At 65.7% G+C, this 56563-nt stretch carries 53 protein-coding genes, 3 tRNA genes, 3 rRNA genes and 2 pseudogenes; 37 read left to right on the forward strand and 24 right to left on the reverse strand.

Annotated features, from left to right (window positions below; translation table 11 throughout):
• Positions 1-26: 26 nt before the first annotated feature.
• From FGF80_RS09455 to FGF80_RS09490, 8 genes are all read left to right on the forward strand, one after another.
• Complete coding sequence (locus FGF80_RS09455; protein WP_006183707.1) at positions 27-494, forward strand: bifunctional nuclease family protein; 468 nt, start codon at positions 27-29, stop codon at positions 492-494.
• On the forward strand, positions 495-779 hold the full coding sequence (hisE, locus tag FGF80_RS09460; protein WP_006183706.1) for a phosphoribosyl-ATP diphosphatase: 285 nt from the start codon (positions 495-497) through the stop codon (positions 777-779). It abuts the gene before it with no gap.
• A 175-nt stretch (positions 780-954) separates the two neighbouring features.
• Positions 955-3279 carry a DUF4129 domain-containing protein gene (locus FGF80_RS09465; RefSeq protein WP_138653587.1) on the forward strand — a complete coding sequence of 775 codons (2325 nt, stop codon included), beginning with the start codon at positions 955-957 and terminating at the stop codon, positions 3277-3279.
• Positions 3276-4139 carry a DUF7269 family protein gene (locus tag FGF80_RS09470; protein ID WP_138653589.1) on the forward strand — a complete coding sequence of 288 codons (864 nt, stop codon included), beginning with the start codon at positions 3276-3278 and terminating at the stop codon, positions 4137-4139. Before FGF80_RS09465 ends, FGF80_RS09470 begins: the two co-directional genes overlap by 4 nt.
• On the forward strand, positions 4136-5584 hold the full coding sequence (locus FGF80_RS09475) for a DUF58 domain-containing protein (RefSeq protein ID WP_138653591.1): 1449 nt from the start codon (positions 4136-4138) through the stop codon (positions 5582-5584). The genes FGF80_RS09470 and FGF80_RS09475 overlap by 4 nt, the downstream gene beginning before the upstream one ends.
• Positions 5585-7033, forward strand: coding sequence for a hypothetical protein (locus FGF80_RS09480; protein WP_138653593.1), 1449 nt, complete (start codon positions 5585-5587; stop codon positions 7031-7033). It abuts the gene before it with no gap.
• Between the two features lie 82 nt (positions 7034-7115).
• Positions 7116-8231, forward strand: a complete 1116-nt coding sequence (locus tag FGF80_RS09485) for an AAA family ATPase (protein WP_138653595.1) — start codon at positions 7116-7118, stop codon at positions 8229-8231.
• A 99-nt stretch (positions 8232-8330) separates the two neighbouring features.
• Positions 8331-8678 carry a four-helix bundle copper-binding protein gene (locus tag FGF80_RS09490; RefSeq protein ID WP_006183700.1) on the forward strand — a complete coding sequence of 116 codons (348 nt, stop codon included), beginning with the start codon at positions 8331-8333 and terminating at the stop codon, positions 8676-8678.
• A 94-nt stretch (positions 8679-8772) separates the two neighbouring features.
• On the opposite strand, the pseudogene FGF80_RS09495 reads toward FGF80_RS09490, so the two are convergent.
• Positions 8773-9024 (reverse strand): annotated as a pseudogene (locus FGF80_RS09495) (citrate/2-methylcitrate synthase); the annotation flags it as partial.
• Positions 9025-9153: 129 nt separating this feature from the next.
• On the opposite strand from FGF80_RS09495, the gene FGF80_RS09500 reads away from it, so the two are divergent.
• The gene (locus tag FGF80_RS09500) at positions 9154-10143 is read left to right on the forward strand and encodes an NOG1 family protein (RefSeq protein WP_138653597.1); all 990 of its coding nucleotides are present in this window, start codon (positions 9154-9156) and stop codon (positions 10141-10143) included.
• A gap of 173 nt (positions 10144-10316) precedes the next feature.
• Here the strand turns inward: FGF80_RS09500 and FGF80_RS09505 are convergent, their stop codons facing one another.
• Positions 10317-11618 (reverse strand): TIGR00341 family protein, encoded by a 1302-nt coding sequence (locus FGF80_RS09505; RefSeq protein ID WP_006183697.1) that lies wholly within the window; start codon positions 11616-11618, stop codon positions 10317-10319.
• A 920-nt stretch (positions 11619-12538) separates the two neighbouring features.
• Positions 12539-13027 carry a hypothetical protein gene (locus FGF80_RS09510; protein WP_138653599.1) on the reverse strand — a complete coding sequence of 163 codons (489 nt, stop codon included), beginning with the start codon at positions 13025-13027 and terminating at the stop codon, positions 12539-12541.
• A gap of 102 nt (positions 13028-13129) precedes the next feature.
• Here FGF80_RS09510 and engB point away from each other — a divergent pair, with 102 nt between their 5' ends.
• Positions 13130-13753: a GTP-binding protein EngB gene (gene engB / locus FGF80_RS09515; RefSeq protein ID WP_138653601.1), complete on the forward strand. Its 624-nt coding sequence runs from the start codon at positions 13130-13132 to the stop codon at positions 13751-13753.
• A gap of 396 nt (positions 13754-14149) precedes the next feature.
• On the opposite strand, the gene ddh is transcribed toward engB, so the two are convergent.
• Entirely contained in the window at positions 14150-15076 is a 927-nt protein-coding gene (gene ddh / locus FGF80_RS09520; RefSeq protein WP_138653603.1) for a D-2-hydroxyacid dehydrogenase, read from the reverse strand.
• Between the two features lie 33 nt (positions 15077-15109).
• Between ddh and FGF80_RS09525 the strand changes: the two genes are divergently transcribed.
• Entirely contained in the window at positions 15110-15298 is a 189-nt protein-coding gene (locus FGF80_RS09525; protein WP_138653605.1) for a hypothetical protein, read from the forward strand.
• Positions 15299-15502: 204 nt separating this feature from the next.
• Positions 15503-16252 carry a S26 family signal peptidase gene (locus tag FGF80_RS09530; RefSeq protein ID WP_138653607.1) on the forward strand — a complete coding sequence of 250 codons (750 nt, stop codon included), beginning with the start codon at positions 15503-15505 and terminating at the stop codon, positions 16250-16252.
• 30 nt (positions 16253-16282) lie between these two features.
• Here FGF80_RS09530 and FGF80_RS09535 read toward each other — a convergent pair whose 3' ends face one another.
• A complete protein-coding gene (locus FGF80_RS09535; RefSeq protein ID WP_138653609.1) occupies positions 16283-17680 on the reverse strand; it encodes an NUDIX domain-containing protein in 1398 nt (465 codons plus the stop codon).
• Here FGF80_RS09535 and FGF80_RS09540 point away from each other — a divergent pair.
• The 8 genes from FGF80_RS09540 to FGF80_RS09575 all read left to right on the forward strand — a co-directional run bounded on the left by FGF80_RS09540 (position 17679) and on the right by FGF80_RS09575 (position 26530).
• A complete protein-coding gene (locus FGF80_RS09540; protein ID WP_138653611.1) occupies positions 17679-18179 on the forward strand; it encodes a metallophosphoesterase family protein in 501 nt (166 codons plus the stop codon). The genes FGF80_RS09535 and FGF80_RS09540 overlap by 2 nt on opposite strands.
• A gap of 75 nt (positions 18180-18254) precedes the next feature.
• Positions 18255-18800 (forward strand): ribbon-helix-helix protein, CopG family, encoded by a 546-nt coding sequence (locus tag FGF80_RS09545; protein WP_138653613.1) that lies wholly within the window; start codon positions 18255-18257, stop codon positions 18798-18800.
• Between the two features lie 205 nt (positions 18801-19005).
• Positions 19006-20211: an Nramp family divalent metal transporter gene (locus FGF80_RS09550; protein WP_138653615.1), complete on the forward strand. Its 1206-nt coding sequence runs from the start codon at positions 19006-19008 to the stop codon at positions 20209-20211.
• 45 nt (positions 20212-20256) lie between these two features.
• Positions 20257-22290: a hydantoinase/oxoprolinase family protein gene (locus tag FGF80_RS09555; protein WP_006183688.1), complete on the forward strand. Its 2034-nt coding sequence runs from the start codon at positions 20257-20259 to the stop codon at positions 22288-22290.
• Entirely contained in the window at positions 22287-23912 is a 1626-nt protein-coding gene (locus FGF80_RS09560) for a hydantoinase B/oxoprolinase family protein (RefSeq protein ID WP_138653617.1), read from the forward strand. Before FGF80_RS09555 ends, FGF80_RS09560 begins: the two co-directional genes overlap by 4 nt.
• On the forward strand, positions 23905-24645 hold the full coding sequence (locus tag FGF80_RS09565; protein ID WP_138653619.1) for a maleate cis-trans isomerase family protein: 741 nt from the start codon (positions 23905-23907) through the stop codon (positions 24643-24645). The genes FGF80_RS09560 and FGF80_RS09565 overlap by 8 nt, the downstream gene beginning before the upstream one ends.
• 101 nt (positions 24646-24746) lie before the next feature.
• Entirely contained in the window at positions 24747-25517 is a 771-nt protein-coding gene (locus FGF80_RS09570) for a coenzyme F420-0:L-glutamate ligase (RefSeq protein ID WP_138653621.1), read from the forward strand.
• A complete protein-coding gene (locus tag FGF80_RS09575; RefSeq protein WP_138653623.1) occupies positions 25514-26530 on the forward strand; it encodes a 5,10-methylenetetrahydromethanopterin reductase in 1017 nt (338 codons plus the stop codon). Before FGF80_RS09570 ends, FGF80_RS09575 begins: the two co-directional genes overlap by 4 nt.
• 21 nt (positions 26531-26551) lie before the next feature.
• On the opposite strand, the gene FGF80_RS09580 is transcribed toward FGF80_RS09575, so the two are convergent.
• Positions 26552-26746 (reverse strand): hypothetical protein, encoded by a 195-nt coding sequence (locus tag FGF80_RS09580; RefSeq protein WP_138653625.1) that lies wholly within the window; start codon positions 26744-26746, stop codon positions 26552-26554.
• A gap of 84 nt (positions 26747-26830) precedes the next feature.
• Here FGF80_RS09580 and FGF80_RS09585 point away from each other — a divergent pair, with 84 nt between their 5' ends.
• The 6 genes from FGF80_RS09585 (at position 26831) to yciH (ending at position 32493) form a co-directional block, all read left to right on the forward strand.
• The gene (locus tag FGF80_RS09585; RefSeq protein WP_138653627.1) at positions 26831-27127 is read left to right on the forward strand and encodes a DUF7573 domain-containing protein; all 297 of its coding nucleotides are present in this window, start codon (positions 26831-26833) and stop codon (positions 27125-27127) included.
• A 100-nt stretch (positions 27128-27227) separates the two neighbouring features.
• Positions 27228-27422 carry a cold-shock protein gene (locus FGF80_RS09590; RefSeq protein WP_006183681.1) on the forward strand — a complete coding sequence of 65 codons (195 nt, stop codon included), beginning with the start codon at positions 27228-27230 and terminating at the stop codon, positions 27420-27422.
• 257 nt (positions 27423-27679) lie between these two features.
• The gene (locus FGF80_RS09595) at positions 27680-28657 is read left to right on the forward strand and encodes an AAA family ATPase (protein WP_138653629.1); all 978 of its coding nucleotides are present in this window, start codon (positions 27680-27682) and stop codon (positions 28655-28657) included.
• Positions 28654-29730 carry a DUF58 domain-containing protein gene (locus tag FGF80_RS09600; RefSeq protein ID WP_138653631.1) on the forward strand — a complete coding sequence of 359 codons (1077 nt, stop codon included), beginning with the start codon at positions 28654-28656 and terminating at the stop codon, positions 29728-29730. The genes FGF80_RS09595 and FGF80_RS09600 overlap by 4 nt, the downstream gene beginning before the upstream one ends.
• Positions 29727-32036, forward strand: coding sequence for a transglutaminase TgpA family protein (locus tag FGF80_RS09605; protein WP_138653633.1), 2310 nt, complete (start codon positions 29727-29729; stop codon positions 32034-32036). Before FGF80_RS09600 ends, FGF80_RS09605 begins: the two co-directional genes overlap by 4 nt.
• A 163-nt stretch (positions 32037-32199) precedes the next feature.
• A complete protein-coding gene (gene yciH, locus FGF80_RS09610; RefSeq protein ID WP_006183677.1) occupies positions 32200-32493 on the forward strand; it encodes a stress response translation initiation inhibitor YciH in 294 nt (97 codons plus the stop codon).
• Between the two features lie 139 nt (positions 32494-32632).
• Here yciH and FGF80_RS09615 read toward each other — a convergent pair whose 3' ends face one another.
• From FGF80_RS09615 to FGF80_RS09645, 6 genes are all read right to left on the reverse strand, one after another.
• Positions 32633-32998, reverse strand: coding sequence for a rhodanese-like domain-containing protein (locus tag FGF80_RS09615; protein ID WP_138653635.1), 366 nt, complete (start codon positions 32996-32998; stop codon positions 32633-32635).
• 451 nt (positions 32999-33449) lie between these two features.
• Positions 33450-34031 carry an NUDIX hydrolase gene (locus FGF80_RS09625; RefSeq protein ID WP_138653637.1) on the reverse strand — a complete coding sequence of 194 codons (582 nt, stop codon included), beginning with the start codon at positions 34029-34031 and terminating at the stop codon, positions 33450-33452.
• Between the two features lie 90 nt (positions 34032-34121).
• Complete coding sequence (locus FGF80_RS09630; RefSeq protein ID WP_006183673.1) at positions 34122-34541, reverse strand: DUF5809 family protein; 420 nt, start codon at positions 34539-34541, stop codon at positions 34122-34124.
• 25 nt (positions 34542-34566) lie between these two features.
• Positions 34567-35028 (reverse strand): DUF5810 domain-containing protein, encoded by a 462-nt coding sequence (locus FGF80_RS09635; RefSeq protein WP_138653639.1) that lies wholly within the window; start codon positions 35026-35028, stop codon positions 34567-34569.
• A gap of 45 nt (positions 35029-35073) precedes the next feature.
• Positions 35074-35547, reverse strand: coding sequence for a ribosomal protein S18-alanine N-acetyltransferase (rimI, locus tag FGF80_RS09640; protein WP_006183671.1), 474 nt, complete (start codon positions 35545-35547; stop codon positions 35074-35076).
• A gap of 215 nt (positions 35548-35762) precedes the next feature.
• Positions 35763-36056, reverse strand: coding sequence for a DUF6360 family protein (locus FGF80_RS09645; RefSeq protein ID WP_006183670.1), 294 nt, complete (start codon positions 36054-36056; stop codon positions 35763-35765).
• A gap of 563 nt (positions 36057-36619) precedes the next feature.
• On the opposite strand from FGF80_RS09645, the gene FGF80_RS19145 reads away from it, so the two are divergent.
• The 3 genes from FGF80_RS19145 (at position 36620) to FGF80_RS09655 (ending at position 37667) form a co-directional block, all read left to right on the forward strand.
• Positions 36620-36760 carry a hypothetical protein gene (locus tag FGF80_RS19145; protein ID WP_008455629.1) on the forward strand — a complete coding sequence of 47 codons (141 nt, stop codon included), beginning with the start codon at positions 36620-36622 and terminating at the stop codon, positions 36758-36760.
• Between the two features lie 57 nt (positions 36761-36817).
• Entirely contained in the window at positions 36818-37513 is a 696-nt protein-coding gene (locus tag FGF80_RS09650; protein WP_138653641.1) for a DUF7119 family protein, read from the forward strand.
• Positions 37514-37593: 80 nt separating this feature from the next.
• A tRNA-Lys gene (locus FGF80_RS09655) sits at positions 37594-37667 on the forward strand.
• Positions 37668-37907: 240 nt separating this feature from the next.
• On the opposite strand, the pseudogene FGF80_RS19905 reads toward FGF80_RS09655, so the two are convergent.
• From FGF80_RS19905 to FGF80_RS09685, 6 genes and pseudogenes are all read right to left on the reverse strand, one after another.
• A pseudogene (locus FGF80_RS19905) lies at positions 37908-38703 on the reverse strand (amidohydrolase family protein); the annotation flags it as partial.
• Between the two features lie 642 nt (positions 38704-39345).
• Positions 39346-39421: transfer RNA gene (locus FGF80_RS09665), tRNA-Cys, on the reverse strand.
• Between the two features lie 118 nt (positions 39422-39539).
• Positions 39540-39661: ribosomal RNA gene (rrf, locus tag FGF80_RS09670) — 5S ribosomal RNA — on the reverse strand.
• 130 nt (positions 39662-39791) lie between these two features.
• A 23S ribosomal RNA gene (locus FGF80_RS09675) occupies positions 39792-42712 on the reverse strand.
• A gap of 229 nt (positions 42713-42941) precedes the next feature.
• Positions 42942-43013 (reverse strand) — tRNA-Ala (locus tag FGF80_RS09680).
• A 134-nt stretch (positions 43014-43147) separates the two neighbouring features.
• Positions 43148-44621: ribosomal RNA gene (locus FGF80_RS09685) — 16S ribosomal RNA — on the reverse strand.
• The 16S, 23S and 5S rRNA genes sit together here with 2 tRNA genes alongside, the layout of an rRNA operon.
• 819 nt (positions 44622-45440) lie before the next feature.
• On the opposite strand from FGF80_RS09685, the gene FGF80_RS09690 reads away from it, so the two are divergent.
• A complete protein-coding gene (locus FGF80_RS09690) occupies positions 45441-46748 on the forward strand; it encodes a beta-propeller fold lactonase family protein (RefSeq protein ID WP_238705271.1) in 1308 nt (435 codons plus the stop codon).
• A gap of 24 nt (positions 46749-46772) precedes the next feature.
• Here FGF80_RS09690 and FGF80_RS09695 read toward each other — a convergent pair whose 3' ends face one another.
• A complete protein-coding gene (locus FGF80_RS09695; RefSeq protein ID WP_006184159.1) occupies positions 46773-47402 on the reverse strand; it encodes a metal-dependent hydrolase in 630 nt (209 codons plus the stop codon).
• 232 nt (positions 47403-47634) lie between these two features.
• Between FGF80_RS09695 and FGF80_RS09700 the strand changes: the two genes are divergently transcribed.
• The 6 genes from FGF80_RS09700 to FGF80_RS09725 all read left to right on the forward strand — a co-directional run bounded on the left by FGF80_RS09700 (position 47635) and on the right by FGF80_RS09725 (position 51970).
• Positions 47635-48723 carry an ABC transporter ATP-binding protein gene (locus tag FGF80_RS09700; RefSeq protein ID WP_138653643.1) on the forward strand — a complete coding sequence of 363 codons (1089 nt, stop codon included), beginning with the start codon at positions 47635-47637 and terminating at the stop codon, positions 48721-48723.
• Positions 48720-49562, forward strand: a complete 843-nt coding sequence (locus FGF80_RS09705) for an ABC transporter permease (RefSeq protein ID WP_138653645.1) — start codon at positions 48720-48722, stop codon at positions 49560-49562. The genes FGF80_RS09700 and FGF80_RS09705 overlap by 4 nt, the downstream gene beginning before the upstream one ends.
• Before the next feature lie 70 nt (positions 49563-49632).
• Positions 49633-49854, forward strand: coding sequence for a hypothetical protein (locus FGF80_RS09710; RefSeq protein WP_006184156.1), 222 nt, complete (start codon positions 49633-49635; stop codon positions 49852-49854).
• Positions 49855-49897: 43 nt separating this feature from the next.
• Positions 49898-51196 (forward strand): histidinol dehydrogenase, encoded by a 1299-nt coding sequence (hisD, locus tag FGF80_RS09715; RefSeq protein WP_138653647.1) that lies wholly within the window; start codon positions 49898-49900, stop codon positions 51194-51196.
• Positions 51197-51280: 84 nt separating this feature from the next.
• Positions 51281-51490: a hypothetical protein gene (locus tag FGF80_RS09720; protein ID WP_006184154.1), complete on the forward strand. Its 210-nt coding sequence runs from the start codon at positions 51281-51283 to the stop codon at positions 51488-51490.
• Positions 51491-51595: 105 nt separating this feature from the next.
• Positions 51596-51970 (forward strand): HesB/IscA family protein, encoded by a 375-nt coding sequence (locus FGF80_RS09725; protein ID WP_006184153.1) that lies wholly within the window; start codon positions 51596-51598, stop codon positions 51968-51970.
• Between the two features lie 145 nt (positions 51971-52115).
• Here FGF80_RS09725 and FGF80_RS09730 read toward each other — a convergent pair whose 3' ends face one another.
• The 4 genes from FGF80_RS09730 to FGF80_RS09745 form a co-directional block, all read right to left on the reverse strand.
• Positions 52116-52316, reverse strand: coding sequence for a dodecin (locus tag FGF80_RS09730; RefSeq protein ID WP_006180927.1), 201 nt, complete (start codon positions 52314-52316; stop codon positions 52116-52118).
• Between the two features lie 85 nt (positions 52317-52401).
• On the reverse strand, positions 52402-53061 hold the full coding sequence (locus FGF80_RS09735) for a hypothetical protein (protein WP_006184152.1): 660 nt from the start codon (positions 53059-53061) through the stop codon (positions 52402-52404).
• A complete protein-coding gene (locus tag FGF80_RS09740) occupies positions 53054-53671 on the reverse strand; it encodes a hypothetical protein (RefSeq protein WP_138653649.1) in 618 nt (205 codons plus the stop codon). Before FGF80_RS09740 ends, FGF80_RS09735 begins: the two co-directional genes overlap by 8 nt.
• 60 nt (positions 53672-53731) lie before the next feature.
• Positions 53732-54721: a metal-dependent hydrolase gene (locus tag FGF80_RS09745; RefSeq protein ID WP_138653651.1), complete on the reverse strand. Its 990-nt coding sequence runs from the start codon at positions 54719-54721 to the stop codon at positions 53732-53734.
• Between the two features lie 197 nt (positions 54722-54918).
• Between FGF80_RS09745 and FGF80_RS09750 the strand changes: the two genes are divergently transcribed.
• Positions 54919-56151 carry a pyridoxal-phosphate-dependent aminotransferase family protein gene (locus FGF80_RS09750; RefSeq protein ID WP_138653653.1) on the forward strand — a complete coding sequence of 411 codons (1233 nt, stop codon included), beginning with the start codon at positions 54919-54921 and terminating at the stop codon, positions 56149-56151.
• A gap of 16 nt (positions 56152-56167) precedes the next feature.
• Here FGF80_RS09750 and FGF80_RS09755 read toward each other — a convergent pair whose 3' ends face one another.
• Complete coding sequence (locus FGF80_RS09755) at positions 56168-56476, reverse strand: DUF7116 family protein (protein ID WP_006184148.1); 309 nt, start codon at positions 56474-56476, stop codon at positions 56168-56170.
• Between the last annotated feature and the right edge of the window lie 87 nt (positions 56477-56563).

Here is a 56563-nt window from a genome sequence, read left to right on the forward strand (position 1 = left end):
TCCCCCTTCCCCCCGAGGATGTGGCTATGCAGGCATCCATCGACGCCGTTCGCGTCGCGGGGACCCCAGAAGGACCGGTCCCGGTCGTCGTCCTCGCGGTCGAGGGCGAAAGCGACGTCGTACCGATCTTCATCGGGTTCAGCGAGGCGACCAGCATCGCTCGCGGTCTCGAGGCCGAGGACATCGGACGACCCCTGACGCACGACCTCCTGCTCGATGTCATGGAAGAACTGGGCAGCCGGATCGATCGGATCGTCGTCACCGGGATCGAGGAGCGCGACGACGGTCAGGGCGGTACCTACATCGCCGACATCCACCTCCAGACGCCCCGCGGCGAGACGATCATCGACGCCCGGCCGAGCGATTCGCTCGCGCTGGCCGCCCGGACGAACGCGGCGATCGAGATCACGGAGGACGTCTTCGAGGACAGCCGAGACGACAGCGAGAAGTTCGACGAACTCGAAGACATCCGCAACGTGTCGGGTGAGCTCTAGATGGACGACGTACTCGAGGAACTGTTCGCCGTCATCGAAGACCGGAAGGAACGGCTGCCCGAGGACTCCTACACCGCCTCGCTGTTGACCCACGAGAAAGGCGAGAACGAAGTGTTGGAAAAACTCGGCGAGGAGACGACCGAACTCGTGTTGGCCGCGAAAGACGACGATCACGAGGAGATCGCCCACGAGAGCGCCGACATCGTCTACCACTTGCTCGTCCTGTTGGCGATGAAGGACATGGAACTGTCGGCTCTCGAGGCCGAACTCGAGGCACGGCGCTGACGGGAGCCGCGGTTCGGCGGCGAGATCGAGTCCCACTATCGGGCGACTGCTGCGTGCGGGGGCGATCGACTACCGGCCGCGAACGTGTACTTTCTTTGTGGGGTAGGTCCCATACGCACTCATTGCGGTATCGACAGGTCGGTCGCCGCCCCGACCGCGAACGGAGTGAGTCCACGTGTCCGACGACGCCACATCCGACGACGCAGACGAGGCCGCGTCCGGCGGAGCCGATTACCCACAGGTCTCGCTCGTCGCGCTGGCGGCGCTCGCGCTCGTACTGACGGCCACGTTCGCGCCCGGCCTCACCGGCGGCGGGAGCGACTCGAGCCCCGGGGCCGACGTCGACTGGGACGGCATCGTGCCCGACATCGATTTCGACCCCGACGTCGACGGGACCGATGACGGCGGGAACGCCGACGGCGAGCCGGGCGACGGTCCGGGCGGTGGCTTCGATTGGCGACGACTGCTCGAGTGGCTCAACCTCGATCGTGACGACGACGTCGAGCCGCCGGCGGAGACCGACGGGGAGCCACGGTGTGTCATCATGTTGGATCGGGAGCCGGTCCCCGGCAGCCGGCTCACGGCGACGATCCGGTACGAGGGCGACCCGCTCGCCGGGACACCGGTGTGGTTCGACGAGCGGCGAGTCGGGGAAACGGACGACGCCGGGCGGGTGACTGGCGAGGTGCCGTACGTCGAGGAGTTGGTCATCCGGGTCGGGACGGCGACCGACGCGACGTGTCGCGCCGGGACGTCGACATCGCTGCCCTCGTCGTCGACGACCGGGGTCGCAAATTACCGCTCCGACGACGCTCGGCGATTAGGTGGGTTGGAAGCCGAGATCGGAGCAGCCTCGAGTACGCCCGTTCTCGGGTCGTCGGCCGTCACCGCGGCGCGCAGCCAGGACGGACCGTCGGGGAACGCTACCGGGTCCTACGCAGTCGACGGTGAGGTTACAATCGACATCGGCGGCGAGCCGTCCCCTGGCGAGACGATCACGATCGACGCAGCGGTCGCGGACGTGCCGATGCGCGAGGCGACCGTCTCCGTCGACGGCACCGCGGTCGGAAAGACGGACGGGAGCGGGCGGGCCGTAGTGCGGGTCCCCGACGACGGTACCGCAACGTTCGAGATCAAGGTCGCCCGCGGCGACTTCGCGGGGACGACGACGGTCGATGTCCTGTTGCTCGAGGCGGCGTTTGCCCCCGCGGGTATCGCGCCGATCCCCGGCAGCCCCGGGGCCGTCGAAGCGACGATCGACGGCGAGCCCGTCGCGGGTGCGACGGTGACCGTCGACGGCGAGAGGGTGGGAGCGACGGATGCCGACGGTCGGCTGGTGACCGGACTCCCGCTCGATCCGACCGCGACGGTGACGGTCAGCACGGAACGCCAAACCGCCAGCGTCTCGCTCGTCAGTGCTTACGGCGGGTCCGCACTCGTGCTCTCGAGTATCATCGCCGGACTGATGGTGCTCGCCTATCGCTACGCCGGCCGACGCGGGCCGATGGCCGTCCTCGGCGGAACGGCGGGACTTGCTGCGGTACTCGTCGTCGAGGCGTTCTATGGGACGTGGGCCGGGATCGCCGTCCTCGGCGGCGTCTGTCTGCTCGGTCTCGGCGTCGGCCTGTCGCGATCCGGGCGGGGATTGCCCAGTCCCAGCGTCCGCGACCGCCCCTCGACGCGTGACTGGCTGGACCGGCTTCTGTCCCGACTTGTCGCCCTCGGATTGGGACTCGTCGATCGACTCGAGGTCCTCCTCGAGTGGCTGCACGTGCTGGCCGGGGCCGTCCACGAATGGGTCCGATCGCTGCCACGGTCCGGACGGAGGCTGTGGGCGCGGTTCGCGGCCTGGCTCGGAACGGTGCCGGGGCGCGTCCGATCCGGGCTCGAGGCGGCGCTCTCAACCGCCCGAACGCTGCCGCTGCGGGCGGTTGCGGCGGGAGTCGGAGCGCTCCCGCTGCTCGCGGGCGGCTACGCCGTCGACGGTCTCCGTGGGATGATCCTCGTCACCGCGGCGCTCACCGCTGCCGGCGTGATAGCGGTCCGCGCCGACGGGGAAGACCCGCAGACGGACGCGCGAGACAGCGACGCGGAGCCGGCTGCCGAGACGACGACGGCGGACACGAGTCACACGGCGGCCGAGACGCGCTCGTTTCGCGACCTGTGGCGGGCGTTCGCACGCCAGATCGCGCCGGGACGGTGGCGAACGCGCACCCCCGGAGAGATCGAACGCCGCGCGCTCTCGAAGGGGTATCCGCGAACGCCGGTTCGCGAACTGACGACGCTCTTCCGGGAAGTGGAGTACGGCGATCGCCCCCGCTCGGCGAGTCGTCGCGAACGGGCGGCCGAGGCCTACGACGCGGTCGAACGCGCTCGAGCGGCCGAGACGGAGGCAACGACAGCCGAGGCGGCGGCCGAACGAGACGAGTGCGGAACCCGATCGGCGTCCCCGACGGACCCGTCCCGCGAGTCGGACCCCGAGACGGAGGGAGAGCCGTGAGCCGGCGTCGGCAGCGACTCGTGGCCCTGTGTGGCGTGGGGCTCGTCGCGATCGGAACGATCGTCGGCGTCGGCACCCCGAACGGGTCGGGTGACGCCGTCGGTCTCGTTGCCCTGCTCACGCTCGTCGCGCTCGGCCTCGGCCTCTGGACGGTTCGCGGGTCGCTCGATACGACGGCGGACGCGCCGGCGGTGCCCTGGGCGGCCGACGAACCGTTCGCGAACCCGGCTCCCGAGCGCACCGACCGCGACCCCGCGCTCTCGAGCGACGCCTTCGCCGGGGTGATCGAGACGGCCTGCGAGACGGCCCGCGATTCGGGCACCGTCGACGACGGCATCGAGGTCGTTCGGTCCCCGCTCCGGACGGCGTTGCTCGACGCCCTCCAGCAGGGCGGCCGGCCGCGGTCGGCGGCGGAAGAAGCGCTCGCGGACGGCAACTGGACCGACGATCGGGTCGTCGCCAGCGTCCTCGCGCCGGAGATCGAGCCGCCGCCGCGGCCGCTCCGCGAACGCGTTCGTGCATGGCTGTACCCGGAACGCGTCGTACGCCGACGGGCCCGACGGGCGACGAACGCAGTCGCCGAAGCGGCCGACGACGCCCTGCCGACGGTTCCGGGCCAGACCGCCCCACGGGCCGTCCCGGTGCTCGAGCCCAGTCTCGAGGACCTCCAGCGCGGAGCGGACGGCCGTCTCCAGCGGGCCGTCGAGCCGCGCGCGACCGCTCGCGGACCGCAGCCGGTTCGGCCTCGAGTCGGGAACGACCGCGATCGGGTGGCCGGGGAGCGAGCCGACGGAGACGGAACCGATGCCGACCGAACCGACGAGCCACGGGACGGGAACCCGGAGGTGACCGACGCATGATCGACCGACGGGTGCGCTGGCGCGGGGCTATCGCCGCGACGATCGCGCTTACGGTCGCCGGCGTCGCAGACGGGAACCCCGTCCTCCTGCTGGGCGCGGTCATCCCGCTGGTCTTCGTCGCCTACGGCTCGCTGTCCCGCGTTCGCGTCCCGGCCGACCTCGTCGCGACCAGATCGGTGACGCCGACGCCCGCGCCGCCGGGCCAGCCGGTCACCGTCACGCTCGAGGTGACCAACGGCTCCGATCGAACGATCACGGACCTCCGAATCGCCGACGGCGTCCCCGCGTCGATCGCCGTCCTCGAGGGATCGCCGCGGGCCGGCGCGACGCTCGAGCCCGGTGACAGCCATACCGTGGAGTACGTGGTCGTGGCCCGCCACGGCGAGTACGACTTCGAACCGCCCCAGTGTCGCGTCCGCGGACTTGGCGTGAGTGCGACGGCCACGACGACGCTGCCGGTGTCCGGTGACCGGGCGCTCGTCTGTCGGCTCGCGGCCGATGCGCCACCGATCGAGGCGGACGGCTCGACGCGGGTCGGGCAGTTGACGACCGACGAACCCGGCACGGGGATCTCGTTTCACTCGATCCGAGAGTACCATCGCGACGACCCCGCCGACCGCATCGACTGGCGACACTACGCGAAACGCGGGACGCTCGCGACGGTCAACTACGACCGACACGTGTCGGCGACCGTCGTCCTGGTCGTCGACGCGCGACCGGCGAACCGCGTCGTCGCCGGCCGCGGCCGGCCGACGGCCGTCGAATACGGAGCGTACGCCGCGACCCGTGCGCTGTCTGACCTGCTCGACCACGGCCACGACGTCGGCATCGCCGTCATCGGGACGGACGGTCCCGGCCCAGCCGGCTGCCGCTGGCTCGAGCCGGCGAACGGACCGGCACAGCGACGGCGTGCGCTCGACCTCCTCCGGCGGGTCGCGGACGAAGCCGCGGCCGACCGGGACTCGAGTGCGCCACGGGCAGCCGGCGGACGGACGAGGCGACAGGTCCGGAAGGTGCTCGAACTCGCGCCAACGACCGCACAGGTCGCGTTGTTCTCGCCCGTTCTCGACGGCCCGCCAGTGGCCGCGGTCGAAACGTGGCGGGGCGCGGGGCTGCCGGTCGTCCTCCTCTCGCCGGACATCGTTCCGTCGAACACCGTCAGCGGCCAGTTCGAACAGACGCGGCGGCGGACCCGGCTCGCCCGCTGTCAGGCCACCGGTGCACGCACGGTCGACTGGCGGCGCGGCACGCCGCTGCCGGTGGTCATCGAGCAGGCCTTCGCCGTCGATGCGCGCCTCTCGAGTCGTCGATCGACCGGGGGCAGCGCCGGCAACTCGAGCACTGGAGTCGGAGGGAGGAGGGACAGCAGTTGGAACGGCGGCCCTGGCGACGGAGCCGGATCGACCCCGGCCGACGGCTCGCAGCGATGGGGAGGTGGCGAGTAGATGTCCCTCGCCGGACCGCGCCTCGACCGGCCGTCCGCGATCGGCAACGAGGGACGAGCACGGGCAGCGAGCCTCTGGCTCGCCAGCCTGATCGTCGTTGCGATCGTCGGCGTCGTCGGTTTCGAGATCGGCGAGCCGTCGCTGTTGCCGACGCTCGGCCCGGTCGTCGGGCTGACCGTCGCGGGCGTGGGCCTGCTCGAGCGCGACGGGTTCGTCAGCCTGGTCGTGGCCCACGCGCTCATGGTGACGTTCGGGACGGCGTTCGCGCTGATCGTGCTCGCGGCCCCGTTCGTCGCTCGAGCCGGGATCGCTGCGAGCGGCTGTGCGCTCGCGCTCGCCGGGATCGGGGCCGCCTGGGCAGATATCGGCGGCGACGGGCTGGGCACCGCCGCGGCGGGCAGCGTGATCAGCTACGCCTCGATGCTGTGTTCGCTCGTGTTGACGGGGGTCATGACGGCCGTCGTCTACTTCTGCTGGGCGGTTCTGACCAGTATAACCGGGTTTTCGACGCCGGTCGCGTCCGTGACCGGCGTCCTCCTACTCGTCGCGGGGACGGCCGGTGTCGTTCGGCTGTCGATACGGTGGCTCCCGATTCGGCAGGTGACGCCGCGGGACCGCCGTCCGGCAATCGAGCGGCGACTCACCGCCGTCCGACAACGCCTGCTGTACACGGCCGTCGGCTCGATCGGTGCCCTCATCGGGATCGGTGCTCTCGGACTGGCGGGCGTCGATACCGTGGTGACGAGCGTCCCGTTGCTCGCGTGGCTACTCTCGTCGCTGTCCTCGCCGCTGCTCGTCTGGCCGATCGTCGCCGTCGGCGCGGTGAGTCTCCTCGCCGGCGCGGTCGCCGTCCTGCTCCGACGGCTGACCCGCGACGACTCCGCCCAGACGACGCGGCGGACCGCCGCGGCCGTCGTCGGCGTCTGTCTCTCCCTGCCGTTGCTACTCGGGCTGGTACTCATCGTCTCCGGGACCGGGCTCGCCATCGGCCCCGTCCTGGTCGGGCTGGGCCTCGTCGTCGCGCTGGTGCTGGGACCGCTCGCGTTCCTGATCGTCGTCGGGGGCGGTGCCGTCGGCGTCGGACTCGGCCTGCTCCCCGCACGGGCCACCGGGCCGGCGGTCGCTGCGACGGGACTCGTCGTGGCCGCGATCGGCGTGGGTCGTGCCAATCCGCTCGTCGTCTTCGCCTGTATCGCCGGCGCGATCCTCGTCTGGGACAGCGCGACGTTCGGGCTCGGACTGACGGCCGAGCTCGGTCACCTGCCCGACACTCGCCGACTCGAGTTGTTCCACGGGGCCGTCGCCGTCGGCGTCGCGATCGGTGCCGTCGTCATCGTCACCGGTCTCGAGGTGCTCCGGGCCGGCGTCTTCGCGGGCGGGGGCGCGGCCGGCGGTGCGGTCGTCGTCGCGCTCGGTGCGTTACTCCTGTTGCTCCCGGTGCGCGGCTAGGGACGTCGGCGGGACCCGATCGCGGACGGCTCCGACGGTCTCGATGGGGAGGGTTCTTGGGTATCTAGCTGGATTGTCGTGTATGGACGCGACGAACGCGACAGCCGACGACGCTGCACGCACCGTCCGGCGCGTCGTCGACCGCATCGAAGAGGCCGCGGTCGTGGATCGCGAGGTGCTCCACGCCATGTTGTCGGCGACGCTGGCCCGCGGACACGTCCTGCTCGAGGACGTGCCGGGGACGGGCAAGACGGTCACCGCGCGTGTGATCGCCGAGGCGATGGGACTGGAGTTCACGCGACTCCAGTTCACGCCGGATCTGTTGCCCTCGGACGTGACCGGGTCGACGATCTACGACGAACAGGCCGGCGAGTTCGAGTTCGCACCGGGACCGGTGTTCACGAACGTCGTCCTCGCCGACGAGATCAACCGCGCGCCGCCGAAGACCCAGGCCGCGCTGCTCGAGGCCATGGAGGAACGACAGGTCAGCGTCGACGGGACGACCTACGACCTGCCGGAACCGTTTCTGGTCGTCGCGACCCAGAACCCGATCGAACAGGAGGGGACCTTCCGACTGCCGGAGGCCCAGCGCGACCGCTTCAGCGTCAAAACCTCGCTCGGCTACCCCGACTTCGAGGGCGAAATGGGGCTGCTCGAGCGCCGGGCGAACCGTCGCTCGCTCTCGCCGAGCGTGGAGTCGGTCGCCAGTCCGGACGCGGTTCGGCTCCTGCAGACTCTGACCGAGGAAGTCACCGTCGACGAGAAGGTCCGCCGCTATATCGTCGAGATCGCCCGGAAGACGCGGGCGGACCAGCGCGCCGAGATCGGCGTCTCGCCCCGCGGCGTCCAGCGCGTGTTCGAGGCGGCCCGGGCCGCGGCGCTGATCGAGGGGCGATCGTACGTGACGCCGGACGACATCAAGCGGCTCGCAGGACCGACGATGGCCCACCGGATCGTGCTCACGACCGAGGCGACCGTCGAGGGAGTCGACGGGAGCGCCATCGTCCGCCACGCGGTGAACGCGGTCGACGTGCCGGCGGTCGCGCCGGGTCCCGACGACCCCGAGCCGACGACCGATTCCGGGACCGAATCGGCGGCCGCGAACGGCGACAGCGCCGATGTCACGTCCGGTTGCGACGCGACGGGCCCGCACGGTGACGGTGGCGCTACCGAGGCCGACCGACGGGATGAGTCGTGACACGGCGAGTGAGTCGGCCGCCGTGAACCCGGCGGCCGCGTGCTGCTTGCAGCCGCCCGTACTAGGTTGATGTCTCCTACTGGCGTCGGTGCTCGTACCATGGCGCTCCAACAACTCGAGCACGCCGACGACCACATGCAGGAGTGTATCGACAACTGCCTCGAAGCCACACAGGTCTGCGAATGGTGTGCGGACGCCTGTGCAGGCGAGGGCGACGAGATGGCCCGCTGCATCCGGCTCTGCCGAGACGTGGCGGACATCGCCTCGCTGCACGCCCGGTTTATGGCTCGCAACTCGGGCTACCATCGGGAACTGGGCGAACTCTGTGCGGACCTCTGCGAGGAGTGTGCCGCGGAGTGCGAGCAATACGACCACGAGCACTGTCAGGCCTGCGCCGAGGTACTGCCGGAGTGCGCCGAGAGCTGTCGGGAGATGGCCTCGGCCTGAACGCGGTCGATTGGCGGGGTCCGACACGGGGAGTTACGACCCGAAGTCGAACGCGAGCGGCGAGACAGCGGCTCCATCCCAGCCGACCCCTATTCTATCGGTCCGACACTGGCGTCCACGTCCGGTCCCTGTCACCGACGTACCGGGACACCGGCCGAATCAGGCGGTTGTCCGCTCGCTGCTCGAGGCAGTGGGCCATCCAGCCGCCAACCCGCGAGACGCCGAAGGTTGCGGTAAAGAGGGCCTGTGGAAGCCCGACACCGTCGAGCAGTGTGGCGGTATAGAACTCGACGTTCGTCTCGAGGCGGCGATCCGACTTGTGGTCCGCGAGCGCGTCGACGGCGAGCGCGAAGATACCGATCCCGGCGACACCGGAGACCGTACCCGCGACGCGTGCGGATGAGGGCGACGAAATCACAGACTGGCCCCGGCCTATAACGAACGCCCTTTATGATCGGGGGCTCTAGCCTTGGACATGATTTTCGAAGACCTTCCGACGACGCCCACGTCGGAAGAGTTGATCGACAAGGCGTTTTCGCGGGCGGCACGGGCCGGCAAGGCCAAGGGCGGCCTCGAGGCCCAGCAGTCGATGCTCCAGACGGCGGCGAACATCATTTCGGACAACTTGGAAAACGTGGTCACGGCGTGGCCGGACTTCGAGTACGAGGACGATGTCCATCCGTTCTACTACGAACTGGCCGACGCGATCGTCGACGTCGACCGACTCCGGCAGGCGCTGTCGGAAGTGATGTGGGCCAGCCGGAAGGCCCGCGAAATCCACGAGGAGTACCAGCCACGCCTGCGGAAGACCGACGTGGACACGGCGCGCAAGCACCGCAAACAGGCCTTCGCCCGGCTGGCAGACATCGTCGAGCAGATCGACGACCACCTGCTGTACATCAACGAGTCGCGTAACGACCTCCGCGACTTACCGGAGATCAACCCCGACGAGCCGACGATCGTCGTCGCCGGCTACCCCAACGTCGGCAAGTCCTCGTTCGTCAACGACGTCACCAACGCCCGCGGCGAGACCGCCTCCTATCCCTTCACGACGAAGGGGATCGGCGTCGGCCACTTCGAACGCGACCATATTCGCTACCAGATCGTCGACACCCCCGGCCTGCTCGATCGCCCGCCGCAGGAGCGCAACGAGATCGAATCCCAGGCGGTCAGCGCCATCGAGCACCTCGCCGACTGCATGCTCGTCGTGGTCGATCCCACCGGCGAGTGCGGCTATCCGATCGGCTCGCAACTCGAGCTCCGGGATGCGATCTCGGCCCGGTTCGAAGCGATCCCCGTGCTCACGATCGCGAACAAGGAAGACCGCTTCGAGGATGGCGACCTGACCGAGGCCGTCGCGGCGGACTACACCATGAGCGTCGAGACCGGTGCGAACGTCGAGACGGTCCTCGACGCCGCCGTCGATGCGATCGATTACGAGCCGGAGCTGCCGTTCGACGGCTAGCCGTCGATACGACACGGGGACCGTCGACCGAGCCGAAAGGAGGATCGGATTCCGCTGGCTAGCAGGCGACGCGGGGCTGTTGCTGTCGGAGCCACTCATGTTCGAACGCGAACGCAACGCCCCGAAACGAGCGCAAGCGACCGGTGTCTCCGGCGCATCTCGCAATCCCTCAGTTAGCCGGCGTCGCGCTCGACGACTTCGACGTATCTGACCTCGACGGTGACGGAGCCGTCGGCGTGGCGGTTGATCCGGTCGTGGAGGATGTCGGCCAGATCCGGTGCCGACTGTCCCGGCGGGCCGCCGATCGTCACGACCACCCGCTCCGGGTTCCGGAACGGGTAGTTGTCGTCCATCACGAGCTGGAACTCGAGGAGCTGATAGTCCTCATACCGGTCCTGTGAGAGGACCGTTTCGACATCGTCGCGGGCGTCCTGTTCGAAGTTACCCGCCTCGTAGGAGGCGTAGGTGATTCCGCTGAGAAACACGGTAAAGACGAGGACGATGACGACGAGGCCGACGATTCGCTGTCGGAGGCGCTGTTCCGTCTCGCCGAGCGAAAACAGGTTTTCCGGCCGGTAGCCGGCGTACCACAGCGTCAACAGGCCAGCGAGGTTCACCGACAGGAGATTCACGAGGACCAATACCGTCGCGCCGATCGCGGATGTCGGCTGGCCCCACGCGAGCGCGATCCCCGCGACGCCGGCGGGCGGGATCAACGCTGCCGCGATCATCACGCCGACGAGCGCGACGGACGTTCCCGTCGCGATGCTCACGACTCCCGCGACCCCCGCGCCGAGTGCGATCGCGAGCGACAGCAGGTCCGGCGCGAGCCGCTCGGAGATCTCGCCGACGCTCGAGAGGACGAGGTCCGGCGGGACGATGTTCAGCGAGCGAACCAGCATCGCGAAGATCGCCGCCGCCGCAATCGCGACCACGACGCCGATGATCTGGTAGGAGACGCTCTCGACGAACAGGTCCTCGTCGTCGATCACCGTGCCGACGCTGGCCCCCAGCGCCGGCCCGATCAGGGGCGCGATCACCATCGACCCGACGACGACCGCCGGCGAATCCAACAGGAGCCCCGCGGTCGCGACGATGGCGCTGATGACCGTCATCACGACGTAGACGGGGAACGTCGGCGTCAGATCGTCCGCTTCGGCCTGCAGCTCCTGGCGCGAAATCCGGTCGGAGCCGACATCGTTCTCCTCGTACTCCTCGCGCAGCGCCTGAAATCGACGGGAGACGACGGTCTCCGCGTCGACGACGACGGTGTAGGCATCGTCGTCGATCCCCGCGTCTTGCAGTTCGTCGAGGACCGGTTCGACGGCCGCGTCCGGGAGCGGGAAGTAGACGACCGCCGTGTACTCCCGGCTCCGCGTTTCGTCGGTGACGACGTAGTCGATCTCCCGTCCGTCGAGGACATCGAAGATCGCCTCCTGCTCCCCGGTCGGGATCGTCAACTGTACGAGCCGCACATGGGACTGTGAGATTCCCCGGGGTCATAACTTCGGGGCATTCCGTCCAACGCAGGCGGTCAATTTCGACTCGAGTAATCGGTCCTCCCCATCTCACACCCGTAACGTCTCATGGGCCGGTTCGGAACTTGAGATGAAACTGGTCTTGAGATCGCATTGTTTGGTCGGCATAGTACCGGTCCGACGGCTGCGTTTCTCTATCGGTGCCAAGAGAAACACGATCTTTCGGATACAGTATTTCTCGTCGATCGATTCGGCTATCGGACTGCCATCTCTCGAGTAGGGTTGAGCAGTCCGGTCAACTACAAACGTCATCGGAGACCGGTCTCAGACACTCAAATAGGGATCGGCCGCTTCCATAATTCGTGGGTGGGAGATCGATCGAGTGTCTGAAAGTGGCTTGAACAGTTCATGCGTTACTACAATCGTCAGAGACCGCAGCAAACTCTCGACGGAAAGATGTCGGTCGAGCAAGTGTAGAACTAGACTGTGCTTGTTTGGTATTTGAATATTATATTGGACGGTGTCGAACCGATATGTTTCGTCAGGGTCTTACAGCCGCCCATATGGGCCTCGAACAGCCATTGGTAATCGTTATCCAAAAAAAGAAGTACCCAACCAGATGATTTATCGCCATGAGATACATTCCACACATAACAACAATAGTATCTGGAATCGTCATATCGTATATTGGATTTATACTCGGATATCCAGAATATTCACTTCAAGCACAACCATTGCGGCCGGTTGGAGTACTAATTGTCAGTCTACTATTGATTATTGGTATTTCACTTGTTACCTATGGGTTGTTAACTGGAATTGAAGCGGCAGTTACCACTGATCATTAATATGGCATTCTAAAGCCCAATCAATATATAGTTATGATGGTTCACACAATTTAATTCCAAATATAATATATTTTATAAAGCCAATAGATAGTTAATTGTGCAAATTCTACTGATGGATATTGTCCAAAAGGGTCTCACTATAGGGATAGTTAGCCGAGCTACTTGCGACCATAGAACAATTACTCTTGCCGAACAAATTTTTCTCGCATCTGGAATTGTAACGAATGCAGCAGAGTTCCCCAGTTGCTGTTTAACTTCATCATCGGCACCAGAGATATCATAGACCGTTTTAACAGGACCATCATCTGCAAAGTTTGTTTCGTCGTACTGCTTAGCTACTTTTGTTGAACTTGGGGAAATAGATACTTCGCCATAAGGACCGGAACCATCCGCGCCGAAGCTAATGCTGTCAAGTTCGACACCACCAATCAATTCCCCACTGTTGTTTTTATCCGGTGCCCAATCTCTTAGACACAGAGGTAACAAGAAATGCTGTGGTCCAAGCAGATACCTAATCGATTGGATGGTCTCGGACTGTTCGTAGTGACGAACGTCTAACACTGATTCTCTCCGGCCAGATCGGCGGGCCATCTCGAGCGCCCGTCCGCCGACGGCCGACTCCCGTTACAATGCGTATAAACGTCGGTCGGCCGTACACCGTCTATGATCGAGTTCGATACGCGGCCCAACCGAGACGCCGAAGTGGCGCTCGTCGGCCGCTCGAACGTGGGGAAATCCACGCTCATGCGTGAGTTGACCGGCCACAGCTTCGATACCGGCGGCAAACCCGGCGTCACTCGCTCGCCAAACCACTACGATTGGGCACCGGAAGACTTCGTCATCACCGACCTCCCCGGCTTCGGCTTCATGAGCGGCGTCGACGAGGACCTCCGTGAGGAGATCAAAACCGAGATCGTCCACTACCTCGAGGAGTACGCCGACAACGTCCTCGTCGCCGTCCTCGTCGTCGACGGCAAGAGCGTCATCGACATCATCGACCGCCACTCCGGTCCCGACGAGATTCCCTACGACGTCGAGATGTTTCACTTCCTTCGGGACCTCGACGTGCCGACGGTCGTGGCCGTCAACAAGATGGACAAGGTCGACGACGAGGACGAACGGCTGGACGCCCTCTGTGACCGGCTCGGTCTCTACCCTCCGTGGAAGCAGTGGCAGGACACGATCGCACCCATCAGTGCCAAACGGGGGCAACTCGAGCCCCTGCACGAGGCCGTTCGGAGCCACCTCCACGAGCAGGAGCGCGACGATCTGTTTAAATTTTTCTAACTCTATACCCTCATTGAGGGAGTTTTCGAGCATCAACTAACTCATCGTTACGTCCTGCTCACTTCTCAAACGGACTCAACTAGACAGTGCCTGAACACCATTGATTCCAAGGACGGTAACATCAATCGTCCAGTTCGTTCTCGAGGGTCCTGTCACGAATGGTGGTCTCGAGTGCTTCGAAAATGGAAAAACTGATTCCCCGCGAGCGTGGCCGGGATCGATATAAACGACCCCGGTCCTGCCGGTCGAATCGCCACCGTACCCGTTCGACTTGAGTTCGAGCAAGCCGAGACCGATGCGTTCCCCGGACCGACGCCGTGTGCACGTCGGCGATCGCTTCGGCGTCCGCCGGGGTTGCGGCCCGGATGTGGACCCGACCTCGAGTCGACATCACGGTCAGACGACGCGGTTGTGAAACGCCTCCCCGTGCTCGAGTCGGTCGCCGTTCTCCCGAACGATATCGCCGGTGTCCCGGACGTAGTCCCGCGTGTACGCGGCGCAGTGGGGCGAGATGATTACCTCGTCCATCCCCCACAGCGGCGAGTCCTCGGGGAGGGGTTCCGTCTCGAAAACGTCCAGCGCCGCCCCCGCGAGGGTGTCGGTTTCGAGCGCATCGATCAGCGCCGGTTCGTCGACGACCGAGCCACGGGCGACGTTCACGAAGTAGGCGTCGTCGCGCATGGCGTCGAACGTGTCCGCGTCGAAGAGGTGGCGAGTCGCGTCGGTCAGGGGCACGGTAACGATCACGAACTCGGCGTCGGAAATCGCCTCGCGTAGCCGGTCGGTCGTGTAAATCTCGTCGAATCCGGGGACCGGCTCGTCGGAGCGACGGACGCCCCGCAGGTTGAGGCCGAGGCCGCCGAGGGTCTCCGCGACGCCGCGTCCGAGCGTGCCGGTGCCGACGACGCAGGCCGTCGAGCCGGACAATGTGAAGGCCTCGTCCCAGTCGGGGCGCTCCCACCGGCCCTCCTGCTGGTTCGCGACGTGGTCGTGCAAGCGCCGGGCGAACATGAGGAGATACCCCGCGATCGTCTCGCCGACGGTGGTGTCGTGAATACCCGTGCTGTTCGTGAGGATCACGTCGTTCGCCTCGAACTCGTCGAACGGGAACCGATCGACGCCCGCCTGGATCGAGTGTACCCAGTCCACCTCGAGGAAGGCCTCGCGGTGTTCGAGGGTGACGATCGCGTCGCAGGATGGCATGTCGTCGTCGACGACCGCTATCTCGACCGGCAGGGCGGCGAGATAGTCGGCAAGCTCCGCCGGTGGAAAGACCGGTTCGACTGACTCGTGGATGCCGAGTCGCTCGAGTTCGAGTCCCATGGGCGTCGGTACGCACGAACCGGAAGTGAACGTTTGCCCGTCCGAACCGAACTCGGGGTCCGTGGCTCGGGGCCGACCGAGAACGGCGACTCCGCGTCGGTGATCGCGGCCGCGGCGGTCCCGTCGCATCGAGGGACGGAGCAACGCAGCGGCTGCAGGGCGGCGCGGCTCCGGATGGAAAACGACGGTGGCTCGGTGAAAGCGTTCATCACACGGGGCTAAGCGGGGGTAACTCTCGTCATCGCCACCGTGATACGGTATGTGTGACTCACGCAAAAACCCCACGAACCGGCCGCCGATCTCGTTGTCCACGGACGAACGCGCGGCGGATAGGTACACTTTTTATCCCATTGACACGAATGCGTTCATGTGCATGGGTTCAGCACGTAACCACGAGGCCTGCTCGAACGGCGGGCCGGACGGACGATGACGGACGCCAGCGCCGACGGCTCGTCGGACGGTCCCGATCGTACCGAGGCCTCGGCTCGAGCGGACGCGGACGACGAGAGCGGGTTCGGGCGCGGGATTCTGCACAGCGACGACGAGACCGTCGTCCTCGTCAGGGATGTCGCGACCGTCGTCGCAGTCGTCGCGATCATCTGTCTGAGTCTCTTCGCGGTCAGCGGTGTCTGGCCGCCGTTCGTCGCCGTCGAAAGCGGGAGCATGGAGCCGAACATGCACAAAGGAGACATGATCTTCCTCGTCCAGGAAGACCGATTCGTCGGCGACGACCCGGTCATGGGGACGGGACTCGTGAGCGCCGAACGCGGTCGAACGACCGGTTACGAGAAGTTCGGACACGCCGGCGACGTGATCGTGTATGCGCCGAACGGCGATCCGGCGGCGACGCCGATCATCCATCGCGTCCGCTTCTGGGTCGAGGCGGGCGACAACTGGGTCGCGGATGCCGATCCAGCCTACACGGACGATCGCTCCTGTGCGGAGGTCCGCTCCTGTCCGGCACCCCACGACGGGTTCGTCACGAAGGGCGATGCGAACGCCAACTACGATCAACTCGACGGGAGGCCGAAAACGACCGTCGTCCGGCCGGGCTGGATCGTGGGCAAAGCGGTGGTCAGGGTTCCCCGGCTCGGCACGCTCCGTCTCCTGTTCGAGTCGCTCGTCAACGTCGGCACCGTCGCCGTCGGCTTTCTCGCGACCACAGCACCGGAGTGAGCGGCCGACGGCGACGGCGCGATCCGGACCTCACGGCGACCGCCACGTCTCGAGGTCGCGGATCTCCTCGGCGATGGCCGCGATGTCGTCGGGGTCGAGTGCGCCCCGTTCGGTCACGATTTCGTCGATGCAGTCGGCGGGCGTCACGTCGAAGATCGGGTTCAGCACGTCGATCGGCGCGTCGCCGTCGTACACCGCGGACCGTGCGCCGGACTCGAGGTTCACGTCCTCCCGGGTCGAGACCTTGTCCGTCGCCGCGACGACGGACACCGGAATCCCCTCGCGGTCGGCGGCGATAGCGAGCGCTCGCGTCCCCGCCTTGTTCACGACGGAGCCGTCGGGACGGACGGTGTCCGCGCCGACCACCACTCGGTTGATGGCGTCGCGTGCAAGCACGTGCGCGGCCGCCGCGTCGGTGTGGACCGTTACGGTGCTAGCGGTCGTCTCGGCCAGGCGTTCCGCGACGGTGACTCCCTCGCACGCGGGTCGCGACTCGGCGACGAAGACGCGCGACGGCTCGGCCATCTCGAGCGCCTCGAGCACGGTGCCCGAACGCGAGAGGGTCGCGACGGTGCCGTCGAGGCGGTCACTCGCGGTCGCCGCGGCGTCGGCGTCGGCGGACAGCGCGCGGTCGATGTTCGACAGCGCCGACTCGAGGACGGCCCGCGCACCGGCCGCTCGGTCCCGACCGTCGGCGTCGGCCATCGTCCGGTTGACCCGGTTCCGGAGGACGGCCATCGACGGCCGGACCTCGAGCAGCCGATCCGCGAGGGCGGTGAGTTCGTCCCACTCCACCGCTGGATCGGCTTCGGAGTCGGATCGGTCGTCGACGATCACCCCCGCCCGATCGCGCAACACCTCGAGCGCGCGCACGGAGAGGGACGCCGCCCCGTGGTCATCGTCGGCCGCGATCGAGCGGACGGTCGGGGCGACGCGGTCGTAGGCGGTCCACAGTTCAGGCACCGTCTCGCGGTCGGTCCCGACCGACTCGAGGAGTTCGGTGGGGGTGACCCACTCGGCGGCGTCGTGTTCCTCGCTCAGTTCGATTTCGCGGGTCTCACAGTCGAAGAGGTACGGGTGGACGATCCACTCGCGCTCGAGGGCCGGGTCCACGAATTCGACCGGCCGCCCGGCACGGACCAGCGAGACGCTGGCGGCCTCGAGACCGGTTTCTTCGCGTATCTCGGCGCGAACCTGCTCGTCCGGTCGGCCTTCCGCAAAGCCGGAAACCCCGCCCCACTGGCCTTTGTAGGTGCCAACCGCATCGCTGCGGCGCAACAGCAGTACCTCGCCGCGGGTGCGGAGGAACGCGGTGACGACGTGGCTCGCGCTCGCCTCGTCGTGAGCCGTCGGTGAGTCACTCATACGCGAGGCCACGACCGCTCGCAGGGAATCGCTTTCGGGACTGGCCGCCGTACGCTTGCCCATGCAACGGATCGCGATCATCGCCGATACGCACGTTCCGTCCCGGGAACGCGACCTTCCCGACTGGGTCGTTGAGGAACTCCGAGCGGCCGACCGGACGATCCACGCGGGGGATTTCGACTCGCGGCGAGCCCACGACCGGATCGATGCGCTGGCGAACGGGGCGCTGACCGCCGTCCGCGGCAACACGGATCCCCCGACGATCGACGTTCCACACACCGCAACGCTCGAGGCGGGCGGCGTGACGTTCGTCGTGACCCACGGGACCGGCTCGCCGACGGGATGGCACGAGCGGGTCGCGGAGACCGCTCGCTCCGAAGCGGCCGCCGACGAGCCGGTCGCCGTCGGGGGCCACATCCACGATGTCGTCGACACGACTGTCACGGGAATCCGAGTACTCAACCCCGGGAGCGCGACCGGCGCGGCTCCGGCCGACCGCGCGACGATGTACGTCGCGACCGTCGCTGACGGGACGCTGACTGTCGACCTGCGTACCGAGTAAGCTCCTCAGCGGCGATCGGCCACGTCCCTGCCCGAGTGCGTGAACTATACCCGTCTCGGGAACCCCCGTCAAACCATGACACAGCGCGTAACGGTATCGCTCGACGACGACTCGGCGACGGCGCTCGAGACGCTGGTCGCCGAGACGGGCAACGGACAGAGTACGGTCGTCCGCCACGCACTCACATTCTACGCGGCGAACTTCGAAGCGGCAAACGAGCGGCCGAGCGAGAACCTCGAGCGATACTACCGGATGCTTTCCTCGGGGGAGCACGTCCTGCTCGACATCGACTTCCTGCACGCCTTCCTCGAGTACTGTTATGCCGGCGGCGATCCCGATCCGGAGTTCGTCGAGGCGGCCGACCGCGTCGCCGACTATCACGCTCGGGAGTACGGAGCCCGGTTCGACGAGGTCGGCGACCTCCTCGAGTGGCTCGCCTTCTGTGGGTTCCTCGACGTCCGCGAGGAAGGCGAGGGGGTCTACCACCTCGTCTTCCCATCGGAGGCCGTTCGCTGGTTTATGACCCGGTTCATCGAACGCAGCACCGTCGAGTTACCGGCGGAGATCGAACTCGACGGCGGCGTCTCGAAAGTAATCGTCACCGAACGGCCGGCCGAGTAGCGGGCGCTCGAAGCGACCGTCGCTCGAGGACCGACGAGACGGACTGAACGTGGGCGGCGGAAAGCAGCCGCACCGTGACGTTCATACTGTTTCATACGATTTCACATGGGATATCGTCGCGTTTCGAGCCGTGGAATCAGCCGTATGTTCGTGTCTTAACAACGCTTTTAGTGCCGTCAGGGAGTGTCGTATGTGAGTACACATCATGGGAGTGATTGACCGACTGAAGGCGATCGGACCGGGCGCGCTCGTCGCAGCGGCGTTCATCGGTCCGGGAACGGTAACGACCGCGAGCGTGATCGGTGCCGAGTACGCGTATCTGCTCGTGTGGACCATCGCGTTCTCGATCCTGGCGACTATCGTCCTCCAGGAGATGAGCGCGCGGCTGGGATTGATCACGCAGGAGGGACTGGGTGAGGCGTTTCGCGACGAGTTCGATAATCCGGTTCCGCAGGCGATCACCGTCGCGCTCGTCGTGAGCGCGATCGGTATCGGGACGGCGGCGTTCCAGACGGGCAACATCGTCGGCGGCGCTGCCGGCCTGTCGACGATCACCGGGGTCAGCGAAAACGTCTGGGGACCGGTCATCGGTCTCGTCGCCGCCGGACTGCTGTGGACGGGGAACTACAAACTGATCGAACGGGTCTTCGTCGGCCTCGTCGGCATCATGGGAACGGCGTTCCTGCTCAACGCGCTCATGGTCCGACCCGATCTCGGCTCGCTGGCCGGCGGACTCGTCCCGGCCGTTCCCGACGGGTCGGCGTACCTCATCGCCGGCCTCGTCGGGACGACCGTCGTCGGCTACAACCTGTTCCTCCACGCGAGCACCGTCCAGGAGCGGTGGGACGGCCCCGAGGACCTCGCCGAGTGTCGCGCGGACACGATCGGGATGGTCGTCGTCGGCGGGATCATCACGACGGCGATCGTCGTCACGGCCGCCGCAGTGTTCCCCGCGGGGACCGAGATCGACAACGTCGGCGAAATGGCCGACCAGCTCGAGCCGGTCTTCGGGGGCTACGCCCTCACGTTCTTCGCGATCGGTCTCTTCGCGGCCGGTTTCACGAGCGCCATGAGCGCGCCGCTGGCCGGTGCCTACGCCACCGCCGGCGCACTGGGCTGGGAGCGGGACCTGACCTCGACTCGGTTCCGGGCGATCTGGATGACGATCCTCGGCGTCGGCATCGTCTTCTCGGCGCTCGACTACAATCCCGTACAGGTGATCGTCTTCGCACAGGTGGCCAACGGTCTCCTGTTACCGATCCTGGCGGTCTTCCTCATCTACGCGATGAACAACCGCGACCTGCTCGGCGAGCACACGAACACCACACTCCAGAACGTGCTCGGCGGGATCGTCACGCTTGTCGTGGTCGGTATCGGCCTGCGAACGCTCTACGATGTCCTCCTCGTATAACTTCGAATGACAGGTTCAAACGCACGCGACGTAAACGCAGACGCAATGGCAACCGAATCGACTCGAGACGGCGGCGAGACGCGAATCGGCGTCGACGTCGGCGGCACGTTCACCGACGTGGCGCTCTCGATCGACGACCGACTGGTCACCGCGAAGGTCCCCTCGACCGATCCCCAGCACGTCGGCGTCCTCGAGGGAATCGAGAAGGCCTGCGACGACGCCGGCATTTCGCCGGGCGAGATCGACGGCTTCGCCCACGCGATGACCGTCTCGGTCAACGCCCTCCTCGAGCGCGGCGGCGCGACGACGGCGCTCGTGACGACCGAAGGGTTCCGGGACGTCCTCGAGATCGGCCGACAGGACCGACCCGATCTGTACGATCTCGAGGCCGAGAAACCCGAACCGCTGGTGCCTCGAGACCGACGGTTCGAGGTCGACGAGCGGACGACGACCGAGGGCGTCGAGCGCCCGGTCGACGAGGACGAGGTCCGTGACCTGGCGGCGACGCTGCGCGAGCGCGACGTCGAGGCGGTCGCGGTCTGTCTCCTCCATTCCTACGCCGACCCGGAAAACGAGCGCGTCGTCGCCGAGACGCTGCGCGAGGAGCTCGCGGTTCCCGTCTCCGCCTCCTACGAGGTCCTCGCGGAGTTCCGCGAGTTCGAGCGGACCTCGACGACCGCCGTCGACGCCTACGTCCGCCCGGCGATCGACCGCTACGTCGGCCAGTTGGTTGACGAAGCCGACGACGCCGGGATACCGGCCCCGCGGATCATGCAGGCAAACGGCGGGATCGCCGATCCCGAGACGGTGCGGGACCACGCCGTGACGACGACGCTGTCGGGGCCCGCGGCGGGTGTCGTCGGTGCCGCGGCGACCGTCGACGACGCCGACGTCGAGGGCCTGGTCACCTTCGACATGGGCGGCACCTCGAGCGACGTGAGTCTCGTCCGGGACGGCCGGGCCGAACGGACGACCGACGCGGAGATCGACGGCCTGCCGATCCGGACGCCGATGGTCGACGTGAACACGGTCGGCGCGGGTGGGGGCTCGATCGCGTGGGTCGATTCGGGCGGCGCGCTCCGGGTCGGGCCGGAGTCGTCAGGTGCGGACCCCGGCCCCGCCTGCTACGGTCGCGGCGGAACGCGGCCGACGGTCACCGACGCCAACGTCGTGCTTGGCTACATCGGCCCCGAAACGGCGCTGGGTGGTGAGATGACCCTCGACGTCGAGGCGGCCCGCGAGGCGCTCGAGCGACTGGCCGACGAGGCTGGACTGGACGGCGCGCTCGAAGCGGCCCGCGGAGTCTACCGCGTCGCGAACGCGACGATGACGCGGACGATCCGGTCGGTTACCGTCGAGCGCGGGCACGACCCCCGCGCGTTCGCGCTCGTGGCCTTCGGCGGTGCGGGCCCGATGCACGCCGCGGCGCTGGCCGACTCGCTGTCGGTCGACCGGGTCGTCGTCCCGCGGCCGGGCGGGGTCCTCTCCGCGTTCGGACTGCTCGCGGCCGACGAGAGCTACGACGCCGTTCGGACGGTCGGCGTGGGACTCGAGGGAGCGGCTCCCGCCGACCTCGAAGCCGTCTACGACGACCTCGTGGCCGACGTGCTCGCGGACGCGTCCGATCCGGACGCGGCGCGGGTCGAGCGCGCGGCCGACTGCCGGTACGCGGGCCAGAGCTTCGAGTTGACCGTCGCCGTCGGCGACGAGTTCGACGCGGCGGCGGTCGCCGATCGCTTCCACGACGCCCACGAGCGGACCTACGGCTACGCGATGGACGAATCGATCGAGATCGTCAATCTCCGCGCGACGGCGACCGTCCCCGGATCGGAGCCGGCCATCCGCCACGAGGGGGCCGGCGACGCACGAATCGGGACCCGCGAGGCACACTTCCCCGGCAGCGGCGCGGGGGACGCGGCCGTCTACGACCGGGATCGGCTTCCGGCGGGCGCGTCCGTCACGGGGCCGGCGATCCTCGAGCAAGCCGAGAGCACGACCGTCGTGCCGCCGAGTTGGAAGGGGCGGATTCTGGCGGACGGCACGCTCGTGATGACGCGAACGGAGGGTGACGAACGATGACACCGACCGGAACCGCGGGGACGGCCGACAGCATCGATTCAGTGACCCTGGAAGTACTTCGCAACCAACTCGAGAGCGTCGCCGAGGAGATGGGACAGACCCTGATCCGCGGCGCGTACTCGCCGAACATCAAGGAGCGGCGGGACTGCTCGACGGCGCTGTTCGACGCCGCGGGGCGGATGATCGCACAGGCCGAACACATCCCGGTCCACCTCGGTGCGATGCCCGCGGCTGTCGACGCGGTCCGCGAGCACGATCCGAAGCCGGGCGACGTGTTCCTGCTCAACGACCCCTTCACCGGCGGCACGCACCTCCCGGACGTGACGATGGTCTCGCCGATCGCACCCGGTCGAGGCGGTCCCGAGGACGAACCCGGCGATGGGGAGATCGTCGGATACGCGGTGTCTCGAGCCCACCACGCCGACGTCGGCGGCATGACTCCCGGGAGCATGCCCGCCGGCGCACAGGAGATCTATCAGGAAGGGCTGCGACTCCCACCGACCCGGATCGTCGACGGCGGTGATCTTCGGGAAGACGTCCGCTCGCTCGTCCTCGCCAACGTTCGCAACCCCGACGAGCGGCGGGCCGATCTCCGCGCACAGCAGGCGGCGAACGAACGCGCCGAGGAACGCCTCGCCGATCTGTTCGACGAACACGGTCGCGAGACCGTCCTCTCCGGGTTCGACGCCGTAATCGACTACTCCCGCGAGCGGATCGCCGAGGAGATCGCGACGCTGCCCGACGGGGTCTACGAGGCGACGGACGTCCTCGAGGGTGACGGCGTCACCGACGCGGATATCGAAATCGCGGTGCGGGTGACGGTCGACGGCGAGACGATCGACGTGGACTTCGCCGGCACCGCCGCGCAGGTCGCGGGGAACCTCAACGCGCCGCTTGCGGTCGCGACGAGCGCCGTCTACTTCGTCGTTCGCTGTATCACCGATCCCGAGATTCCGCCGAACCACGGCTGCTACGAGCCGGTACGCGTCCGCGCACCCGAGGGGACGCTGTTGAATCCGAACCCCCCCGCCGCCGTGGTCGGCGGCAACGTCGAGACCAGTCAACGGGTCACCGACGTGGTCTTTACCGCGCTCGCCGGGGCCGCGCCCGACCGCGTGCCGGCACAGGGACAGGGGACGATGAACAATCTGACTATCGGCGCGCGGGACGGCTCCTTTACCTACTACGAGACCATCGGCGGCGGCTTCGGCGCGCGTGCGGACCGCGACGGCATGGACGGCGTCCAGGTCGGGATGACCAACACGCTCAATACGCCCGTCGAATCCCTCGAGACCGAGTACCCGCTGCGGGTCGACCGCTACGCGCTCCGGGACGGCAGCGGCGGCCGCGGCCGCCATCGCGGCGGTCTCGGCCTCGAGCGAACGGTGACCGTCGAGGAACCGGCGACGGTGTCGCTGCTGACCGAGCGCCGCCGCCACGCGCCCAAGGGTGTCGCCGGCGGCGAAAACGGTGCGACCGGCGAGAACCTGCTCGATGGCGAGCCGGCCCCCGCAAAGACCACCGTCGACGTCGACGCCGGGACGACCGTCACGGTGCGGACTCCCGGCGGCGGCGGGCACGGCGATCCGGACGATCGCGGCAACGGTGGGGCCGATGACTGACGCCGATGCCGACCGCGGCGGCCGACTTGGGCTGATCGTCCCCTCGTCGAACACGACGGCCGAACCGGAGTTCCGGGCGTTCCTCCCCGACGGGATCACCGTCCACGGCGCGCGGATGGCCCTCGAGTCGGTCACCGTCGACGAACTCGACGCGATGAGCGACGACGCGGCGCGGGCCGCCGAACTCCTCGGTCACGCCGATGTCGACGCGGTCGCCTACGCCTGTACGACCGGGAGCCTCCTGCATGGCCCCGGGTTCGACATCGAACTCGAGGCCCGACTGCAGGAGGCGGCCGGCGTCCCCGCGGTCGCGACCGCTCGGTCGGTCGTCCGCGCGCTCGAGGCCCTCGAGGCCAAGCGGATCGCGGTCGCGACGCCGTACACCACGGAACTCGACGACCGGGAGCGGGCGTTCCTCGAGGACGCGGGCGTCGACGTCGCGTCGATCGACGGCCGCGGGCTCGCTGCGAATACGGCCATCGGCGCGCTGACCCCCGACGACGCCGCCCGGCAGGTACTCGAGGGGGTCGACGGCGACGACATCGACGCCGTCTTCGTCTCCTGTACGAACTACCGGTCGCTGGCCGTGGTCGACGACCTCGAGTCGCGACTCGGGGTCCCGGTGATCACGAGCAACGGCGCGACGCTGTGGGACGCCTGTGGAGCGGCCGGGCTCGAGGACGCGCTCGACGGGCCAGGGGCGCTGTTCGATCGCGATCGAGAGCCGCTGTAATCGGACGCGGTCGGAGCCCGAACCCGGTCGACCGACCCACCGCCACTGGCCGAAGTCTCCGGTGACGGTGCCCTTTTGACGCCGCTTCCCCACCCACCGGTATGGAACTCAATGGTGTGGCGGACCTGCCCGAAATCCGCCCCGGCGACGACATCGCCGCCCTCGTCGCGGATCGGGCCGCCCTCGAGCCCGGCGACGTACTCACGGTCGCGAGTACGATCGTCTCGAAGGCCGAGGGCCGGACGGCGGATCTCAAGGATTACCCCGTCAGCGGACGGGCACGGGAGATCGCCGACCGACTCGAGTCGGTTGCAGGCGAGGAGAAGGACCCACGGTTCGCGCAGGCGATCATCGAGGAGAGTTCGGAACTGCTGATCGACTGTCCGTTCCTGCTGGCGGAGACGCGGTTCGGGCACATTTGCCCGAACGCGGGGATCGACCGCTCGAACGTGCCCGATCACGACCTCCTGTTGCTGCCAAAGCGGCCGACGGAGAGCGCCGAACGAATTCGGTCGGGGCTCGCCGAGCGCGGGCTCGAAGACGTCGCGGTGGTCGTGACCGACACCTGTGGACGGCCGTTCCGGCACGGACAGACCGGCGTTGCGATCGGGTGGGCGGGCATGCCCGCGAGCCGGGACTGGCGCGGCGAACGCGACCGTGACGGCCACGAACTCGGCGTCACCGTCCAGTCGGTCGTCGACGAACTCGCCGCCGCCGCGAACCTCGTGACCGGCGAGGGCGACGGCGGGACGCCCGCCGTCGTCGTCCGGGACTGGGACTTCGGTACTCACGAGGGCAGCGACGAACTGTTCCGCTCGGTCGACGACGATCTGGTTCGGCAGGCACTGCGAACATGGAGGGTCGACGGATGACGAGCGAGAAGCGGGCGGCGGGAGACGCCACCCTCGGCATCGAACTCACGCCCGAGCATCCGCCCGACCGGGTGGCCGATCTGGCCGCCCTCGCCGAAGACGAAGGGTTCGACGTCGCGTTCGCGAGCAGCCACTACTTCAATCGCGATCCGTTCGTCGTGTTGTCGCGGATGGCCGAGGCCACCGAGGGGATCCAGTTGGGGCCGGGCATCGTCAACCCCTACGAAACCCATCCCGTGAAACTCGCGGCGCAGACGGCGACGATCGACGAACTCAGCGACGGCCGCGGCGTCTTCGGCGTCGGTGCCGGCGACCGCTCGTCCCTCTCGAATCTCGGGATCGAGCGCGACAGCCCGCTTCGGCGCGTCCTCGAGACGTTCGACCTCGCTCGGGACCTCTGGGCCGGCGAGACGGTCACCCACGAGGGAACGTTCACCGCGCGGGACGCGGCGCTGAACCTCGAGCCGGTTTCGGAAATACCGGTCTACGTCGGCGCGCAGGGGCCACACATGCTTCGGATGAGCGCGAAACACGCCGACGGCGTGCTGATAAACGCCGCCCATCCGCGGGACCTCGAGTGGGCCGCGGGCCAGATCGAGCAGGGACTGGCCGAGCGACCCGACGCGGACGGCGCGTTCGAGTCGCTGGCCTTCGCGAGCGTCAGCGTGGCCGGCGACGAGAGCGATGCCCGAGCGGCGGCGCGGCCGCCCGTCGCCTTCATCGTCGGCGGGGCCGCCGAGCCGGTCCTCGAGCGCCACGACATCGACCGGGAGGCGGCGAGTGCGGTAAGCGCGGCGCTCGAGCGAGGGGAACTCCCCGAGGCTTTCGGTCGCGTCACGCCCGAGATGATCGACGCCTTCTGTATCGCCGGGACGACTGAGACCGTCGCGGCACGGTTCGAGGCAGCGCTTGCCCACGTCGATGGGATCGTCGTGGGCTCGCCGCTGGGGCCGGATCTCGAGGGTGCGATATCACGAGCGAGCGAGGCGTTCGCTCGCGCGACCGAAGCCTGAGGGCGAAAACGGATCGAACGGTCAGTTCGAGGTAAAGAGGCTTCCGACGGCACCGAGGGTGAGAACGCCGAAGACACCCATCGAGAAGGCGACGAGGAGCGCGCCGACCAGAATCAAAAGCGGCGCGGCTCCCGCGCCCATCGCGACGTCAGTGAAGATGCGAACCATTTCAGTGACATTGTCCACGACGAGGTTCAACGGTGTGATGGTGTCCATATGCGGGGGTTGTTACCGGTGCTACTTGGCCGTGCCGGTCCCGAATGAGTGGGGATTAAGCCGCCGGCAGTCGTAGCCGGACCCGTGACGGACGACGCGAGGCTCTCGGATTTCGCGACCGCGAACAACGACGAGGAACCGGCGAGGGCGGCTCGGGGGGACGACGGCTCGTCATCCGCGGCCACCGAGACAGCACCCGCGGACGGTGATACCATCGCACCGGCGGACGAAACCGACGACGCGACGGCGTCGCCGGCCATCGAAACCGCACGGTCGACGTACGCGTGGGGGGCGCACACCTGCAGCCGGTGCGGAGAATCGACCGATCGCGTCTGGCGCGGCGATGGTTCGCTGGTCTGCCCGGAGTGTAAGGACTGGTAATCGGATCGACGATCGATGTGGGTCCAACGTGTTTCCGGCGGGATGCTTGCGAGCGCACTCCCGAAGCTTTATATTTTCGTCGCGGCTTTGTTGAGATGCAATGGCGAAAGGTACGGTCGACTTCTTCAACGACACTGGCGGCTATGGATTCATCGAGACTGACGACGCGGACGAGGACGTGTTCTTCCACATGGAGGACATCGGCGGTCCGGACCTAGAGGAGGGTCAGGAAGTCGAGTTCGACATCGAGGAGGCCGAGAAGGGCCCGCGCGCGACGAACCTCGAGCGAGTCTAAGCTGTTCCGAAGGGGGTATCGTTTTCCGATTACTTCGCTGGTAGCGGCGGCACCGTCGTGCCGAACGCGTGTTCTTCGTGAGGACGGCGACTCGAGACGAGAGAGCGATGCGAGCGCCGAGCCGTTCGGTCCGCGCAGTGTGCACGGATACGTCTCGAAGCACCAATGTTTCAGATGACACAAAACATATGTTCGGGAGCCTCTGATGACGTAGTAATGAACGGTTCGCCCGGGTCCCCACCGGCCGTTGCGAGACTATGACTGATGCCAACCCGACACCGGAACGGAGTACCGACTCGCCGGCCGACGGTGCCCTCCGGATTTCGACCGTCGAACGGCTGTGCGAAGAGATCGAGACGAACGTCTCGAACGTGATCGTCGGTCACGACGAGGTGATCGAGCACGTTATCACCGCCGTCCTCGGGCGTGGCCACGTCCTCCTCGACGACGTGCCCGGCGTCGGGAAGACCATGCTGGCCCGCTCGATCGCGACGTCCGTCGACTGTACGTTCAGCCGCGTCCAGTTTACCCCGGACCTCCTCCCGAGCGACGTCACCGGCGTAAACGTCTTCAATCAGAAGACCCGCGAATTCGAGTTCCAGTCCGGCCCCGTCTTCGGCAACATCGTGTTGGGTGACGAGATCAACCGCGCCCCGCCGAAGACACAGGCGGCGCTGCTCGAGGCCATGGAGGAAGAACAGGTCACCACCGACGGCACGACGCGCGACCTCCCGACGCCTTTTATCGTGATCGCGACCCAGAACGCCGTCGAACCGAACCGAACCTACGACCTCCCCTTCGCCGAGGTCGATCGCTTCATGAAGAAACTCCATCTTGGCTACCCCTCCCCCGACGAGGAGGCCGAACTGCTCGGCCGGACGGTCGGCGACCATCCCATCGACTCCCTCGAAGCGGTCACCGACCGCGAGACCCTCGTCGCCGCCCGGGAAACCGTCTCGACGGTACAGGTCGCGGCCCCCGTCCGAACGTACGCGGCCCGGCTCGCAGCCTACACCCGCGAACACGCCCACATCGGCGTCAGCCCCCGCGGAACGATTTCGCTGCTTCGAGCGGCCCAGGCCCGCGCCGTCACGAACGGCCGGGACTACGCGATTCCGGACGACGTTCAGACCGAAGCGCCGGTCGTGCTGAGCCACCGGATCAAGACGGACGGCCGCGACCGCGACGGCACCGCGGTCGTCGAGGACGCACTCGAGCGCGTACCCGTCGAATGAGGCTCACCCGTCGCGGTTGGACCGTCGTCGCCGTCGTGCTCGCGGCCGTCGCGCTGAGCTGGCGATCCGGCCCGCGAGCGCTGAACGCCGTCGTCGTCCCGCTCGTCGTCGCGTTGCTGGCCGGCATGATCACGGTCGGTCGCACCGACCGGCCGCACGTCGTCCGTCGCCCCGTCGAGGAGGGGTTCATCGGCGAGCACCGAACGGTCGCGGTCACGATCGAAACCGACGGAACCGCCGCGGCGACCGTCCACGATGCCGTCGGCGACGGGCTCTCGGCGACCACCGCTTCGCGTACGGAAACGACCCTCGCGGGCGAAGAGACGATCACTTACGACGTACAACTCGAGGCACGGGGCGAACACCGGATCGGGCCGCTCTCGATCGCCGTCAGCGATATCGTCGGCCTCGTCGAGCGACGGTTCGAGTACGAGGAGACGACGCCGGTCGTCGTCTATCCACGCGTCCGGGACCTGGGCGGCGGACCCGCCGTCGATAGACAGACGCTCGCCAGCGTCGCGGATCGGCACGTCGACGAGGAGTTCGACCACCTCCGGGAATACCACCGGGGCGATCCGCTTCGCGACGTCCACTGGAAGACCGCAGCCAAGCGACCCGACGACGAGTTGATCGTCACGGAGTACGCGACTGACGAGGACGCCGGGACCGTCACCGTCGCCGCCGAGTGTCTGACCGACAGCGACGACGAGATGGCGTCGGCCGCAGCCACCGTCGCGACCTTCCTCCTCGAGCAGGGCGCAGCGGTAGCGGTCACGGTCCCGGACGGAACGCGACCGCCGGGTTCGGGGAGCGCACACCACCGTGACATACTACAGCTACTAGCCGTCGCCGATCCCGGCGAACTCGCGGACCGAACCCGGCGGGACGCGGACGTGCTGATCCGAACCGACGGCGACGGGACGACGGTCGTCGTCGACGACCACGAAATTCCGTTCGCCCGGCTCCGTGGCCACGGCCGAGCGGACGGTGGGAGACGAACCGACCGGGACCGAACCACAAACAACGGCCGACGCGATCACGAGATCGGCGGACAGCCGGGGATGACCGCATGAGTACGGACCCGTCCAGTCACACCGGGCAGCGAACGATATCGATTGGAACCGATCGACTCGTCGGGACCGGCGGCATCCGTCTCCTCGCACTCGCCTGTATCCTCGTCCTGACGGGGTCGTACGTCGCCGTGCTGTACGACATCACGCAGGTCGTCGGCGGCAGCCGCTCGCTGTTCGCACTCGTCGGGCTCATGCTGCTCGCGGCGACGGTACTCGCCCGCGTGATCCGCCCTCGAACCGCGGGGGTGCTGGCGCTATCGGCGGCCGGAATCGGATTCGCCTACTATCTCACGTCGGCGGGCGTCGAACTCGGCGTCGTCCTCTCGAGCACCGACGCGCTCCTGTCCGACACCGTCGCGCTGGCGACCGGCCTGCCGCTGCTCCGGATGGTGCAGGCCGGCATCTGGACGCTCGGGTTCGCGCCCGCGCCCGTCTTCCTCTCGTGGTATCTCGCCGTCCGTGGGCGGTACGGACTCGGCGTCGTTCCCGGCGGGGCCGCGCTCGGCTTCCTCGTCCTGACCGGCGATGCGGGGACGATCGTCACGCTGACCGGCATCCTCGGCGCCATCGGTGCCATCGCCTTCGGCGACCTCGAGCGGCGGGGCGGATCGATCGGGCAGGCGGACCTGCTCGCGGTCCTGTTCGCGGTGACCATCGCACTCTCGCTGTCGGTGACGGTCGTCCCCGGCCAGCCGACCGGACCGACCCATCTCGTCCAGGGGGGCCCCGGCACGCTCGAGGCGACGATCGACTCCGCGCCCCAGCGATCGGGGATCTCGGGACAGGTTGACCTCTCGCCGGAGGTACGGTTCACGGTCGAATCCGATCGGGGGACCTACTGGCGAACCGGGGTTTACGATCGGTTTACCGGCGACGAGTGGGTTCGGACCGGCCAGAGCCAGCAGTACGACGGACGGCTCTCGAACCCGCCCGGGACCTACGACACCGTCGAGCAAACCGTTACCGCCGAAACGAGACTCGGGATCATGCCCGTCACACCGCAGCCGCTGTCCGTCGACGGCGACGTGACCCGGGATACGGCCGTCTCCAGACACGGCCAGCCGCGGCCCGAAGCGCCTCTCGAACAGGGGGACAGCTATACCGTCGAGAGCGCGATCATCGACTCGAGTCCGGCCGAACTCCGGGCTGCGGGGACGGACTACCCCGACGAGATCACCGAGCGCTACCTCCAGCTGCCGGAAGACTCCTCGAGCGAGTTCGCCGATCGGACCGACGAAATTACGGCCGGCACCGACAACCCGTACGAGACGGCGACCGAGATCGAGCGCCACCTCCGCACCTCGAAGGACTACTCGCTCAAGGTCTCACAGCCCGCCGGCAACGTCGCCGAGGAGTTCCTGCTGGGGATGGACGAGGGGTACTGCGTCTACTTCGCGACGACGATGACGCAGATGCTTCGCGAGGAGGGGATTCCAGCCCGCTACGTCACCGGCTACACGACCGGCCAGCGGATCGGCGAGGACGAGTACGTCGTCCGCGGACTCGACGCCCACTCCTGGGTCGAGGTCTACGTCCCCGACCACGGCTGGGTCAAGTTCGACCCGACGCCGGGTGGCGGGCGCGCCGACGTACACACTGACCGCCTCCAGGAGGCACGGGCGAACGGCAACGACGCGGCGGACACCGAGGACAGCGAGGACATCCCGATCGACGACGGGAACGGGAGCGATTCGCCCGGCTCCGATCCCGCCGGTCCGGGCGATCCACCGTCCGATCCGGCCCCGCCGAACGAAACGGAGCCGGGCAACGGCTCAACCGACGACCCGGGTTCTAACGGCACGGACAACGGGACCAACCCGACCGACAGCGGCGATCCCGCGGCCAGCGGAACGAGCGATACCGACGAGACGCTTTCCGAACGCCTCGTCACCGTCGTCCGGGAGACGGGTGCGATCGGGCTCGTCTTCCTCGTCGCGCTCGTCGCGGGCGCACACCGCACCGGCGCGGCGACGCACCTCCGTCGGGGGATCGGGCGCTACTGGCACGGGTTCCGTGGAGACCCCGACCGCGACGCCGAACGCGCCTTCGACCGACTCGAGGGACTCCTCGCGCGCCGGTACCGGCCGCGCCGTCCGTCGGAATCGGCCCGCGCGTATGTAACGTCCCTCCCAGAGACCGATGCGGACGACGCGGATGCGCCCGATCCACGGGTCTGGCACGTCCTCGAGTGCTACGAACGGGCAACGTACGGCGACGGCGTGAGCCGAGCCGAGGCAGACGAGGTGATCGCGATCGTCGACGACCTCGCCCGCAACCAGTTGCCGATCGTCGGTCGACTTCGCTGACGGTGGACCCGTTCCGAGCGAAGCGACTCCGGTCAGCGGACGGGCACGTTCGGTCGGTCTCACTGTTACGGCGGTTTATCCCGTCGAGCACTGAAAAAGAACCACGCGAGAGCATGCGAGTCCCGATAGTGTTTAATATGCCCGTTTCATAGCTACGAACGTAATGTCGGAAGTCTGCTCGACGTGCGGGCTGCCCCAAGAACTCTGCGTCTGCGAAGACGTGGCCAAGGGCCAACAGCAACTCAACATCCGCATTGACGAGCGCAGATACGGAAAAGAGGTAACGATCGTCGAAGGATTCGATCCGAAGGACGTCGATCTGGACAGTCTCTCATCGGATCTCAAGTCCAAATTCGCCTGCGGTGGGACTGTCGAGGACGACCAGATCGAACTCCAAGGGAACCACACCGGCCGCATCGAAGAGTTCCTTCGGGACCGCGGCTTCAACGTCGCCTAATGCCCGCGATGCTCTGAGACGACTTCCGAACCCACGACCGCGTCGCGTTTTTCGATCCGTTTTTTCGATCGTCGATCTCCCAGCCGCGTCGCCGCCTCCCTGAGACACCGCCGTCGAGCGACTGCGGGCCGAGGGCGGGTCAGAACGGCGACTCGCGGTCGGCCGATTCGTCCTCGGTGTCCGCCTCGCGAACGAGCCCGAACTTCATCCCGTACTTGTCGAGACCGCCAGCCATGCTCTCGACGCGTGCATCGGCAGTCCCCTCGTAGGAACCGATAAGCTGTGCGGCCTGGACGCTCGCCTTGCCGTGGGGACAGACGGTGACGATGTGGTCTTCCCCCTCGAGTTCGTCGACGCGGTCCGTGAGTTCGTGGAATGGCATGTTCTCGCTGCCGGGAATGTGGCTGTGCTCGAAGTTCCGTTCGTCCCGGATGTCGACGATGCGAACGTCCGCATCGGCCTCGAGGAGTTCCTTGACCTCGTCCGTGGAGATTTCGCCGTCCATTACCGTGCGGTTGCGCGTCGACGCGAATAAGAACAGGGGTTCGGAGCCAGGAGTCGGATCAGTGGCGAGTCGGCCGTGAACCGGGTCGATCGATAGATCAGGGCGTGATAGTCAGAACGGAAAACATATACGCGAGTTGTCGTACAGTCCCGGTACTGGTCCTCTCGACTTCCCTTTTCCCGTTGCAAGCCAGTAGCGGCGGAATACTGCTCGTCGTCCTGCTGTTCGTCATTATCCAGATCGGTGCGCTAGTATGGGTGTACACCGATGCACAAATGAACAGCCCACATAGTGCGGCACTCCGGACGCTCGTCGTCTTCTTCGGCGGGCGTCTGGGCCTGCTGCTCTATATCCTCGTTGGGAGAGAAAAGCGGCGGGGGCGTTCGAGCCACCAGACACAGTTCTAGAACGGGCGGTCATCGAATCCACGGACCCACGTCCTCCACACCGTTCAGAGCAGGCCGTCTTCCGTCGCGAGCAACAGCCCCGAGAGCGTCGCGTCGTTCGTCGGCTGCTCGCGAGCACGCTCGAGCGCCTCGCTCACCGGCACCGTCGTCACTTCGAGGAACTCGTTGCTGTCGAGTTCCCGGTCGCCCGGCTCGAGCCCCTCGACGTAGACGATGGCGCGGTCGTGGCGCAAAACGCCGGTCGCGACCGCGTACTCCTGCAGCAGGGCCGTACTCGACGGTCGGAAGCCGGTCTCCTCCTCGAGTTCGCGCGCTGCCGCCTGCGTATACGACTCGCCGTCCTCGACGATTCCCGCGGGGAGTTCGAGGTGGGTCTCGCGGATCGTTGGCCGGTACTGTTCGACGAACAGGAGTCGATCGTCGTCGGCGGTCTCACCGTCGTCCACATCCTCGAGCACGCTGCCGTCGATCCGCGCGACCACGACGACCGCGGCCGGCAGTTCCGCCCAGTAGTACCGTTTCTCCGTTCCATCGGGCTGTTCGAGCAGGTCGTAGCCGCCGTCGTACCAGCCCGTCTCGTACTCGGTCCGTTCCTCGAGCAAGTCCCACTCGTCGGGTGCAGTCATCGCGTCACACTGTGGGCTCGACGCGGTAATAGGTAGCCGTTTGCCCGACGGTCGTGATGGGTACCGGTCGCTCGAGCGCGTCGGGTGCAGTTACGAGCGATCGACGCGGTCCCGATACAACCGGCCGAACGCCTGTCGGCGAAGCGTCGCCACCGCCGCATCCTCCTCGGTCTGGAAAGTCGCCGCGACGGCCTCGCCGTCCGGCCCTGCGTGCCAGACGACGCGGTCGACGTTCTCGTGGCCGACCGTCGTCACCGTGCCGTCGTAGCTCTCACACCAGTCGTCGAACTCCCCTCGGCTCCCGACCCGTACCTCGAGTAAGGTCGCGAACAGCGCATCTCGAGCCGTCTCGACGACGTCGCCGGTGACGCGTTCGTCGTACTCCTCGCGGTCGAACTCCATGGCCTTCGCGACCTCGCGGACGACCGTCTGAGCCGCCGGCCCGACCGACTCGTACTGTGTGCGTGCGTCATCGATCGACTCGAAGGTGAACGTCCCCACCGTGTGCATACCCGGCTAGTCGGGCGACCGGCAGTTACGCGTTTTCGTTCCTGTCGGGACTGCCGTCCGCCTCCTCGGCGTCGGCGTCCGATGCCGCGTCGTCTCCCTCGTCCGCAGGCTCGTCGCTCGCGGCCTGCATTTCGCGAGTGAGTTCCGCGGCCTCCCGGAGGACGGTCTCGGTTTCGGCGGTCATCGACCCGCGGCCGGGCTGGCGGCTTTGCCGGGCGATCCCCTCCTCGAGCGAGTCGGGACGGCCGGGGTCGTGTCCGTGGTCGTGGTGGCCGGCGTCCTCGAACGCGGGCGTCTCGATCTCAGCCGCGTGCGGGCTGACGATCTCGCCGAGTTCCTCGGGACTGCAGTCTCCCCAGTCGGGAGCGTGTTCCTCGAGCCACTCGCGATGGTCCTCACGACCGAGCGATGCGGTGATCGCGAGGTGGTTCGCGAGATGAACCGCGTCGGCCTCCTCGGCATCACAGACCGGACAGGCGTATCCCATAGGGGAGGCTACCGGCTGCGAACGGTAAAACGTCCCGCAACCCGGCTAACCGAGCTTCCGAATCATCACGATCGCGTCCTCGCCGTTGGCGTAGTATTCCGGCACCCGGCGGAGCGGATCGAAATCGAACTCCCGGTAGAGTTGTTTCGCGCCGTCGTTCGAGCGCCGCACCTCGAGTTTGACCGTTCCCGCGCCGTGGGCCGCGAGTACGCCGAGCGAACGGGAGAGAAGCGTCGACCCGATCCCGTCGCCGCGGTAGTCCGGATGGACGGCGATATCCTTGACGTGGCCCAGCGCACGGCCGATCTGCTGGGTGACATCGGCGACGACGTAGCCGGCGATCACACCGTCGGTCTCGGCGACGAGAAAGGCCGGCTCGCCGAGGAACCGCTCGAACGCGTCGTAGGGCCAGGGCTGTGGAAACGACTCGTTCTCGATACGGACGACCGCGAGCAAATCCGCACGCTCCGCGGGTCGGACCGTTACTTCGTCGCCGACATCCGGCACGGGCGTTGTCACACGCAGGAATTACGCGCCGAACAGTAAAAGCCGTACGCGTCTCGGCAGCGCTCCCTCGAGGGACGGAGCCAACGTCCATCCGGGCCGGACGAACGCGGCGCAGCGGGTGGGATGGATCGGCTCGTCGCTTTCCCTGTCGGACGCAGCGATAGTCGCCACTGAACGTCACTGCATACCTGACCCATGACGGCGTTGCAGCCAGTGTGTCACTCGTTTCAGTGGCTCCGACAGTCCCCGGCGTCTTCGACGCGGTCGGCGTGTGTCTCGAGCTCCGCGGCGAGCGCACGCGCCTGGGTCGGCGTCAACGCGAGTTCCGCCATGTGTTTGGGCACGTGATCTTCGGAGAGATTGTCGAGTTCGACCTGGAGACGAACCGCATCGGGGTCCTCGCGGTCGGCCGTCGCGTTCACGACGGCGACGGACTCCCATTCGAAGCCCTCGCCGATCGCTTTTCCCTCGACGTAATCCAGCGTCGTGTACGCATTGACCGTCATCAGTCGATCGGACATGTCGATTCGATCGTTACGGCCCGCTCACTTATGTGGTGGCTATCGCTCGGTCCCGTGGATCATGACGCACGGTCGCCGACGCGCGCTACGAAACCGACGGCGATCACCGACTGCGGATGACAACTGCCACTATCCGGGCGGATTCGGTCAAGTGCGTGACGCTCCGAACGGCCCCGAACCGCGAATCCGTTTCCGGGTCGGTGGCACTCGCCGTACGTACCGGCCGTTCTTGCCACCACTATCCCGGATCGGATTCCCGCTCGTTCGGCCGCATGCCGGGGACATCGGTCCCAGCCCGAATCGGCGAGTACATGGACCAACATCCCCAATCGAATCCACCCAGAATCCGCCGCTCCAGTCAGGCGGTACCGGTCGCTCCTGGCTCCGACTCACCGACTCCGGTCGGTCGCGTGCGCTCCGTTTCGATTCGATCTCTCGAGCGATCGGACGTATCAAACGGCAGTCCCGTCAGAGATAGCGGCATAATACACCCATAAGACAGAGCACGGGTATCGTTTGCAGCCGAAGCGATACTTATCCCGACGGGGTTCGAATGGTCGCTAATGACTGAGACAGCCGACTGCAACCCGGAGCCGGGCGAGCAGGACGCGGAGGAACGCGACGACGCCCACCTCGACGATCTCGAGGAAGGGGCCGGTTGTACGGAAATCTGGGAACACCTCGCCGAGCAACGCGACGAGTGAGACGAGAATTTCGCCCCGGCAACGACCTTTTTGATGGCGAACCCCGTATGCAGGTGCATGACCGACAACCGGCCCGGTGATCGTTCGAACCGCCGTGGCGAGAACGGTCGATCGATACCGACGGACCGCGAATCACCCGTCGGTACACCAGTTATCCGGGGCGACGAATCGGTCGCCGGGACCCGTGCCCGCGAGGCCGTTCAGTTCGATCCCGACGACCCCGAGAGCCTCGCGGACGCCGCCGCAACCGTTCGCGAGTTCGCCGTCGACACCACCAACGACGATCACCTCTATATGCTCCGCGGTGCAGCCGCCTGCGCCGCCCTCGTCCGCGGAGAAGGCTCCTATAAGGCCGCCGCCGAACGCGCCGACGGCGATGCCACCGTCTCCTTTATCCGGAAGTGGGCTCGCGTCCACGACCTCCCGCGATCGGTCCGCAAACAGGTCGCGATCGGCCGGATCGCCCCGACCGCCGCCAAGCATATCGCCCGCGTCGGCGGGGAAGCGCGACTCCTCCTCGCATGGGCCATCCTCGATGGCAACCTCACCGTCCGCGATGTCCGCAGCGTCGCCAGTGCCATCAACGACGGCACCCCGATCGACCACGCCCTCGCCGACCACGACGTCACCCTCGGCCAACTCGACCTCATCCTCTCGCCGCCGACCTACCGCGATCTCCGTCGGCGTGCTTCGATGGAGGGCGTCGAACCTGGTGCCATCGTTACCGATGCGCTCGAGCAGTACTTCGACTGAGACATCCTCGGGTCGGACCCCCGTTCGCGTGAAGAGAGAAAGAAACGTTTAACCGCTCCTCCCCAAAAGGGGAAACTACAGGGCCGGTAGCTCAGTCTGGCAGAGCGTCTGGCTTTTAACCAGACGGTCGCGTGTTCAAATCGCGCCCGGCCCGCTTTTGCGACGAACACTTTCGTGAGGAGTAAGGCGGCGACAGCGGTTTGAACTAGACCGGACAGGCGCAGCGAAGCGAGCATTTCCGATCTAGTTCACAATCGCGCTCGGCCCGCTTTTCGCTCAGACCCGAACTCGTCCGCGGCTCGTCCCGGAACCGGCGTGATCCGTCCCGCGAGCACTCGCGTGCAGTGCAGTGATTCGGACGGCTTGTGATCACCCATTCACGCTCGAGACCGTGAATGTCTTCGTCGTCCGCGAGTCGAAAGTGGGCGGCCACCAACCGGTCGTCAAGGAGGCCGACATCGTTGAGAAGGGCGATTGAGTCCTTAGCTCCGTTCGAGCGCGCCATTGTGTTGCTCTCCTCGAGTTCGAGTAAGTGGGTATGAACGAGCAGGTCAGGGTACTCCTCGGCGAGATCGGCGGTGCGTTCCCACAGTTGGCGAGTACACGACCAGTCGTCGTGGGAGTTAATCGTAGCTCTGATGCGCCCGTCGTACGTGTCATGATACTCGTCGATGAACGTACGAGCACGGTCGAACTGCTCATCTTCGGGAACATCCCAGACGAGGTCGGAAAGCATTGGCCCGAAGACCCCTCGCAACCCCACCTCTCCGAACGTCTCCGCACCTGCGTCCGGGCGGACGTCTTGTGAATTGCCGGTGATGACACCGCCCGCGAGGAAGTTGAGCGCGGCGAGTTCGTACCCCGCTTCCGCGAGGTAATCGTATTCCCTGTTCTCAAGGTTCACGACGAGAGCCGTCATGTAGCCCATTATCCCCATCAGACCGAACTCACTGAATGCACCGATGAGCGCTGTCATTTCGAGTTGCGTGTACGCGTTGACGAGTCCCCCGCATTGCCAACATCCCCTTGCCGTCGATGATGCGAGCGGCCTCGATGTCCGCATCATCGCCTCGAGACTGTCGCACCTCCGTGATTCGACCATCCTCGATGAGCACCGTCCCTCGTTCGTAGAGCCGGTTCCTCTCGTCAACCGTGAGAACGACGGCGTCGTGCGCGATGTCTGCAGCCATCTGTTTTGAGCCCTGATCGATCGGCCATTGGTATTGGAAACTCTCACCGAGACAAGTGCGACAGACTGGAAGAGTTCTGGGATCGTGCGATAAGAGGGCATTCGTCTGCGATCTGATTATCGACCGACTGCTCGACGGTTGGGTAGCCTGTCTCCCCGGCGGGAATGGTGATGTCCACCTCACTCAGGATCAGTCGCTAACAATCATCTGCCGAAACTGCGATACGTTCACTACCGCCGCGGAGAGGTCTCCTGAACCCCCGTTACTCATCGTCGTCATCGTCTCGCTGCTCTCGCGTGCACTCTCGACACCGACCTCCCGTAATAGACTCGACTGTGAGCGTCTGCGATGTGCGATTATAGCCAGACCCATCGGTAGAAGTGATCGAGGTCCTTCTCGAGGTTGAGGTACCAGCGGAGCATCCGCTTGCGGTGGTGTTGGTAGTCGGTGATCTGCTTCTCGTTCAACTGAACCTTGGAGGCTGGGTGGCCGTTGGGGTTCCCTGAACCATTGCCTCGCCGTCTTGCGGTTTGTTGCGGTTCATAGTGGTCAATCCTACCGTGAACGGCCCCTTTCGGGGTTTTGTGACCACGACTACCTTTGGAAAAAATGTCCTTAGATGCCTTGAGCACGGCAAAATCAAGCCAAGGGCCGGATTTGAACCGGCGGTGGGCGGCTCTGCAGGCCGCTGCGTTCGGCCGGACTCTGCCACCTTGGCGCGTTATATCGTTGTTACTGCGTTCGTTTAAGCGTAGCGGTACGGCACAACTCATGAGTGAGAGCCACATACGCAGAAAACCCCACATAGCCGATGCTATGTGGGGTTTCAGTATGAGTGGTGGCGGCGAAACGAAGTTCCCAGAGGGTCGCCCACTCCAGTACTAACCGTAACGCAGGCGAGCTTATCTTCCGTGTTCGGGATGGGTACGGGAGGCACCTCGCCGCTATGGCCGCCGTAACGCCGATCAACGGAATCGAACCGTTGCAATACCAGTATCGGTTGGTGTGTCCAAGACCATGTGTACGTGTAGTCCAGTTTACGTCCGGACCCGTTCTCGCGTCACGGATCCAATGCGATGTAATGTATGAATGTGTGGCTTGGCCAGTTAGTGCTCGCGGGCTCAACACCTCGTTGCCTTGGTGCGTACACCCCGAGTCTATCGATCTCGTCTTCTACGAGTGGCCTCAATGGTATCTCTTTTCCAGGTGGGTTTCGAGCTTAGATGCGTTCAGCTCTTACCCCGTGGTGCGTCGCTGCCCAGCACGTGCCCTTTCGGACAGCTGGTACACGAGTGGCACCCATTCGTAGTTCCTCTCGTACTATACGAACGTTCCCGTCAGATACCGTAACACCCCCAATAGATAGCAGCCGACCTGTCTCACGACGGTCTAAACCCAGCTCACGACCTCCTTTAATAGGCGAACAACCTCACCCTTGCCCGCTTCTGCACGGGCAGGATGGAGGGAACCGACATCGAGGTAGCAAGCCACCCGGTCGATATGTGCTCTTGCGGGTGACGACTCTGTTATCCCTAAGGTAGCTTTTCTGTCAGCAATTGGCCGCATCAAGCAGCCTAATTGGTTCGCTAGACCACGCTTTCGCGTCAGCGTCCGTCGTTGTGCCGGACACTGTCAGACTTCCTTTTGCTCTTGCGCTCTTCCCCGAGTCTCCGACTCGGGTGAGGAAATCTTGGGGCGCGCCCGATATCTTTTCAGGCGCGTACCGCCCCAGTCAAACTGCCCGGCTACCAGTGTCCTCCGCCAGGAGTGAGAGTCGCAGTCACCATCGGGTAGTATTTCAATGTTGGCTCGGTGGCCCGCTAGCGCGGGTACCTGTGTACTGCCTCCTACCTATGCTGCACAATGGCGACCACGTCTCAGTGACAGCCTGCAGTAAAGCTCTATAGGGTCTTCGCTTCCCCTTGGGGGTCTCCAGACTCCGCACTGGAACGTACAGTTCACCGGGCCCAACGTTGGGACAGTGACGCTCTCGTTGATCCATTCATGCAAGCCGCTACTGAAGCGGCAAGGTACTACGCTACCTTAAGAGGGTCATAGTTACCCCCGCCGTTAACAGGTCCTTCGTCCCCTTGTACGGGGTGTTCAGATACCTGCACTGGGCAGGATTCAGTGACCGTACGGGTCCTTGCGGATTTGCGGTCACCTATGTTGTTACTAGACAGTCGGAGCGTCCGAGTCACTGCGACCTGCCTCTTCGCGAGGCAGGCATCCCTTATTGCGAACGTACGGGACTAACTTGCCGAATTCCCTAACGTCGGTTGATCCCGACAGACCTTGGCTTTCGCCGCCATGAGTACCTGTGTCGGATCTCGGTACGGACAGTGTGCTTGCCTTTTCACGGGCTCTAGGTTGGCCTGACTTGCGCGATCCTACCATTCGTTCGCTTCGTGCCATTACGGCTTCCACGAATTTCGATAGTTCGACTGGGCGAAAGCCCAGCTCAGGCGGCCCCAAAGCGTCGGCTTTGAGTGCACACTGGCATAGGAATATTAACCTATTCCCCTGTTGTCAGCTTCGACTTACGGGCTGACTTAGGACCGGCTAACCCTCAGCTGATCAGCATTGCTGAGGAACCCTTACTCGTTCGGCCGTCGGGGTTCTAACCCGACTAACGCTGCTACTATGACCAGGATTTTCGTTACTGAACGGTCCACACGAAATCTCTTCCGTGCTTCCACCCGAACAGAACGCCAACCTACGAGATCACCTTGTGAAAGGTGCTGCTAGGTCTCGGTGGTAGACTTGAGCCCCGATCATTTTGGGCGCCTCAAACCTCGGCCGGTAAGCTGTTACGCTTTTCTTAGAGGGTAGCTGCTTCTAAGCTCACCTCCCGGCTGTCTAGGGCTTGAGACCACCTTCGATCGCACTTAGTCTACACTTGGGGACCTTAACCCAGCTCTGGGTTGTCTCCCTCACGGTACACAGGCTTACCCCGTGCACCGGACTCCCTGCGTCGAGCGGCGTTTGTAGGTTCGGAGTTGGACAGGGGGGCGCACTCCTCTCGGAGTGCGGTCCCCCAATCCGTCGCTCTACCCCACAAACTACCTCGGCAGAGGTCATGCTTCGACATGTTTCGGTTGGAACCAGCTGTTTCCGGACTCGATGGGCCTTTCACCCCTAGACGTAGGTCACGAGAGGGTATTGTAGGACACCAACTCTAACAGACTTCCACGTGCCTTTCGGCACGCTTCATCTTGCCCACGCCTAGATCGTCCGGTTTCGGGTCGTGCCCGTTTGACTCCCCGCGCTTGAACACGGCGGCCCTCGTGCAAAGCACTGCGGCCATGTCGGTTTCCCTTCGCCTTCCTCGATAATCGAGTTAGACTCGTCAAACAAGCACACTCCCTGGTTCGTTTTTCAAAACGTACGACAGAACACCGGCTTCCCAAACTTCTTACTACAGGTTCGCACCTGATTCATTTTGTCCGGGACCTTGTGTGCCCTGTCGCTCCATCGCCAACTGATTTCACGCCCTATTGCACCTCCCTTCGTGGGGTGCTTTTCAGCGTTCGCTCACGCTACTTGTTCGCTATCGGTCTTGAGGAGTGTTTAGTCTTCGCGGTCGATGCCCGCGATATTCACGAGGGATATCCAACCCCCGATACTCTGGGACTGACGCACAGCATACTTGTCGACGGTACGGGACTGTCACCCTGTCTCGTGCTCTATTCCAAGAGACTTCGCCTCGCCGTTCTGCTGCTGAGAGTCAGCCCGAACACCACATTGCCCGTGAGGGCTTCGGTTTGGACTGTGTCGCGTTTATTCGCCATTACTAACGACATCGCGTTTGCTTTCTTTTCCTGTCGATACTAAGATGTTTCAATTCTCGACGTTCCCCATTGCGCGAAGCAATTGCGGTGGGGATTCCCATTCGGAGATCCTGAGTTCTTCGCCTCCGTGCGGCTCCCTCAGGCTTATCGCAGCTTGGCACGTCCTTCATCAGCTCTCAAGCCGAGCGATCCACCAGCTGGCACAGTAGCCACGTTCATCGGATCGGCGATCGCACGGAAGTGCGATCACGTAGTGACCCGGGAACGGGTCCAGTGGACGCCTGGACTACACGTACACACGGTCTCATTTGCACGCCGGTAGACGGCCGGCCTGCATTAACCCTTCCCACCCGCGTTTACACGGGGTGGTGCATCGGTTCGTTGTTCGGATTAGATCGAAGTTCCGTCTCCCACTTAAGGGACACGGTTCGATCGTCCTCCGAGACATGGACCCACAGGGATTCGAACCCTGGGCATCCTCCTTGCAAAGGAGGCACTCTACCACTGAGCTATGGGCCCACGTCCGCCCAGAAGGGCGGACAGGGAGTGACACGTTAGCCTTGGTAGTTCAAAGGTGCCCGATCGGCCAGACGCTGGTCGATCGAACGTGAACTGCAAAGGTGGGCCAGGCACGACGGCCTGGTCCCGGTCTGTGGAGGTGATCCAGCCGCAGATTCCCCTACGGCTACCTTGTTACGACTTAAGCCCCCTTGCGGAGCCCAGATTCGACCGACGTTGCGTCGGCCTCATCCGGACCCCACTCGGGTGCTTTGACGGGCGGTGTGTGCAAGGAGCAGGGACGTATTCACCGCGCCCTTCTGAGGCGCGATTACTACCGAATCCAGCTTCATGAGGGCGAGTTTCAGCCCTCAATCCGAACTACGACCGAGTTTCGGAGATTAGCGTCCCCTTTCGGGGTTGCATCCCACTGTCTCGGCCATTGTAGCCCGCGTGTCGCCCAGCACATTCGGGGCATACTGACCTACCGTTGCCCGTTCCTTCCTCCAGTTTGGCACTGGCAGTCCTCCTAATGTACCCAACCACCGCAAGGGTGTTGCTGGCAATTAGGAGTGCGGGTCTCGCTCGTTGCCTGACTTAACAGGACGCCTCACGGTACGAGCTGACGGCGGCCATGCACCTCCTCTCAATGGCTCCAGTAAGGTCATCAACCTGACTTTCACTGCACATTGTCGATGCTGGTGAGATGTCCGGCGTTGAGTCCAATTAAACCGCAGGCTCCTCCGGTTGTAGTGCTCCCCCGCCAATTCCTTTAAGTTTCATCCTTGCGGACGTACTTCCCAGGCGGTCTGCTTCACGGCTTCCCTACGGCACAGCACAGGCTCGTAGCCTGTGCCACACCTAGCAGACATCGTTTACAGCTCGGACTACCCGGGTATCTAATCCGGTTCGTGACCCGAGCTTTCGTCCCTCACCGTCGGATCCGTCTTCCAGAGGCGCTTTCGCCACCGGTGGTCCGTCCAGGATTACGGGATTTCACTCCTACCCCGGACGTACCCCTCTGGTCTTCCGGTCCCAAGCCACGCAGTTTCCACCGGACGCCCGCGCGTTAAGCGCGCGGATTTCCCGATAGACTTGCGTGGCCAGCTACGGACGCTTTAGGCCCAATAATAGCGGTCATCACTCGTGCTGCCGGTATTACCGCGGCGGCTGGCACCGGTCTTGCCCAGCACTTATTCTACGACCACCTTACGGTCGTGAAAAGCGAGGACTATATGCCCTCGCACTCGGAGTCCCCTTATCGCACTCGCGTGCAGTGTAAAGGTTTCGCGCCTGCTGCGCCCCGTAGGGCCCGGTATCTTGTCTCAGATACCGTCTCCGGGCTCTTGCTCTCACAACCCGTACCGATTATGGGCACGGTGGGCCGTTACCCCACCGTCTACCTAATCGGCCGCAGCCACATCCTATGGCGCCGTAACGTTTCGCGTTCGTGCCACTCCAGGCGATGAACGCTATTCCACATTAGCCTCAGTTTCCCGAGGTTATTTGGATCCATAGGGTAGTTTGGCCACGTGTTACTGAGCTATCTGCTACGAGTCTAAACTCGTGCAACTAGCATGGCTAAATCGGACTCCAATAGCAATGACCTCCGGCAGGATCAACCGGAATGCTATCTGTACTCTCCCGTGGTGGGAGAGGGTCTGTTGGCGGTGAATGTTGGTACACACTCACACAATGGTCCACGTTCGATGACACACGGATCGTCGACCGATCGAGCGTCACCGAACTACCAAGGCTAACATCAGATCCCATCTGTACGGCGGACCGCAGGGGTGGAATCCTCATTTCCTTCGGATGTATTCGTAGGTCGTCTGGGGTACATAACCCCTTCGGACTCGAGCCATCCGAGATGACGGAACGGATTGAACGTTCCGTCGATCACGTTTTCGTTCGCGTTCATATCCAACTGCCCTCGTACATATAAGGGCATCGGATCGCGTCCTCGCCGGAATCCGCATCCGGCGGGGACTTCCGCGTACTCCGAACGACGAGCCCTTATTATATAAGGGCGTCGTATCGGAACGCCGCCGGTCGGCGTCAGTCGCGTCGAGTCCGAGTGCCTCGAGATGGACGGTAACGGAGCGGTCCGCTGCCGTCGCGAGGGCGGATATGATGCCTACCTCCGTGCCGGGTCGCGGCCGGAGGGAACGTGGCGGCGTGCGCCACGTCGTTCGCATTAGTGTCGGATGCCCGGGCAACACATAAGGCCGTCGTCTCGGGCGCTCATTGCTCTGTGTTGGGCATTCACAGGAGGGGGATAGTCACTTCCGGAAGACTAAGGGCGGCGGTAGACAGGAGATCCGTGCTTGTCGGGCCGAACGTGCCGATCGAGGGCGGAACCGACGCGTCTCCCTCGATGATCGTTCGAGTGCTCTCGCTCACCGATGGCGCACGGTCACTTTTGACACTGGCCGTTGGACGAACGGTATGGACGGGAGCCCAAGGAACGATGGACACGACCGTGACACGGACTCGAGTCCGGGCCCGACGGACCCGTTTACCGACGGTGTTGGTCGGCGGCGACTACTCGAGTCGTCTGCGGCTGTGGGTGCGACGGTCTCCGTAACGGGCTGTTTCTCTCAGGGGAGTACCGAAGGCGTGCCGACGGTGTTCGTGTTCAACAACGGCGATCGAACGGTGAGCGTTATCGATGCCGAGACGGACGAACACCTCGAGAACGCCTTCATCGATACGACGGCATCGTTCCCCGCCAACCAGTACGGAACGAGCCTCGGCTCGACGTACGACGGGCTCTGGCTCAACGTCAACGAGGGCGTTCGCGCGGTCGATCAACACACGCTCGAGGGGATCGAACGCGTCGAGACGGGGTATGAACCGAACTACCCGAACCTGACGCCGGACGAAAAGCACCTCATAGTCGCTTCGGGCGGGACGACGACGCTCGATCCCGAGCCGGACGGGCAGGAGACGCACGCGATCGTCCGGATCGATGCCGATCGCGGGAGCGACGAGTTTGGGGAGGTAACCGGCAAGGTCGAGACCGAGTACACGGGCCCCTGTGATACGACCCTCGGGCCCGACGGGAAGTACGCTTTCGTCCCGGAGATCGCGAACGAGACGGTGGCGATCCTCACCGTCGATCCGTTCGAAATCGTCGAGCGGGTCGATGTCGGCGAGCCCGCCGGAGACGGGAAGGTCCTGCCGTTCATGGGAACGGCCTCGTTCGATGGGGAGACCCTGCTTGTCGAGAACGGCGAGGGCGAACTCGGAACCGCTCCGGCGATCCCGCGCGAGGGGTCGGAAAGCATCTGGGATATTTCGGACCCGACGACGCCAGTCGAACGCGAGCGCATCACGCGCGACGACGGCCTGCCGGCGGCCCCGATTACGAGCGAGATCGGCCCCGATGGGGAGATAGCGTACCTCTTCACCCCGGACGCGGAACGTGTGACGGTGATCGACTGCGAGGCAGGGACGGTCGAGGGCGACCTCGACATCGGCGGGCGGTCGATCTCGGGCGCGTGGGGCCCCGCTCGCGAAAAGCTATATGTTCCGGTGCAGACGGCAAACCACGTTGCAGTAATCGATCACGCCGAGCGAGCAGTCGCGACGACCGTCGACGCGGGAGCGTCACCGACGGGGGCGGTCGCCGGGGCTATCCGTCCGGACACGGATACGAGCCAGCGAGTCCGCGGCTCGCTCGCTGCGCTCGGCATCGATATCGGAGAGCAGGAGAGGGCTAACTGCCCGAACGGGCACTGTTACTGCGGCTGAGTATCGATGGAGCGGAGCCCAGGACTATCGTTGCTCCGGATCGGTCCGGCTCGAGGGGGTATCCCGTCCCAGAAGCGTTGCGATCGCTCGGCCGGTCGCTCGGAGACACTCCCGGAGGACGGGAGCGCCATCGAGAAGCCAGACGAGTGCCGTGAGCGCGGCGAGTCCGAGCTGTATCCAGAGATACGTCGAGAGATCGCCGGCGAGGACGGTATTCGCGTAGCGGCCGGCGAGCGTGACGAACACGTCGAGGACATCGGACCCGGGCGGCCGGCCCTCGGCCGGTGCGATGGGCCAGAGGGTGATTTCGATGAGGAAGGTATCCTGTCGGAAGAACGCATCCATGATATCGGCGAACGGATGTGACAGGTAGCCGAGCCCGAACGCGAGGCCGACGAGCGGCCGATCGGCCGCCCGTGCGACCGTGCCGGCGACGATCGCCACCGGCACTGCGAAGAAGATCGAGTGGCCGAGGCCGTAGCCGACATCGAAGACGCCGTACGTCCACGCGAGGGGTTTGTCGATCAGGTCCGGGAGAACCGACGCGACGACGACGGCGAAGGCGTCGAGTCCGCCGGGGGAATCGCGGACGGCGACATGACAGAGGAGCGAGTACGAGAGATAAGCGACGATCGCGTGTTCCCACGGCCACATATGACCGTGGTACGGTGACTGCGAAATAGTTATGCAGCGCTTGTCGGCGCTGACTGTGTGCCGACAGGCCGTTCTCGAGAGCGGGCCGAAAATATCGTCAGTGAACGGCCACCTCGAGGACGCGATGAAGTACGGGCGGCGTAACGCGGGCGACCGGCGAGCGGCCGGCGGGCCGAGCGGCGACGTGCAGTTCGACTCACACGTATTTCCCTGTAGTCGTCCTAGCACGACCGTGACCGACTACGCTATCGAGGCCCGCGACGTGGCGGTGACATACGCGGACGGAACGCGAGCGGTTCGCGGCGTCAATCTCCTCGTAGAGCGCGGGGAGTTCTTCGGCTTTCTCGGACCCAACGGCGCGGGCAAGACGACCATGATCAAAACGCTGGTGACGCTATTGCGGCCGACCGACGGGTCGGTGACGGTAAACGGGTTCGACACCGTCGCGGAGCCACGGAGCGTGCGCGCGACGGTCGGATACATGGCCCAGGAGACGAGTATCGATCCGGAGCTGACGGCCCGCGAGAACCTCCGCTTCGCCTGTGATGCTTACGGCGTGGCACGCTCTCGGCGGAACGACCGAATCGCCGACCTGCTCGAGCTCGTCGAACTCACCGACGTTGCGGACAAGGTCGCCGATGACTTCTCCGGCGGGATGAAAAAGCGCCTCGATGCGGCGACGGCGCTCGTTCACCGGCCGCCGCTCGTCTTCCTCGATGAGCCGACAACCGGACTCGACCCGGCGGCGCGAAACCGCCTCTGGGCGTACTTCCGGCGGATCAACGAGGAGGGAACGACCGTTTTTCTGACGACGCAGTATCTCGAGGAGGCCGACCAGCTGTGCGATCGGCTGTCGGTCATCCAGAACGGGGGCGTCGTCGCGGAGGGCACGCCGGAGGAGCTGAAACGGTGGGTCGGCGGCGAGATTCTCGCCGTCGAACTGGCGGACGCCGACGAGGGCGATCAGGCGGTTTCGATCGCACGCGAGGAGGGGCTGTTCGCGGACGGAGCGGTGGTCGAGCCCAGCGAGTCCGGCGTGACGGTGACCGCGCGTGACGCGCGGGCGCGTGGAACGGATTTGCTGGTCGCCCTTCGCGACGCCGGGATCGGCGTCGTGGGGTTCGACGTTCGGGCACCGACGCTCGACGATGTCTTCCTCGCCGTGACCGGAGAACCGGACGGGAACGCGTCGGGAACTGAAACCGAACAGGAGCCGACGGACGACGTCCGCTCCGGGCCGGTCGATGCCGGCGGCCATGACTCGAGCGGCCGATCGACGAACGGGACCCACGAGCGGACGGGGAGCGGGGTGGACCGATGAGCGCACCGTACGTCGACCGCCACGGCGGGCACTTCGCGCGCGACGTGTGGGTCACGTTCGTCCGTTGGACGATCAAGTCGGTCCGGAACCCGTTCGTACTGGTCGTCTCGCTCGTCCAGCCGATCATCTTCCTCGTCCTGTTCACGCAGGTGTTCGGCGGCGTCGCGACGAGCGCGCTCGCGGGGATCAGTTACGAGACGTACCTCGTGCCGGCGATCGTGATTCAGGTCGCGCTGGTGGCGGCCGCGACATCGGGAATCGGGCTGGTCAACGACATCGAAAACGGCATGTTCGAGAAGACGCTGGTGAGTCCGATGAACCGCAGCGCCGTCTTCCTGGGCAAGACGTTGGCCGAGATCGTCCGCATCGTCGTTCAGGTTACGATCGTGCTCGTCCTGGGCGTATTGCTCGGTGCCGAGATCGCGACCGGGGTGGTCGGCGCGGTCGCGATCGTCGGTATTTGCGTCCTGTTCTCGATCTGGTTTACCGCGTTCTCGAACGTCCTCGCCGTGTTGACCCGCGACGAGGAATCGACGATCATCGGGGCGAACCTGCTCCAGTTACCCTTGCTGTTCGTCTCGAGTGCGTTCCTCCCGCTGCCGGCGCTGCCGGAGTGGATTCGGACGGTCGCGACGTTCAACCCGATTACGTACGGTGTCGACGCTGCCCGTGCGGTGATGCTCGGCGAGGATACCATGACAGTCATCGAAATCACGCGGTTCGATGGGATGTGGAACACGCTCGTCCCCGCGCTGGGCGTCCTGTCGGGACTTGCCCTGGTCTTCGGGTCGGTGGCCGTCTACGCGATCGGCCGTGCGGCGAGCGCCGACGTGCGGTGAGGTGGCCGGTGGCCGGCGGTCGGCGGAACGGAACCGATGTCATTTAGCGACCGTGTGCGTAGGAGAACATATGGACCGGTCGGGATTCGTCAAACTCGCGCTCGTCGCGTTCGGACTCGTGATCGTGAGTTTCTTCGTGCGCGGCATCAGTCGGCTCGTGCTCGGCGCGGCGGTGGCCGAGTTGCTGCAGGCACCGCTTGCCGTTGTGGGGTTTGGGCTCCTCGTCTACCTCTTCGTCAGGGCGACGCTCGACGCCGTCGGGATCTGGGCCGTCGAGGACTCCGAGACGTGAGCGGAAGGAAACCGTTTTTCGACCGCTCCACGAACGCTGCGGTATGACAATCGACGTGCAGACGGTCGCCGATCTCGGGCCGGACGACCGCGCGGCCTTCTTCGATCGCGACGCCGGTATCGAGTCGGTCAGGGGAGACGTTCGGGAGATCGTCGAACGCGTTCGCACGGAGGGTGACGTCGCGGTCCGCGAGTACACCAGCGAGTTCGACGACGTCGAGGTCGGCAACCTCGAGATCACCGACGACTGCGAACGCGCGTACGACGAAATCGACGACGGGATGCGGGACGCGATCGAGCGGGCCGCGGCGAACGTCCGCGAGTTCCACGAGGCACAACGGCCCGAGGATTGGCGGCGGGAGTTCAGCGAGGGGCGCACGCTGGGTCGGCGCTTTCGACCGATAGAGCGCGTCGGCGTCTACGTTCCCGGCGGCTCGGCGGCCTACCCCTCGAGTGCGATCATGGGTATCGTGCCGGCGGTGGTCGCCGGCGTCGATCACGTCTCCGTGGTCACGCCGCCGGCGGACGACATGCACCCGGTAACGTTGGCGGCGATCCACGCGGCGGGCGCGGACGCGGTCTACTGCGTCGGCGGCGCGCAGGCGATCGCGGGACTGGCCTACGGGACGGAAACGATCACCCGCGTCCAGAAGGTCGTCGGGCCCGGAAACAAGTGGGTGACCGCGGCCAAGGCCGAGGTACGGGGTGACGTCGAGATCGACTTCCTCGCCGGACCGAGCGAAGTGGTCGTCGTGGCCGACGAGAGCGCGGACCCGGAACTCGTCGCCGCGGAGCTCGTCGCACAGGCCGAGCACGATCCCAACGCCTCGGTCGTGGCCGTCACCGACGACGCCGAGACCGCCGACGCGGTGGCCGCAGCCGTCGACGAGCAGGCCGACGCACGCGAACGAGAGGCGGTGATTCGGGACGCACTCGGAAACGATGCGAGCGGCGTCCTCCGTGCGCGATCGATGAGCGAAGCGATCCTCTTCGCCGAGGAGTACGCACCCGAGCACCTCTCGATCATCGCCGAGGACGACGAATCGCTTCTCGAGCGCATCGATAGCGCCGGCAGCGTCTTTCTCGGTCCGAACACCCCCGTCGCGGCGGGTGATTACGCCAGCGGCACCAACCACGTCCTGCCGACCAACGGCGGCGCGCGCGTGACCGGCGGGCTCGCAGTCGAGACGTTCCTGCGGTCGACGACGGTCCAGCGGCTCTCCGAGACGGGCCTCGCCGACATGGGCGAGACGATCACCACGCTCGCGACGGCCGAGGGACTCGAGGCCCACGCCGAGAGCGTTCGGAGTCGACTCGAGGACGAGACGAGCGACGACGAATAACCATTGGAACCGGAGATAGGACGGTCTCAGCAGACGGAATTGCGGACCGGTTTTACGTATCTGGAGGCCGGAGTAGGGATCGAGATGGAACCGCGTGTCGATCCGATGGACGGGCGCGTCCTCGAGCGCAACTACGACTACGCACAGCGGAACGTGCGGCTCCTCTCGATGTGGTACGACTGCGACCCGGAGCGGATGCTCGAACTGTTGGCGGAACACGACATCGAACTCTCGCGCAACGACGAGCGAGAGTTCGGGACGTGCTATCGATCGCTCCAGCGTGCGAACTGGTAGCCGAGTCGCGATCGGCCGATCGAGGCCGCGGGTAACCGGATTCGGCTAGTTCGGGAGGCCGAGAATGGCGTCACAGTTAACATCGTTGCGCCGGAATGGAGTGGTATGAGCACGGACAGTATGGACGGCGGGGAGGCGGACACGCGCCCGACGATCGAAGTGACCGAAGACGCGGCCGAACAGGCGCTGTCCCTCCTCGAGGGCGAGGACCTCGACGTGACGGAAGCCGGCCTTCGGCTGTTCGTCCAACAGGGTGGCTGTGCCGGTCTCTCCTACGGCATGCGGTTCGACGACGCGCCGGACGAGGACGACACGATCTACGAGCATCACGACCTGCGCGTGTTCGTCGATCCGGCGAGCCTGAAGTACATCGAGGGGAGCGTCCTCGACTACGAGGACGGGTTACAGGCCGAAGGGTTCCACGTGGACAATCCAAACGTCGTCAGCGAGTGTGGCTGCGGCGAATCGTTCCGGACGTAACTGCAACCGGTCACAGCCGATCCCGTACCGACTTCGCGTTCTGCCGACTTGGGTCGCGACCGACGGCTGACGGACAGGAGCCATCGATCGGACCGACGAGAAGGAACGATCGAGAGCGGCGGGCGAGAACCACCGCGCCGGCCGACTACTCCTCGAGTTCGAACGCGACGGTAACCTCGGCCTGGTACTCCCGGTCGTCCGCGCTGGCGACTTCGACGCCGAGTTCGTCGACCTCGATCCACTGTACGTTCTGCAGGGTCGCTTCCGCGCGGTCGATGGCGTCGTCGGCCGCGGCGTCAAAGCTTTCCGGACTGGTGCCGATGAGCGTTATCTTCTTGAAGACCATGGCCTGCGCGGCTACGCTGCGTAGTAACGTAAAACACGGCGTCCGTTCAGGTGTGAACCGACGCCGTCGACGTCGATATTGCGGTTCAGTCGTCCCGTGCGTCGAGTCGATCGCGGATCGCGCCGGTGACGTCCGCGAGGTAGGCACCGCCCCACAGGGCGACGATCAGACCGCCGATCGAGTTGAAGACGAAGTCGAGCATCGTATCGGCGAGGCCGTACTGTGTGAGCACGGCCCTGATCCCCAGTGCCTGCGCCGACAGCGCGATGGCGAACTCGAGGATCTCCCAGAGGACGCCGAACGCGAGGACGAAAAGCAGAATGAACACCGCGACGAACCGCTGTGGGAAGTGGATGCCGTCGGCGTGCTCGTGGAGCGCACGGACGGTCGCGTATCCCGCGCCGGCGACGAGCGACGCCGAGAGCGCGTGGGTCATGTGGTCCCACCACCAGACTTGACTGTAGAGCGTTTTGGTAGCACCCGGGAGTCCGACGGTCCCGAACGCGTGGAGGAAGACCGCAGTGGTGATCCAGAGCGTGAGTCGCGGGTCCATCGGGATCTCGTAGTCGCGCTCGAGGAGCGGCGGGAGTTGGGTGACGGCGAGTGCGACGGCCGTGTTCAGGACGATGCCGCCGTTGCCGCGTTCGATCCCGACGAACAGCATGCCGATCAACCCGATCTCCATGAGATAGGTAAGTCGCCGCTGTTGCTTTTGGGACGGCAGCAATCCGGAGATGTTACGCATCGGTGCCCTCCACCGGGGACGCTTCCTCGCCGGTCCCGTACTGCTCGAGGCGGCCGAGCCGCCTGAAATACAGTTCGAAAACGATGCCGGCACCGAGACCGGTGGCCGCGGAATAGACGAACTCCCACATCACGGCGTCGTGATCGCTCGGGAACGGCACGCCGAGCAGTCCGGAAACGCTCCACCGAAAGAGCGCCCACAGGGCGGCAGCGGCCATCGTCGTCACGGCGACGAAGATGACGGCGAAGCCGGGTGTCATCCGCACGGTGGTAAAGGCCTGCAGTTCGACGGCGATGACGAGTGCGATTGCGGCGACCGAGAGGTACGATGCGAAGTTCCCCGTCAGCCGGTCCGCCTCGAGAACCATCCCGAGCACGGGCAACGCCGCGAGCAAGAGTACTTCCCAGGGGAGCATTACGAACGGGGACCGAACGGCAAGCGGCGGCAACAACGCCACCACGACGAGCATCACCGCGAACGTCGTCCAGAGGATACCACCCGTCACGAACTCACCGAGACCGATGAGCGCGATCGCGACGACCAGCAGCCACGCGACCACCGCGTTGGAGCGGTCGTCAGCGATCAGTTTCGTGAGTGGGGTCCGAGACACAGTAGCCCGTACTAACTGCCCTCAGAAAAGCGTACGGAGTCTCGAGCCGCTGAGACCCCCTTACGACGGTACCGCAACCACATAGACGACGACGTACGCGCCGAGGGCGACGGTCACGGCAGTCAGCGCGGTGAGTGTGATCTCGAGCAGTCCGTCGGACGACGGGAGCCGGCGCGCGCGCGAGCGGGGCAGCGCCAGCAATGGGGACTCGCGAACGACGCCACAGAGGAGACCGACCCCGAGTATCGAGAAGACGAAGTGATAGGACACGTCGAGGGTCGGCGGCGTTACCGCGAGCGCGGCCACGCCGTAGGCGACGCCGACCCCCGCTCGCCGATCGACGGCCGCGAGAAGCGAGCGGTCGGTAAGTCGGCAGCCAACCGCGAGCGCGAGCCAGATCGTCGCGAGTTCGATCCCGAACGCGCCGAGCAGGTTGAGCGTCGGGTCCGAGTGGAGGACGAGACGCGACTCGAGAACGGGGGCTCCGAACGGGAACAGCCAGTCGGGCGGCGATCCGGTGAGGAGGTCACCCCACGGGTGCGACCAGAGCCCCCAGAGGGCGGCGAGGGCGACCGTCGCCGGCGAGAGCGTCGATGCTCGAGCGACGCCGCGGGCGACGAGGAGGCCACTCGCTGCGAAGAGGCACATGACGAGCGCCGCGATCGGCCCGTCCTGGAGGGCGGCGATGACGACGAGTCCCACGAGAACGGCGATCGCAGCGGCCCGGGCGATGCGAGCGCGAGCGGAACTGCTGCGGGCGGCGAACAGCCCGAACGCCGGTGCAGCGATCGCACCGACCACCAGCGAGTGGGTCACGGACCGGTGGACACCGCGGCTCGCGTCCCAGAAGGCCGTCGATGCCCCGAGGGCACCGTCGGACACCTGCCACTCGAGGAGGCCGACGAGCGCGTAGGCGACATCGATGTCCGGAATCGTCGCGAACGCGCCGGCGACGGCACCGAGGAAGAGGGCCCGCCGAGGCTCCCAACCTCGCCAGTCGGCGACGCACGCAGCGACGGCAAACGCGAGGAGTCCGTGACCGATAAACACGATAGTTCCGTTATGTGTCGCGAAGCCTTAAGCGGCTCGCAGCAACAATAACTGGTAGCAGGAGGCACGAAACGGCTCGTTGGGAAGCACTGTTACTGACGGGCGATACCGAGCGCATGGTGGTCCAGTTGGCCGGTCGCGGCTTGTAATTCGCCGGTGCCGGTAGGCCTTTGCGAGTGGCCGGCGAGCACACGCCCATGTCTCAGGACGCGGCGAACGAGGCGACTCGCGCGCCAGCCGTCGGCGAACTCACACCACCGGATCGGACCCTGATGGGGCCCGGCCCGAGCGACGTGCACCCGCGCGTCCTCCGGGCGATGAGCACGCCGCTGGTCGGCCACCTCGACCCCTCCTTCGTCGAGATCATGGACGAGGTCCAGGAACTGCTTCGGTACGCGTTCCGGACGGACAATCAGTGGACCATTCCGGTGTCGGGGACCGGGTCCGCGGCGATGGAGGCCGCGATCGGTAACGTCGTCGAGCCCGGGGACACGATGCTCGTCCCGATGAACGGCTACTTCGGCGGCCGAATGGCTTCGATGGCCCGGCGGGCGGGCGGCGAGGTCGTTGCGGTCGACGCGCCGTGGGGCGAACCGCTCGCACCCGACGACGTCGCGGACGCGCTGGCCGAACACGATCCCGATGTCTTCGGGTTCGTCCACGCCGAGACGAGTACGGGCGTCCTCCAGCCCGATGTCCCGAAGCTCACCGCTGCGGCCCACGACCACGACGCCCTGGTCGTCGCCGACACCGTCACCTCGTTGGGCGGGGTCGAGTTGCGAATCGACGAATGGGACATCGACGTGGCGTACTCGGGTCCGCAGAAGTGTCTCTCCTGTCCGCCGGGCGCGAGCCCGCTAACCCTCTCGGATGAGGCCATGGAGAAAGTCCTCTCGCGCGACGAGGACCCTCGCTCGTGGTACCTCGACCTCTCGCTGCTCGAGGGTTACTGGGGCGAGGACCGCACGTATCACCACACCGCACCGATCACGAACGTCTACGCGATCCGGGAGGCCCTGCGGCTCGTCGCCGAAGAGGGCATCGAAGGGCGCTGGGCACGCCACGAACGGCTGGCCGGCGCGCTGAAAGCCGGCGTCGAGGCGATGGGGCTCGAGATGAACGCCCCCGACGAGTACTGGCTGCCGAGTCTCAACGCCGTCCGCGTTCCCGACGGGATCGACGACGGCGCGGTCTGCGACGCCCTGCTCGAGCAGTACGACCTCGAGATCGCCGGCGGGCTGGGCGATCTCGCCGGGGAGATATTCCGGATCGGCTGTATGGGTCACTCCGCGCGCCCGGAGAACGTGATCTACGTCGTGACGGCACTGGGCGACGTTTTGGAGTCGATGGGTGCGGACGTCGATCCGGGTGCAGGTGTGACTGCGACGCGTCACGCGCTCGAAAAAGAAGGGACGTACCGCGACGACTGATTTCGAACCGTCGGTTTTACGCCGTTACTCGCGGTCCTGGTGGCGCTCGTTCGACCTGATAGTCGTCCCCGTCGACGACGATAATCGCCCACTCGTAGTTCGGATTCGTCCGCTCGAGTCGCGCCTCGAGATCGTCGGCGTCCTCGGGTTCGGCGACGAAACAGTGAAACTGCCCCGACGCGGGCGACGGGAGCTGTCCCGTCTCGAGGACGGCGTTTACGTGAACGACTTTCCATGCTCGTTCGGCGCGGAACTCGGGACCGTTGCCTTCGACGGTGTAGCCCAGTTCAGCGAAGATCGACCTGGCCTGCTCGACGAGTCGCATGTTAACAGGACCCATTCACTACCGTCTATGTCGCCATCCACCATAAATGTTAGTACGTGACAAGACGGAGCGGGCGGGGCTGGTCGA

Source organism: Natrinema pallidum (assembly GCF_005890195.1).
Lineage (GTDB): Archaea > Halobacteriota > Halobacteria > Halobacteriales > Natrialbaceae > Natrinema > Natrinema pallidum.

Bases quoted from the DNA above. Each gene is read 5' to 3' on its own strand.
- FGF80_RS09455 (WP_006183707.1), top strand. From the start codon at position 27: ATGCAGGCATCCATCGACGCCGTTCGCGTCGCGGGGACCCCAGAAGGA.
- hisE (WP_006183706.1), top strand. From the start codon at position 495: ATGGACGACGTACTCGAGGAACTGTTCGCCGTCATCGAAGACCGGAAG.
- FGF80_RS09475 (WP_138653591.1), top strand. From the start codon at position 4,136: ATGATCGACCGACGGGTGCGCTGGCGCGGGGCTATCGCCGCGACGATC.
- FGF80_RS09480 (WP_138653593.1), top strand. From the start codon at position 5,585: ATGTCCCTCGCCGGACCGCGCCTCGACCGGCCGTCCGCGATCGGCAAC.
- FGF80_RS09485 (WP_138653595.1), top strand. From the start codon at position 7,116: ATGGACGCGACGAACGCGACAGCCGACGACGCTGCACGCACCGTCCGG.
- FGF80_RS09490 (WP_006183700.1), top strand. From the start codon at position 8,331: ATGGCGCTCCAACAACTCGAGCACGCCGACGACCACATGCAGGAGTGT.
- FGF80_RS09500 (WP_138653597.1), top strand. From the start codon at position 9,154: ATGATTTTCGAAGACCTTCCGACGACGCCCACGTCGGAAGAGTTGATC.
- engB (WP_138653601.1), top strand. From the start codon at position 13,130: ATGATCGAGTTCGATACGCGGCCCAACCGAGACGCCGAAGTGGCGCTC.
- ddh (WP_138653603.1), bottom strand. From the start codon at position 15,076: ATGGGACTCGAACTCGAGCGACTCGGCATCCACGAGTCAGTCGAACCG.
- FGF80_RS09530 (WP_138653607.1), top strand. From the start codon at position 15,503: ATGACGGACGCCAGCGCCGACGGCTCGTCGGACGGTCCCGATCGTACC.
- FGF80_RS09540 (WP_138653611.1), top strand. From the start codon at position 17,679: ATGCAACGGATCGCGATCATCGCCGATACGCACGTTCCGTCCCGGGAA.
- FGF80_RS09535 (WP_138653609.1), bottom strand. From the start codon at position 17,680: ATGGGCAAGCGTACGGCGGCCAGTCCCGAAAGCGATTCCCTGCGAGCG.
- FGF80_RS09545 (WP_138653613.1), top strand. From the start codon at position 18,255: ATGACACAGCGCGTAACGGTATCGCTCGACGACGACTCGGCGACGGCG.
- FGF80_RS09550 (WP_138653615.1), top strand. From the start codon at position 19,006: ATGGGAGTGATTGACCGACTGAAGGCGATCGGACCGGGCGCGCTCGTC.
- FGF80_RS09555 (WP_006183688.1), top strand. From the start codon at position 20,257: ATGGCAACCGAATCGACTCGAGACGGCGGCGAGACGCGAATCGGCGTC.
- FGF80_RS09560 (WP_138653617.1), top strand. From the start codon at position 22,287: ATGACACCGACCGGAACCGCGGGGACGGCCGACAGCATCGATTCAGTG.
- FGF80_RS09565 (WP_138653619.1), top strand. From the start codon at position 23,905: ATGACTGACGCCGATGCCGACCGCGGCGGCCGACTTGGGCTGATCGTC.
- FGF80_RS09570 (WP_138653621.1), top strand. From the start codon at position 24,747: ATGGAACTCAATGGTGTGGCGGACCTGCCCGAAATCCGCCCCGGCGAC.
- FGF80_RS09575 (WP_138653623.1), top strand. From the start codon at position 25,514: ATGACGAGCGAGAAGCGGGCGGCGGGAGACGCCACCCTCGGCATCGAA.
- FGF80_RS09580 (WP_138653625.1), bottom strand. From the start codon at position 26,746: ATGGACACCATCACACCGTTGAACCTCGTCGTGGACAATGTCACTGAA.
- FGF80_RS09590 (WP_006183681.1), top strand. From the start codon at position 27,228: ATGGCGAAAGGTACGGTCGACTTCTTCAACGACACTGGCGGCTATGGA.
- FGF80_RS09595 (WP_138653629.1), top strand. From the start codon at position 27,680: ATGACTGATGCCAACCCGACACCGGAACGGAGTACCGACTCGCCGGCC.
- FGF80_RS09600 (WP_138653631.1), top strand. From the start codon at position 28,654: ATGAGGCTCACCCGTCGCGGTTGGACCGTCGTCGCCGTCGTGCTCGCG.
- FGF80_RS09605 (WP_138653633.1), top strand. From the start codon at position 29,727: ATGAGTACGGACCCGTCCAGTCACACCGGGCAGCGAACGATATCGATT.
- yciH (WP_006183677.1), top strand. From the start codon at position 32,200: ATGTCGGAAGTCTGCTCGACGTGCGGGCTGCCCCAAGAACTCTGCGTC.
- FGF80_RS09615 (WP_138653635.1), bottom strand. From the start codon at position 32,998: ATGGACGGCGAAATCTCCACGGACGAGGTCAAGGAACTCCTCGAGGCC.
- FGF80_RS09625 (WP_138653637.1), bottom strand. From the start codon at position 34,031: ATGACTGCACCCGACGAGTGGGACTTGCTCGAGGAACGGACCGAGTAC.
- FGF80_RS09630 (WP_006183673.1), bottom strand. From the start codon at position 34,541: ATGCACACGGTGGGGACGTTCACCTTCGAGTCGATCGATGACGCACGC.
- FGF80_RS09635 (WP_138653639.1), bottom strand. From the start codon at position 35,028: ATGGGATACGCCTGTCCGGTCTGTGATGCCGAGGAGGCCGACGCGGTT.
- FGF80_RS09645 (WP_006183670.1), bottom strand. From the start codon at position 36,056: ATGTCCGATCGACTGATGACGGTCAATGCGTACACGACGCTGGATTAC.
- FGF80_RS19145 (WP_008455629.1), top strand. From the start codon at position 36,620: ATGACTGAGACAGCCGACTGCAACCCGGAGCCGGGCGAGCAGGACGCG.
- FGF80_RS09650 (WP_138653641.1), top strand. From the start codon at position 36,818: ATGACCGACAACCGGCCCGGTGATCGTTCGAACCGCCGTGGCGAGAAC.
- FGF80_RS09690 (WP_238705271.1), top strand. From the start codon at position 45,441: ATGGACGGGAGCCCAAGGAACGATGGACACGACCGTGACACGGACTCG.
- FGF80_RS09695 (WP_006184159.1), bottom strand. From the start codon at position 47,402: ATGTGGCCGTGGGAACACGCGATCGTCGCTTATCTCTCGTACTCGCTC.
- FGF80_RS09705 (WP_138653645.1), top strand. From the start codon at position 48,720: ATGAGCGCACCGTACGTCGACCGCCACGGCGGGCACTTCGCGCGCGAC.
- FGF80_RS09710 (WP_006184156.1), top strand. From the start codon at position 49,633: ATGGACCGGTCGGGATTCGTCAAACTCGCGCTCGTCGCGTTCGGACTC.
- hisD (WP_138653647.1), top strand. From the start codon at position 49,898: ATGACAATCGACGTGCAGACGGTCGCCGATCTCGGGCCGGACGACCGC.
- FGF80_RS09720 (WP_006184154.1), top strand. From the start codon at position 51,281: ATGGAACCGCGTGTCGATCCGATGGACGGGCGCGTCCTCGAGCGCAAC.
- FGF80_RS09725 (WP_006184153.1), top strand. From the start codon at position 51,596: ATGAGCACGGACAGTATGGACGGCGGGGAGGCGGACACGCGCCCGACG.
- FGF80_RS09730 (WP_006180927.1), bottom strand. From the start codon at position 52,316: ATGGTCTTCAAGAAGATAACGCTCATCGGCACCAGTCCGGAAAGCTTT.
- FGF80_RS09735 (WP_006184152.1), bottom strand. From the start codon at position 53,061: ATGCGTAACATCTCCGGATTGCTGCCGTCCCAAAAGCAACAGCGGCGA.
- FGF80_RS09750 (WP_138653653.1), top strand. From the start codon at position 54,919: ATGTCTCAGGACGCGGCGAACGAGGCGACTCGCGCGCCAGCCGTCGGC.
- FGF80_RS09755 (WP_006184148.1), bottom strand. From the start codon at position 56,476: ATGCGACTCGTCGAGCAGGCCAGGTCGATCTTCGCTGAACTGGGCTAC.